Genomic DNA, 50,028 nt, shown 5'->3' on the forward strand with positions numbered 1-50,028 from the left:
AGTTTGGCACTTTTTTTATATTTTTTCTTAGTTGAAATCAGATCTTTCGACTCTGCAATTCTTAGTAATCTCTTTTGGGTTGTAAAATAGGATAGCTTCCCGATATCACAGGTTATCCAACGTCTTCCGAGTTTCTCTGCAGTTGTAGCTGTAGTACCTGAACCGCCAAAAAAATCCAATACTAAGTCTCCTGGTTTTGTGGAAGACTCAATAATTCTTTTAACCAAAGCTTCAGGCTTTTGTGTTGGATATCCCACTAATTCACTTCTATACCTATCTGTAGACCAGATATCTACCCACCAATCCTCAACTTTTTTTCCTTTGTTCTCTAACTCTTTTTTTAGTTCTAGATTTCCCTCTGTGCTACCAAAAAGCTTGCCCGTGTTATGTACACCACTTTTATGTTCTATCCTCGGTGAATCGAAATAGTTATTCTTTGTTTTACTATAAAAGAGAATATTATCATGCTTTCGAGGGAAATAACTTCCTGCCTGTGAAGGGCCAGTATAACACCAAGCAATCTCATTTCTAAAATTATTCTTTTCAAATATCTCATCCATCAAGACCTTGACATAATGAGACATTTTTTGATCTAAGTGAATAAAAATACTACCATCATCGGCTAAAATCTCTTTTGCCAGAAGGAGTCTTCTCCTTAAAAACTCAACAAATTCAGCTCCCTTCTTCTTATCTGTATATGCTTTTGCCCCTTCTTTATTCATGAACTCATCTTCAGTTGCAAAAGGAGGATCTATGTAAATAAGTTTTACTCTTCCCTTTACTTTATCTTTTATTAGTGGATCCTTATTCTCATACACAGTCTTTAAAAATTGCAGATTATCTCCAAAAACAATCATGTTTATCCACTCTAAATCATCACTCGATGATAAAGAATCCTTGTTAAAAAACTTCTCAATTTGTAATGGTACGGGGAAAACACCATCTTCGTTTGCTATCAAATCTTCTTTTCTAATTTTCCCAGCATAATTCAATTCGTATTCCATATGTTCTGTCGGAAACAAAACGTATTTAAACTCTTCAGGTAACGATTGGCCTTTGTTTATTAGTTGAATTAAATACGCCTTTTGACTTTCGGTTATCATAATATCCTCCTTGTAGCTCAATTATCAATTATTTGTTTTTTAGTCTATTGTCCACGGGTTTTTTCGCGTCCTTTGGAATCGCCCAAGCCCAACCTAATCTTACTACACCTTCAATTTTTCCTTGATGGCACAAAACCTGAACCCTTCTTTCAGTAATACCCCAATTTTGAGCTGCTTCTTTAGTTGTGATGTAATTCATACGCTCACCTTCTTACTTTGGATTATAATACTAATTTAATTATAATCGTAGAAACGAATAATATCAATGAAGAATCTAAAATTGTTGGCATTTACTTAACAAGAAACTAATTATTATTTTGCTAAACAATTAAACCCTTAAAGTAAGACTACACTAATAGAGGTGATTTCAATTCCGCTCTTTTTACTTGACCCCTTAAAACACACCTAAAATCTATCATTTTATCCATCCTCATAAAACAAAAAACTGAGAAAACTGTAAACACGACATTTTCAAGGGAAACTACATCTATTTTCTTATCAGCAGACAGACGGTTTCAACGTGTGTACTACTAATAAACTTAATTTGAACTTCACATATACAATTAGTAGCATCAAAGTGATAATAATCCTATCAACTCACTTCGATTTTGTTAGCAATCCTATCAACTCACTCAACTAAAATCGTTATTATTCATTCAACACTCCAACTCACCAATCTTGGATATCTTCCCTCGAAGCAAAAATCCGTGATTATCCTTCCGGCTTAGAACCAGACCTCAAATCACGGAAAGCCTTTATTTACTTATCTTATTACACGCTTACTTATCAACCCTTGACATCAATACTACCGTCTCAACGTGCAGCGTCTGCGGAAACATGTCCACCGGCTGCACCTTCTTCACCTGATACCCACCAGCGGTAAGCATTTTGAGGTCACGTGCGAGCGTTGCCGGGTTGCAGGAGACGTAGACAATTCGTTTGGGATGCATGTCAATCATGGTGCTGATGAGCGATGCGTCGCAGCCTTTGCGCGGGGGATCGACGACGATGACGTCGGGCGCGATGCCTTGATCGCGCCATGCCGGGATCACATCCTCCGACTTGCCGACTTGGAATGTAGCGTTGGTGATTTTGTTGCGCTCGGCATTTTTTCGCGCGTCCTCGATCGCTTCTGGCACAATTTCCACACCATAGACATGTTTTGCTTTTTTGGCAAGAAAAAGAGAAATTGTGCCGATACCGCAGTAGGCGTCGATTACGGTTTCGCTGCCGGTCAATCCGGCATATTCGAGTGCTTTGCCATAGAGCACTTCAGTCTGGACCGGATTGACCTGGAAAAACGAACGTGCGGAGATTGCAAACGTGATGTCGCCAATTTGATCATAGATCACGTCGCGACCCCAGAGCGTTTTGGTTTCATCGCCGAAAATCGCATTCGTGCGTTTTGAATTAATATTTTGCGCGATCGATTTGATCTGTGGGTAGCGTTCGGTGAGTCCCTTGATCAAAGTTTTGCGGTGCGGCAGTTCGTCGCCGCGCGTAACAAAGACAACCATGACTTCGCCGGTTTTTCTGCCGATGCGGGCCATGACATGGCGAAGCACGCCGCGGTGTTTGGCTTCATTGTAAGGCTCGATCTGATTGTCTTCGGCGATACGGCGTGCGGTTTGGACAACTTCATCGATAAGCGGATCAGTGATCATACAATGATCCATGTTGATGATCTCGTGGCTGCGTTTTTTATAAAAACCAAAGGCAAACTGACCGTTCTGCACTGCGACGGGCACCTGAATCTTATTGCGATAGCGCCATGGTTCGTCCATGCCGAGCGTCGGTTCAACTCGGATACCGCTTAAGCCGCCGATTCGTTCTAAGTCGTTTTGCACGATTTCGCGTTTATATGCGAGCTGGCCTTCAGCGCTGATGTGCTGGATGGCACAGCCACCGCATTGCGGGTAATAGGGGCACGGCGGATCAGTGCGCCGCGCGCTCGGTTCCGTGATTTCGAGCAGGCGGCCGTAGCCATAGCCCTTTTTCGTTTTGACGACCTGGATTATCGCTTTTTCACCAGGCAGCCCGCCGGGAATGAACAAGGCATAGCCATTGACCTTGGCAACGGCGGACCCATCCTGAGTCAGGTCGGTGAACATAACCTCGAGCTGTTGATTTTTTTCTACGGGTGCGGTGGATTCTGCCATGGATTGGAACGCCTGCTCTCTTGATTAATCGGTCTGTTTTGCATATATTTCGGTCTCTTTTAGAAAAGAATCGGCCGGTTTTCGAGTTTTATCGGTCGGTTTGGCGAAATAATCGGTCGCTTTCGTTGTGAAAGCGCTGTGCCATTTTTCATTAGAAAAGCCATGAACCTTGAACTGTTCATGGCCCAATATTTATTGAAGCTGCTTGATTTCGTCTTCATCGGCCAGCAGCTGAGCGTCTTCCGTCTCTTTCGGCACCATCAGATTCAAATGGCGGTAAAGATTGACAATTTCGCCGGGAAGGTCACCGCCGTATTCGCCATCAATGTTCAGTTGCATTTTTTCCTCAGATTCAATTTTAATGCGGCTGGCCTGAGCATAGATCACTTTTTCATCTTTCATGTGCTCGCCGCGGGTCGCCATGGTCACGAGCCGGACAAATTCAGCAAGATTAGCTGCTTTCAGGATGATCAGATCAAACAGCCCGTCGTTCATTTTCGCCTCGGGAGCAAGTTTCTCAAAGCCACCGACTGAATTGCTGTTGGACACGAGAAAAAGCATAATATCGCCTTCAAAGACGCGATCATCGTACTCAATTTTCACCTTGGTCGGGCGAATGGACGGCAGCATTTCGATACCCTTGATAAAGTAAGCCAGCTGTCCGAGCATGGTTTTCAGTTTGCTTGGTACATCGTAGGTCAGCTCGGTTAATTTGCCGCCGCCGGCAATGTTGACAAAGTAATTGTCGTTCACTTTGCCGATGTCAATCGGCATTTCGTGCCCTTCGCAAAGGACATCACAGGCTTTGACGATATCACGAGGGATACCGACGGCACGGGCAAAGTCATTTGTCGTGCCCAGTGGCAGAATGCCGAGTTTCGGACGGTACTCCTTTTCCGCCAGTCCATTGATAACCTCATTTATCGTTCCGTCACCGCCGGCAGCCACCACCAGATCAAATTTTCTTTTGATTGCTCTGCGCGCCGCTTTCGTCGCATCGCCTTCACGTTTAGTCGCATAGGCTGACGCTTCATAACCCGCGTCTTCCAGCCGGTCAAGTATATAAGCAATATTCTTTTTTGCCAGTTCGCGCCCGGAAGTCGGGTTGTAAATAATTCTGGCCTTCCGCATAATCATCACCCAATCAATCTCTGTATATCGATCAATCTTTTTTATAGACAAGGAAGCTGCTTCGTTAATGCTGTAAATTTATTTTTAATCATTATGTCACCACATACTGTTTTAATTATATTGTAAACGATTTTTAAAATCAAAAGCGAACATGTGAAAATTCCCGACTGGCAAGCAGCAGGAAAAAACTTTTAAACAGGCCCATGTTAAAAATCGGTAAAACATATTCAAAACGAAAAAAGGCCCGGACATCGAATACAGGATTTCGATAACCGGGCAAACAGGAACAGGTTCCATTTTCAGTTCATGAAATTGGGTTACCAGGCGGGAACGACAGAACCTGAGAACGTTTTTCTGATGTAGCTTTCAATTTGTTCCGAGTGATAGTATTTTTCGATCTGCTTGACCACTTTGTCATTTTTGTTTTCATTTCGAACGACAAAATAATTCGGGTAACTATTATTGGTCAGCGATTCATGATAAATGGAATCCTTCAGAATGGTCAGTCCGGAGCCCATGGCAAAATTGGAATTGATAGCAGCTGCTGTCACCTCATCCAGATGGGCGGTGATTTGTGCGGGATCCATGGACACAAATTTAATCTTTTTGGGATTGCTGATTATGTCCCTTGTAGAACCTGTTCGCTGAGTTCCGGGTTTCATCTTAATAACCCCCGCCTTCTCAAGCAATGTCAGGCTTCGCGGCTGGCTGGACGGATCATTTGGAATAGCGATCTTATCTCCATTTTTAAGATCTTTCAGATCCTTGATCTTATTTGAATAAATTCCCATCGGTAAGGCAACGGTCTTGAAAACCTCGGTTATTTTATAGCCTCTGTCTTTCACTTGCGCTTTCAGAAATGGCAGGGTTTCATAACTGCTTGCATCCAGATCCCCATCGTCCAATGCGGTGTTCGGTTGATTATAGTCGTTAAATACCTTTATGTGAATAGTGAGTCCATCTTTTTTTGCAAGTTTTGCAACCTGTTCCATAATCTGTTCGTGCGGTCCTCCGGTTACGCCAACTGTAAGCCCTTTTGTACTCAGTTCGCCGGATGTGCTATTTCCGCATGCAGACAGCGCAAAAGTCATGATCAGTATAACTCCGATTAATAAGCATTTGGATTGCTTCATCTGTTTCGCTCCTCATGTTGATTTTCATTTTATACGTGCCCTGTGTATATGTGTCCATATTAACAAGAATATGAACGTAAAACAAACAAAACACAGCTGTTAACTATACTTTACCCAAACAAAAATTGAGCGATTCAATCTCTGATTATGATTCATTGTTCCGGCTTTCTGAAATTGCATTGCATCATCATTGACGGCCGCTCGCTTGCCGCGGGCGCACCGCAAGTCTTCTCGGACGCAGGCTTTCGTATCTGGTTTACACTTTTATGCTTAGCTAAAATCTTATACTTAAAGCTAAAAAAACGGGTCATCCGCTTCGTCTGCGGCGACCCGTTTTTCAATTTCTTTGATTACAGTTTATCAATTTCTTCGAGAATGATTTTGTTGACGATTTTCGGATTGGCTTTGCCTCGGGATTGTTTCATGACTTGTCCAACGAGAAAGCCAAGCGCACGGTCCTTACCGTTCTTATAGTCAATCATTGACTGCTTGTTGGCTTCAAGAATCGGTGCCATCAAGTCACGCAGTGCGCCTTCGTCGGAAATCTGAACGAGTCCCTTGGCCTTAACGATTTCTTCCGGATCGCCGCCTTTTTCGATCAGGTCTTTGAAGACCTTCTTGGCAATCTTGCTGGAAATCGTGCCTTTCTCAATCAGTTTGACGAGCTTGGCCAAGCCGGTTGCGGTCATCGGCACCTGGTCAATCGTTTGGTAAGTGCTGTTCAGGTACGCAGACACATCGCCCATCAGCCAGTTGGAAACAAGTTTTGCATCGGCGCCTTCGGCGACCGCTGCCTCGAAGAAGTCGGACATCGTCTTGGTCTGGGTAAGCACCATAGCGTCATACCCGGGAAGGCCAAGTTCATCGACATAGCGCTTCTGCCGCGCGTCCGGAAGTTCAGGAATTTCCGCCTCGATGCGGTCGATCCATTCCTGATCGATTTTCAGTTTGATAATGTCCGGCTCCGGGAAGTAGCGGTAGTCGTCGGAGCCTTCCTTGCCGCGCATCACGGTCGTCGTCTTGGTCGCATCGTTGTAACGGCGCGTTTCCTGAACCACTTCGCCGCCGGAAAGCAGCACGCGTTCCTGACGTTTTTCTTCATAAGCCAGTCCTTTTTCAACGAAGGTGAACGAGTTGAGGTTCTTTAGTTCGGTTTTCGTTCCGAATGTTGTCTGACCGAACGGGCGGATCGAAATATTGGCATCACAGCGCAGCGAGCCTTCCTCCATCTTGACATCGGATACATCAATGTACTGCATGATCGCCTTCAGTTTTTCCAGATAGAGATACGCTTCATGCGGATTACGCATATCCGCTTCAGACACGATTTCGATCAGCGGTGTGCCGACACGGTTGAAATCGACAAGCGAACCGGAGCCATCTTCGAGGTGATTCAGTTTGCCGGCGTCTTCTTCAAGATGCAGGCGGTGCACACCGATACGCTTCTTTTCGCCGTCAACTTCGATTTCAATGTAGCCGTTGCGGCCGATTGGCTGGTCGAACTGGGAAATTTGATAAGCCTTCGGATTATCCGGGTAAAAATAGTTCTTGCGGTCGAATTTCGTTTCACGCGAAATCTCGCAATTCAGCGCAAGTGCGGCCTTGATTGCGTAATCAACCGCTTCATGATTCAGAATCGGGAGTACGCCCGGATGTCCGAGACAGATCGGACAGGTATTCGTATTCGGTTCTGCGCCAAACTGGTTGGCACAGCCGCAGAATGCTTTTGTTTTCGTCTTCAGTTCCACATGGACTTCAAGTCCGATGACCGTTTCAAAATTACTCATTTCTTCATCGCCCCTTTGGCAGGCGTTAATGTAAATCCGGCAGTCTGTTCATAGGCATGCGCCGCGCGGTACAGCGTCTCCTCGCCAAACGGACGGCCGATCATCTGAAGACCGACCGGAAGACCGTCCGCAAGACCGCATGGCAGGCTGATCGCCGGAGCACCGGCAAGGTTAACCGGAATGGTCAGCAGGTCGTTCGCGTACATCGTCAGCGGATCATCAATGTTCTCACCGATCTTAAATGCGGTCGTTGGGGTCGTCGGCCCGACAATGATATCGTGATTCTGGAATACTTTTTCGAAATCCTGTCTGATCAGTGTGCGCACCTGCTGCGCTTTTTTATAGTAGGCGTCGTAATAGCCGGAACTCAAAGCGAACGTGCCAAGCATGATCCGGCGCTTCACTTCGTCACCGAATCCTTCGCTTCTTGATTTTTTATACATTTCAATTAAGTCGTTTGTTTCTGCTCGAACGCCGTAACGGACACCATCAAAACGGGCGAGGTTAGCTGAGGCTTCAGAGGAAGCAATGATGTAGTAGGCCGGAACGGCATATTTCGAATGCGGCAGCGACACTTCATCAATCACAGCCCCAAGTGATTCCAATTGCTGAATCGCTGCGCGGACTGATGCTTTCACTGATTCGTCGATACCTTCACCCAGATATTCTTTCGGCACCGCAACACGGAGGCCTTTGATATCGCCGGTCAGCGCATCTGCATAATGCGGAACCGGAACATCCGCGCTCGTCGAGTCGTGGCGGTCAAGACCCGCGATGGCTTCAAGCAGGAAGGCATTGTCTTCAACCGTGCGGGTAATCGGGCCCGCCTGATCCAGTGAGGACGCAAAAGCAACCAGGCCATAACGTGAGACGCGTCCGTATGTCGGCTTCATGCCGACGACGCCGCAGAAAGCGGATGGCTGGCGAATGGAACCGCCAGTGTCAGTGCCAAGCGCAAACAGTACTTCACCTGCGGCAACAGCAGCTGCGGAACCACCGCTCGAACCGCCCGGCACACGCTCGAGATCCCATGGATTTCTTGTTTTTGCAAAAAAAGACGTTTCAGTTGATGAGCCCATGGCGAATTCGTCCATGTTCAATTTGCCAATCATAATGGCTTTCTGCGCATGGACCTTTTCCACAACGGTGGCATCATAGAGCGGATCATAGTTTTCAAGAATATGGCTGGCACATGTTGTTTTCAGGCCCCTGGTCACCATATTATCCTTGATTCCGATCGGCATACCAGCAAGCAATGTGTGTCCGTCCGCCTCGCTCTCGTCCAGCGTATGTGCCTCACTGCGGGCCGCCTCTTCGTTTAACGCAAGAAATGCCTTCACGTCTTTGTCGACTTCATCGATGCGTGCGAACGCTTCATCGACAAGATCGGATGCCTTAATTTCTTTGTTATGTAACTTTTGAGCCAAAGACACGAGGCCTTCTTCAAAAAGTGGCATCACTGTTTTCCTCCTTCTATTCGATCAATCCGCTTCCATAATCAGCGGCACTTTCACTTGCCCATCTTCCTGAACCGGTGCATTCTTCAGTGCTTCTTCGCGCGGCAGCGACGGTTCGACAACATCTTCGCGCATCACGTTGTACATATCCAGCACATGCGTGGTCGGCTCGATTCCCTCAGTGTCCAGCTCGTTCAGCTGTTCCGCGAAACCGATGATGTCATCGAGCTGTGTGGTGAAGGTCTTGATTTCTTCGTCTGTAAAAGAAAGACGTGCCAGATTCGCCACATATTGCACCTGTTCCTCGTTGATTCTGCTCATCTCTTTCACCTCCGCCAAACGGCTTGATTTGCCACCTCTTGGCAAATTCCAACAATGCCTTAATCATATCAAATTCTGTCTCCACTGTGCAATGACCACAGGCTTATACGCAGCAATTCATGCAAAAAAGTTTCCTTAAAACAATGTGCTGAGCATTTGGTAAAAAACGGACAAACCAAACGCAGCAATCAGAATAGCAGACAAACGGTTGACCAGTACCAAAGACTTTGTGTCCATCTTTTCCCGAAAATACCCGGTACATACACTGAGCAGCAGCCACCACAGCGCGGAACCGCAGAATACACCAAGTACAATGACAAAGGCCCCCGCGCGACCGGGCACAGCCCCAAGGCCTGCAAAAATACCGAGAAACGAAAAAATCGTCATCGGGTTTGTCAGCGTCAGACCAAAAGTCGATGCATACATCCCGATCAGCTGACCGGCAGCTACCGGCCGGAACAGCGGTTTGTCCGCCACTTCGGAATGCCACGTCTGCCAGGCCAAAAAACACAGAAAAGCGCCGCCAATCAACTGAAGCAAGGGTTGACGATCCAGAAGATAATGTGAGATTACGGTCAGACCCAATACGGCAATTGATCCATACACCGCATCCGCACTCGCCGCGCCAAGCCCGGTGACCAGTCCGTGCAACCTGCCGCTTGCCAATGTCCGGCGTATACAGAGCACGCCGATCGGGCCGACGGGAGCCGCAATCGCGAATCCGAGCAGTATGCCCTTTAAATAAATGTACAGATCCATCGGCAGGTCACGAAAAGCGGTCCGCATGAATGGGAATCTGCGCCGTCTCCTTGAGCGAGTTCATCACAATGGTCGTTCGCGTTTTAACGCCCGGAAGCTTTTTCAGTTCACTGCTGATCACGCGATCCAGATCCTTCGTATCTCTGGCGCGTACTTTCAACAGATAATCATAGTCCCCGGCAATGTGGTGACATTCCTGAACCTCACCCATTGACTGAATGAGGTTGAGAAAATGGGCACGCTGTCTGGTTTGCTCAAGAGTCACCGCGACAAAAGCAGTGCACGTATTACCGACCAGTTCCGGATTAATGAGTGCCTCATAGGCCTTGATGACCCCTTTCTCTTCAAGACGGCGCACGCGTTCCGCAACAGCCGGGGACGACATGTCGACTTCAGAGGCCAGATCGGACCAGGTCGCACGGCCATACTTCATCAGAATTTGCAGCATCTTCAAATCAAGTTTATCCAACCCACCACTTCCTTATTATTTTTAATTATTTATTGATTATTTTTTAATTATACTATGTATATCGTTTATTTAACATAATATTTTAATTATATAACAAACATATTTTACAAACGAAATTTGGAGCCCGTTTTTTATGGTTAAAATCTGCTGCGCGCTTGTCATGGGGGCACCTCTGCTTTGATGCTTAGCTGAGCCATTGTTTGATTGGTTGGACATGGGCAAAATTATTTAGTGGCAAGGCATAGCTCGTTCCTTGATCGCATTTTAGCGTGATTTACAGGCCATCCTGATTCGCCGTATTTTACCGGCGATTCATCGTAATTTACCGGTCAAATCGTACTCGCGTGATATATCGGCCTGTTTGCGTATTTTATCGATCTATTCGATTCGCCGCATTGTCACTGGCGCGCGAGTCACGCTGATGGTGAAGGCAAAGACAACATCGCACTTATACGATAATCCGCTGAATTTTAAACTTTCTTATAGTATAAGAAAAGCGAGACTGCCATAAGACAGTTTCGCTTTTCACCTGATCCATGTCAACTAATGCTGATAGAGATGAACATATGGATCATCCATCGAATCTGTTCGTTCGATCAATGCCTCCTGCGTATTGTTTGAGGCAATGTAAATGTGCACCGGGATGCTCCGGGTAAAAGGAAAACGATTTTTCACCAGCGATGTGACATAATTTGTAAAGCCGATCATTTCTGATTCATCAACAAATTTATTGAAATTAATATTAATCGTCAGATCATTCATATCTTTATTCTGATAAGATGCCTTGCCAATGACGCCGACATAGTTTGGATAGTACTTTTGTACATCGTTCTTAAACTTATTGAATTTCGCAAGATCCTCTTTATAACCCTTTGTCGCCGCGTCCGATGGAAAAAGAACATGCTGCTGATCGACTGCGGTCCATTTTCCGATTGCGCTTGATCCCGCATTGACTACCGTCTTGGCGAAAAAATCACCCGGCACGTACGACTGCGGTTCTGCCGCGATATATAAAGACAGGAAAATCGGTACCTTCTGTATATCCTCATAAGTTTTGTCGCTTTGATCCTGATTATCCCTGCCCAGGCTGCGGATACGCTGCACGATTTGCTGGGCATGTGCTTTGCCCCATGCCTCTACTTTTGCCCGTGAAAGTTTCACTGAAATTGGATAGATCTTATTATTATAGTTGATATTGTCTGCGTAGACTGAATTAAGCGAAACCGCGATCGAAAGCCCTGCCAGTTTGTATTTGCCTTTCTCTTTCTTCATGTAGTCCTGCTCGAGAACATAATTAATATACTTAGGACTGTCTTTCGACTGATCGACAATGGTTTTCCCTTTACCGAGTGCCGGATTCAGCCCGGAGACTTTACTTCCTTTCGGTTCCTGGCCTTTTCGATAAAGAATGCCGTTAAGATCCTTATCCGTCAGGTACTGTCCCATTTGGAAAACATAATCGTTCGGGCTGAACACGTCTTTGGAGAGATCCATCAATCCGGTCTCCAATTGATCCATATCCACCAGATTTTTCGGACCGTACTGAATGTAACCGCGCGTCGTATTGCTGGATTTCGGACGCAGCATTTGATAATCCGAAGCTTTATTTCCGGGAATCAGATTGGCACTTTCTGTTTTTCCGCTGCCGCTCTTGACGGCACTGTCTTCAGAGGCACTGTTAAACCAGCACCCGGAGAGCATCAGCTGCAAGGCAAGTAAAACGGAGCCTGCTGTCACTGTTTTTTTCCACTTCACTTGAAGCACCTCTTATTCCTTGAGCATTTCCGCAAACCGTGCTTCATCCCAGATCTCGATCTGCAACGTTTGCGCTTTTCTGAGTTTCGATCCGGCCGCCTCACCGGCAATCACGAGGTCAGTGCTTGCACTGACGCTGCCAGTGACCTTGCCGCCTCGCTTTTCAATCGCTTCCTTTGCTTCGTTGCGCGTCATCAGTGTCAGTTTTCCAGTCAGGACAATCGTTTTCCCATTAAATGGAGAATCGGATTGTACTGCCAATTCCGGATCCGGTCCCAGATACGTCATGTTGACACCGGCACTTTTCAGTTCACCGATGAGCCCGCGGACCTCAGGCTTCGAAAAATAAGTGATCAGCGAATCAGCCATCTTCTCACCGATCTCATCAACTGAAAGCAGTGCTTCTTTATCCGCAGACATCAGTTCATCCATCGTTTTAAAGGCCTGCGCGAGCAGCCTGGCTGCCTTCGAACCGATATAGCGAATGCCAAGGCCAAACAGTAAATGCTCAAGCGAGTTTTCCTTCGAGCGTTCGATAGCGCGGAGCAAGTTGTCGGTTGACTTTTCACCCATGCGTTCCATCGAAATCAGATCATGGCGATCTAGTTTATAGAGATCGGCAACATCGACAATCAGACTTTTTTCGAAAAGCTGAGTAATCACTTTCTCACCCAGCCCGTCAATGTTCATGGCAGCGCGTGACACAAAATGGATCAATCCCTCTCTGATCAGCGCCGGGCATTTTGGGTTGATACAGCGCAGAGCAACTTCTTCGTCAAGCCGCACAAGCGCGCTGCCGCATTCCGGGCAATGCGTCGGCATCACGTACGGAGTTTCCTTACCCGTCCGCTGTTCCGTAAGGACATTAACCACTTCCGGAATGATATCTCCGGCCTTCCGGATCACGACGCGGTCACCGATTCGCAAATCTTTCTCTCGAATTAAGTCTTCGTTATGCAGTGACGCTCTTTTGACCGTTGTACCGGCAACCGAAACCGGTGTCAGTACCGCGGTCGGCGTGGCCGCACCAGTGCGGCCGATGCTCACCTCGATCGCCTCCAGCGTCGAGACAACCTCTTCGGCCGGAAATTTATAAGCAATCATCCAGCGCGGCGATTTCACTGTGGCACCGAGTTGCTGCTGCTGCGCCATCGAATCGACCTTAACCACAATGCCGTCAATACCGTACGGCAACGCATCTCGCTTTTCTGTGTATTCTTTTATATAGTCGAAGACTTCCCTGATCGTCTTGCAACGTCTCGATTCTGGGTTAACCGGAAGACCAAGGCGCCGGATTTCCTCAAGCAGCCCGTGATGTGTTTTAATTTTCTCACGATCAAACCGGCCAGCACTGTACAAAAAGACGGACAGGCGCCGTTTTGCAGTAATTTTCGGATCAAGCTGGCGGAGTGAACCGGCAGCAGCATTTCGCGGATTGGCAAACAACGGCTCACCGGCCAGCCTGCGTTCCTCATTCAAATGGTTAAATGATTTTTTCGGCATATACGCTTCGCCGCGAACTTCAATGTCGACAGGTTCAGGAAGTACGAGCGGAAGTGAGCGCACAGTCCTGAGGTTGTTGGTAATATCTTCGCCGATCACTCCGTTGCCTCGCGTTGCACCAAGCACAAATCTTCCTTTTTCATAGGTCAGAGAAATCGCCAGCCCGTCAATTTTCAATTCACAGACGTAAACCACCTCATCGCCAACTGCCTGTCGCACGCGGCGATCAAAATCCAGCAGCTCGTCCTCGCTGAACACATCACCGAGACTGAGCATCGGAATCTCATGCATCACTTTGCTGAATGCTTTGAGCGGTTCGCCGCCCACGCGCTGCGTTGGTGAATCAGGCGTGATCCATTCGGGATGTGCCTGCTCAAGCGCAATCAGCTCATTCAGCAGCCTGTCGTATTCGCTGTCCGGAACGCTCGGATTGTCCTCGACATAATATTCATAACTGTACTGATTCAATTGCCGATGCAGGTCGATGACCCGCTGCGGCAGCCGTTCTTCCATGATCGATTGCTCCTTTAACTTATGCTCTTTTCTGGCAACCCGAATCTGATCTGCTCAGATAAATTGATCGGTGAACAGCCATGTTTTCATTTCCTGGTCTAGTATGACCTGATCATCGTTTCTCAATCGGGGCAAAAGCGCCGAGCAGACGCTTCACGCCGACAGGGCTTGGAAATGCGATATCCAGTTCTACACTGTCACCGGTTCCTTTCGTTGCAACAATGGTGCCTTCGCCCCACTTCTTATGCGCAACCCGGTCACCGATATGCCACGACTCCTCATGATGTGTCCGGCGCTGGAGCATCGGCCGTGACTGAGAAAATGCCGATGAAAAGCGTTTTTCAAAACCTGAATGCGGATTCGTTCCGCCTGAAAAGCGCCCGGTCATCTTCTCTTCCTCCGAAGCTTCCTGCTCAAGCAGTTCTTCTGGTATCTCCTTGATAAAACGCGAAGCCGGATTCGTGATGGTCTGACCGTACAGCATGCGCACCTGGGCATTGGTCAGATATAGCTGCTGTTTCGCACGTGTGATGCCGACATAAGCCAGCCGTCGTTCTTCTTCCATCTCATCGCCGTCATCCAGTGCACGCAGATGCGGAAAAATTCCTTCTTCCATGCCGGCAAGAAAAACAACCGGAAATTCCAGCCCTTTGGCCGAGTGAAGTGTCATCAGCGTCACCGCGTCCTGCGGTGCCTGATCTTCCTGATCCTCGGTATCGGAATCCAGCGCAAGTTCAGTCAGAAAATTAATCAGCGATTTATCATCATGCCCCCGTTCGAATTCCTTAGTGACGGATAGAAATTCTTCCAGGTTTTCCAGACGGCTCTGCGCTTCGATCGTCCGCTCCGCCTTCAGTGCATCCCGGTATCCGGATTTATCCAGAACTTCCTCGACCAGATCCGTGACAGACAGAAATTCCTGCATTTTCGACCAGTTCTGAATCATCTCCGCGAAAGCAGTCATTTTGCCGGCCGTGCGAGCGGCTACACCCGTCTGGTCAACATCGGCAATAGCCTGCATCAGTGAAAGATCTGCCTTGAGCGCGTAATCGGCCAGTTTATCCATTGAAGAAGCACCAATCCCGCGTTTCGGTTCGTTAATGACGCGTGCCAGACTGATCTCATCGTCTGGATTTGCGATCAGACGCAAATAGGCGAGCACATCCTTGATCTCTTTGCGGTCGTAAAATTTAATACTGCCGACCATTCGGTACGGGATATTCGACTTTACCAGTGTCTCTTCAATCACGCGCGATTGGGCGTTCGTTCGATAGAGGACGGCAAAATCCGAATACGTGAATCCGTTGTTGAACAGTTCACGCATTTTACCGGCTACATAGTAGCCTTCTTCCCGTTCGGTCGGAGCCCGATAATAAGTGATCTTCTGACCATCATCATTTTCCGTCCACAGATTTTTCGGTTTCCGATTATGATTATTTTGAATGACATGGTTCGCCGCATCAAGAATTTTTTTCGTCGAGCGATAATTCTGCTCCAGCTTAATCATCGTTGCGTTCGGATAGTCTTCCTCAAAGGAGAGAATGTTATGGATATCCGCGCCACGCCACCCATAAATTGACTGATCCGAGTCGCCGACAACGCACAGATTCTTGAGGCGATCGGCAAGCATGTGTACCAGCAGATACTGCGCGCGATTCGTGTCCTGATATTCATCGACATGAATGTAGCGGAATTTTTTCTGATAGAATTCCAGTACTTCCGGAACGCGTTGAAACAGATGTACTGTCGTCATGATCAGATCGTCAAAATCAAGTGACTGATTCTGAAGCAGTTTCTTTTCATAGTCTCCATAAACATCGCGCACCACCTCATCAAAAGGGCCTTTTACCGATTTTGAGTAGGCAGCAGCCGTTTTCAATTCATTCTTTGCCGCACTGATCGCGCTCAAAATACTGCGCGGGGTGAATTTCTTCGGATCAAAATTTCGATCTTTGAGAATCTGCTTGACGACCGATAGCTGATCCGTACTGTCCAAAATGGTAAAGTTGCGGCTAATGCCGACACGGTCGATATCACGCCGTAAAATACGGACACACATTGAGTGGAAGGTTGACACCCAGGCATCCTCAGCAAGCGGTCCGGCGAGATTGGACAGCCGTTCTTTCATTTCCTTCGCCGCTTTATTGGTAAAAGTGATGGCCAGTATGTTCCATGGGGCCACATCGCGTTCAATCATTAAGTAAGCCATGCGGTGCGTCAGAACACGTGTTTTCCCGCTTCCCGCACCAGCCATAATCAGCAGCGGGCCCTCATGGTGGGTGACCGCCTTCAGCTGTTCAGGGTTCAGTCCGTCAAGCAGCTCCTGAGTTATTTTCTCCATCTAGTGATCACTTCCTAAATCATAAATACATCCCAGAGACAATTCGTTGTAAAACTGACACATGCCGTCCCGCGGACGGATTTCGTTTATTTTCCCAGGCGGTCGAGTGTCATTTTATAACCGTCCGTACCAAAATTAATGCAGCGCTTTACCCGGGAAATGGTTGCCGTACTGGCACCGGTCTCTTCTTCAATCTGATGATAGGTTTGTCCTGCCATCAGCATACGCGCAACTTCAAGCCGCTGTGAGAGCGACTGCACCTCACCCATTGTGCACAGATCATCGAAGAAACGATAGCATTCTTCACGATTCTTCAAAGTTAAAATTGCATCGAATAACTGATCGAGGGCTCTGCCTCTTAATTTATCAATTTGCAATCGTGTCCATTCCTTTCTCATCAATAACATCGCTTTATCTTTTTTCCTGCTTCATCATTTCTTGTTTTCGATTCAGGCATGCCATTATCTTTTTTTAGATAATGCTCAGGTTGTCTGCCCGTTTTTCAAAAACGAGCCGTTAACCAGAACGAACACCATCGGTTGGCAAGTGTCTTTCAAAAAATTCAGTTTCACCAAGTATCCGGCGGAGGCCCGTAAACCTTTAAATGCTTGTAAACTTTCAGTACTTGTCCTTTTAACATCTTACCTCAAATAGGGCCGGTGATAAAGCCGCAAACAGAAAATAGTTTCATTCTTCACCGCGCGAAACCATTAACGACTGCAGACATGTTGTTCATTTCGTTTTTCGTTTCGGTATGCTAGCCTTAAAGAGAAATAACGATTAGGGAGCTGTGATCGCAGTGAACATACTGTGGGATTTTGACGGGACGATTCTTGACACCTATCCCGTGTATACAAAACTTTTTCGCCATGTGCTGCAAAACAGAGCAAGCGAAAAGGAAATACTGGCAAAACTGAAAATCTCGTTTTCGGAAGCATTTACCTATTATCATATGACTGAAAAGGAGATTGAAACATTTCGTGGTCTGATCCGCGCCCATCCGGCAGACGGTTTCAGACCGTTTCCCGACATTGAAAAGGTATTGGCCGCTGCTGATAAAAATGTGATTATGACACACAATAACCGTATCGATTTAGTGCGTGCACTGCGCCGCTATGGGCTTGAGCATTATTTTGCAGAAATGGTTACTGAGGAAAACGGGTTCCCAAGAAAACCGGATCCTTCATCCTATAGCTACCTGGATCAACGGCACGGTTTTGATCTGGCAATCGGTGACCGCCTGCTCGATATCATACCGGCGAAAAAGTTAGGCAAAAAAACTTGCCTGTTCCAGAATCACCAGCCTGGCGCTGATTTTTATCTCGACAGCTATGATCAGTTTTTCGATCAGGTCAGATTATAATTGGCCATGGAAAAAACGCCATCCGTTTCATGATGGCGCCGATTTTACAGTAGAGACTATTATCAATAGTTTTAAAAACCGCCTGGCAGAGACATGAGCAACTCAAACAGGAGGTTTTTTAGTTTACTGCCGGTTCCTGATGTTCTTCCAGGGTTTGCGTGGTGTACCTTTTGATCAAATCGGCCGACGCACTGAATCCTTCCCATTCTTTTTCACTGAGCTGGTATCTAATGATCTTTTCGACACCATTGCGGCCGAGGACAATCGGAACACCAATTGCCAGGTCATGTTGACCGTATTCGCCGTTCTGGACCACCGATGCTGCGGTCACAATGCGTGCATCATTCAGGATTGACCTGGCGAAGAATGCCAGTTCATTGCCGATGCCGAATTGCGTATTGCCTTTGCGCTTGTGAATTTCCCAGCCGAAATGGCGAGCCGCATCTTCAACTTCCTCACGATTAATTTTCGGAAATACATCAGCATTATCCGCTTCAAATTGATCAAGCGGCTGACCACCGACAGTTACGTGCGACCACGCGGCAATCTGTGAGTCACCATGTTCGCCGACCATGAATGCATTGATGCTGCGCGGATCGACATTGCCGATCGCCTTTGAAAGCAGACGTCGGAAGCGCATACTGTCGAGCGCCGTACCTGTTCCAATCACATGATTTTTCGGCAGACCAGACAGCTTATAGAATAAATAGGTAATAATGTCACAAGGATTCGTCGCGATCACATATTTTCCTTTAAAGCCTGCCTTGCGCAGCTTCGGGACAATATCGTAAGTAATAGCTGCTGATCCCTTCAGCAATTCCAGACGCGAATCGCTGATCACCTTTTTTCTCTCTGTTACAGCTACGAGAATAACATCGCACACAGCCAGCCCTGCAAGCGGCACTTCGGCCACGCGTGTCCGCGATGGTGTCAGTTCAATGCTGTCGGCGAAGTCAAATGCCTCGCCTTTTGCCCGCTCGGTATCAATATCCGAAATATAGAGCTCATCGGCAATATTTTCATGAAGAATAGCCGATGCCGCTGCTTTGCCAACATTGCCGATTCCGACAATTCCCACTCGCCTTACTGCTTCACTCATTGTCAACCTCTCCTTCAAGCTTCTGTTTTCTTTATATGATCCAGAAGTGTATTTAAGTGTGATGGTGTTTCACCAAGAACTGGCGAAGTCAAGTTTTCTAATACTATAAGCTTACATATTTCTAAGGATTATAGTATAAGTGCAACTAAGCCTTCGCCAAGAACTGGCGAAGTCAAGTTTTCTAATACTATAAGCTTACATATTTCTAAGGATTATAGTATAAGTGCAACTAAGCCTTCGCCAAGAACTGGCGAAGTCAAGTTTTCTAATATGGTGCCGTTTATTTTACTCTTTACAGATCTGTTTATCAAGAATCTTTTGATTATTTGATACGAAAATTCGATCTGCTTCCTAAAAAGGCTCAGAATGATTGATTAGAAGGATGGAATACGCCGCAATTCACAGTTTACCAACCATTATTCACATGAAAATTGTAACGAAGCTGAGAAAAATAGTAACGATACCCTTAGGAGTGGTAACGAAATCCGGAAAAGCCGGAACGAAGCTCGGAAAAGCGGTAGCGGTAGCTGATCTTCATCCTGTGTATCAAAAAACTGCCTTTGCTTTTTCAGGCAAAGACAGTTTTTATGACAAATCGATTATTTCGAAATTTCCAATGCGTGATGAGCAATATCATTGCGGAAGAATACGGCATCGGTTTTGATGCTGTCGAGGTCGCGGTTGACGGCATCACGTGCAGCGCGAAGATCATTGCCAAGCCGAGTAACGAGCAATACGCGGCCGCCGTTGGTCAGCCAATCTGCACCGGCCTTTTTCGTCCCGGCGTGAAACAGCAGTGCGTCGGCCGGCAGCGCGTCGAGATCGCCGAGCTTCTGCTCCTTGCTGTAACTGCCGGGATAGCCGCTTGACGCAAGCACAACACCGACCGCAGTTTTTTCACTCCAGGAAAGTTCGGGCCGATTGCCGTCTAACACGTCAAGCACAGCCTGTACAAAATCCGACTCCAGGCGCGGCAGCACAACCTGTGTTTCCGGATCGCCAAAACGGCAGTTGAATTCGATCACTTTCGGTCCGGCCGCAGTCAGCATCAATCCGGCATAGAGCACGCCGGTTAAGGAGCAGCCTTCTTGAACCATTCCCGAAGCAGTCGGTTGAAGGATTGTCCGCACCGCTTCATTTACAATCTTTTGCGAGATTTGCGGAACCGGTGAGTAGGCGCCCATGCCGCCGGTGTTCGGACCTTTGTCACCTTCGAATGCTCGTTTATGATCCTGGGCAATGGCTAAAGGGACAACATTCTCTCCATTTACCAGAGCCATCAGTGAGAATTCTTCACCTTCAAGGTACTCCTCGATGACCACGCGCGAGCCGGCCTCAGCAAACTTTTTGTCCCTCATGATCGCTTTCAAACCAGCTTCTGCTTCGGCCATGGTCAAAGCAACAATAACGCCTTTTCCGGCAGCAAGTCCATCGGCTTTAAGCACAATTGGTGCGCCAATTTTTTGCAGGTAGTCGCTTGCTTCCCGGTAATCGGTAAAAGTTGCGTAGTGAGATGTGGGAATCCTGTATTTTTTCATCAGTGCTTTTGCAAAGGCCTTGCTGCCTTCAATCTGCGCGGCAGCTTTTGACGGCCCGAAGATCTTCAGTCTTCTTGCGGCAAAAACATCAGCAATACCACCGACAAGCGGCTGTTCAGGTCCGACAAGGGTCAGGTCGACATTATGGCTTTCAGCAAAATTCGCGAGTGCTTCGAAATCCATTGCATCGATTGACACACATTCAGCAACAGCAGCCATACCGTCACTGCCCGGAGCAGCATACACTTTGCTCACTAATTTGCTTTGCGACACTTTCCACGCCATCGCATGTTCGCGGCCACCGCCGCCGACAATCAATACGTTCATGATCGTTCCCCTTTCGCCAAGCGAATAAAGTTAATGTTTGAAGTGGCGCATGCCGGTGAACACCATCGCAATGTTGTACTTGTTGGCCATGTCAATGGATTCCTGATCGCGGATCGATCCACCCGGTTGTATGATTGCGGTAATTCCCGCTTTTGCCGCAGCTTCCACGGTATCACCCATCGGGAAGTATGCATCTGACGAAAGTACGGCGCCTTTTGTTTTCTCGCCAGCTTCTTCAAGTGCGATTTTTGCTGCACCGACACGATTCGTTTGACCACCACCCATGCCAACCATCAGCCCATCGTTCACAAGAGCAATTGCGTTTGATTTGACATGTTTAACAATTGTCCAGGCGAATTTCAGACTTTCCATTTCCGCTTCGGTCGGTTTGCGGTCAGTGACAACCTTCAGATTTTCTTCGATATCGTCATAACCTTTCGTGTCAAGATCCTGAATGAGCATGCCGCCGCGCACCGACGTGTATTGTGCATAATCTTGCGATTCGTGGCTCATCGAGACCTGCAGCAGACGCAGATTCTTTTTCTTTTCAAGAATTGCCAGCGCTTCCTCTGTGTATGAGGGGGCAATAATGATTTCCAGAAAAATTTTGTGCAGCTCTGTTGCCAGATCCGCGTCAACTTTGCGATTGAGCGCGATAATGCCGCCGAAAATCGATACGGGATCGGTTTCATAGGCTTTAGCATAGGCTTCATTAACTGATTGCCCGATACCGATGCCGCAGGGATTCATGTGCTTAACGGCAACAGCGGCCGGCTGTTTGAACTCTTTGACAATGCCGAGCGCGGCATCAGCGTCGCGGATGTTGTTGTACGAGAGTTCTTTGCCATGCAACTGTTTTGCTGCGGCAATCGTTGCGGCATCCTTGATCGGATCGCTGTAGAACGCTGCTTTTTGATGAGGATTCTCACCATAGCGCAGGGATTGCTTCTTTTCGTAGGTCAGCGTTAACTTTTCTGGAAATTCTTCGCCGACTTGTTTTGTGAAGTAGTCAGCGATCAAAGCATCATAAGCAGCCGTATGGCGGAATACTTTAGCTGCAAGCTTCTGCTTCAGTTCGAAAGGGACATCCGCATTCTCGTCGAGGCTTTCAGCAACCAGATCATAATCGGCCGGATCGCAGACAACTGTTACGCTGCGATGATTCTTCGCTGCAGAGCGGAGCATACTCGGACCGCCGATATCAATGTTCTCAACCGCGTCATCGTAAGCGACATCCGGTTTGGAAATGGTTTCTTTAAACGGATACAGGTTAACCACAACAAAATCAATCGGCTGAATGCCAAGTTCCTTAATCGCATTCATATGTTCTTCTTTTCCGCGAACCGCTAAAAGTCCGCCATGAACCGCAGGGTGCAGCGTTTTGACACGTCCGTCAAGAATTTCCGGAAAATCAGTGATTTCACTGATCGACATCACCCGAATGCCTGCATTTTCAATTGCTTTTTTCGTTCCACCGGTAGAGATGATTTCAATACCTGCGTTCACCAGTTTTTGTACAAAATCAATCAGTCCAGTCTTATCAGACACGCTGACTAATGCTCGTTTCGCCACTTCGATTCTTCCTTTCTCGTTTCAATCCTCTATTGGATATCTGTGTGTTCAGATTTCATGAAATTTGGCGCATTCGTGTCGGCGTAGGCACATTCGATGCTGTTGGTGCTTCATTCGGTGCAACTTTTCTTCCGTTCGGTGCAACTTTCGCCTTGTTCGGTGCAACTTTCGCCTTGTTCGGTGCCACTTTTCTTTAATTCGGTTGAATGTTTTTCACTGCTTGCTTAATAGTTTCGCGATCGTTGCCGGATAAAGCTTGTGCTCGGTTTCATGAATGCGAGCTTCCAATGTATCCACGGTGTCATCATCAAGGATTGGGACCGCAGCCTGAGCGATGATCGGTCCGGTGTCCATGCCTTCATCAACGTAATGGATGGTGATACCAGTGATTTTGACACCCTTCTCGAAGGCTTGGCCAATCGCATCGAGTCCGGTAAAAGACGGCAAAAGCGACGGATGAATATTAATAATACGATGCGGATAGGCGCTCAGCATGACCTTGCCGAGAATCCGCATATATCCGGCGAGAAAAATATAGGCAATGCCATGTTTGCGGCACGCCGCAGCAATGACTTCTTCAAATGCAGCCTTCGACGGATAGTCTTTTCTTGAAATCACCAGGGTTTCGATTCCTGCCGCATGTGCGCGATCAATAACTGCAGCGCCAGGCTGATCACAGACAACCAATTCAATTGTTGCGGGAATTTGTCCACGTCTGACTGCTTCGTTGATCGCGGTAAAGTTCGTGCCGTGCCCTGATGCAAAAACAGCGATTTTATGCTTCATCGACATTCACCAGCATCAATTCCTGTCCCTCAGCCACGTGACCGATCACCGTCGGCTGCTCTCCCGCGGCATTCAGCGTGGATAATGCTTTTTCCTTATCTTCCGGCGCAACCGTCAGCACCAGGCCAATACCCATGTTAAATGTATGGAACATGTCGTCGATCTGCAGACCGCCCAGCTTCTTCAGCCAGTCAAAGACGGCCGGGCGTGTCCATGACAGCACATCGATGTTCGCAGTCAGCCCGGACGGGAACATACGCGGTATGTTTTCATAAAAACCACCGCCGGTGATATGTGCAATGCCATGAACATCCACGGATTTCAGCAGTTCCAGCACCGGTTTCACGTAAATTCTTGTCGGCGTCAGCAAAACGTCGCCAACCGTTTTAGCCGGTTCCGGGGCATACGTATCGCTGTAATTAATGCCGGCATCGGATACAAGTTTGCGAATGAGTGAGAAGCCATTGCTGTGCGTGCCGCTTGACGGAAGCCCGATCAGAACGTCGCCGGCTTGTACTTTGTCACCGGTAATTCGCTTTGACTTCTCAACAACACCGACGGAAAATCCGGCAATATCGTAATCATTCTCCTGATACATGCCCGGCATCTCCGCGGTTTCGCCGCCGATCAATGCACAGCCTGCCTCGGCGCATCCGTCGGCAATGCCTTTAACAATAGCCTCTGCCTTCTCTGGACTGAGCGCGGAACATGCAAGATAATCAAGAAAATAGAGCGGCTGGGCGCCCTGTGTAATAATATCGTTGACACACATTGCCACCGCATCAATACCGACCGTATCATGCCGATCAGTCGCAAAAGCAATCATCAGCTTCGTGCCGACGCCGTCGGTTCCCGACACCAGAACGGGTTCCCTGATTTTTGTCTGCGACAGGTCAATCGCCCCGCCGAAGCCGCCAAGACCGCCGATCACTTCGGGTCGAAATGTTCGCTGAACATGTTTCTTAATGCGGTTGATCGTCTCATAACCGGCTTCAATATTGACGCCAGCTTTCCTGTATGCGTTCGCCATGATCGTCCTCCTTAGACAAGCACTTCTTTTTCATGCGGCAGAACAGTATCCGGATAAATTTCTGTTGGATATTTGCCGGTAAAGCAAGCCAGGCACTGTCCGCAATTCTTCATCGCCGGATTGCGGCCGATCGCTTCTTTCATTCCTTCGACACTCAGATAGACAAGCGAGTCCGCACCAATTAATTCCCTGATGTCTTCAACTGAATGTGTGGAGGCAATCAGTTCTGAAGAGGTCGACGTATCAATTCCATAGAAGCATGGGTGCGTAATCGGCGGTGAACTGATCCGCACATGCACTTCGGTCGCGCCAGCTTCGCGCAGCATGCCGACAATGCGCCGGCTTGTTGTTCCGCGGACAATTGAATCATCAACCATAACAACACGCTTGCCTTCAACAATGGCACGCACCGCAGAAAGTTTCATTTTAACACCCTGTTCGCGCAGCTCCTGGGAAGGCTGGATAAACGTCCGGCCGACATAACGATTTTTAATCATTCCAAGCTCGTATGGAATCCCGGTAGCTTCAGCGTAGCCAATCGCCGCAGATATGCTTGAATCCGGAACGCCGGTCACGACATCTGCATCCACCGGTGCTTCCTGTGCCAGCATTCGGCCGAGACTTTTGCGTGCCGCATGTACATTAATTCCCTGAATATTACTGTCCGGACGCGAGAAATAGATGTATTCCATACTGCAGATTGCCGGTTCCGTCCTGTTCGTAAAAAAATCAGAATGCATTCCTTCGTTATCAATCACAATGATTTCACCGGGATTGACATCGCGAACATAGGTGGCACCGATCAGATCGAACGCGCACGTCTCCGAGGCAACCACCCACGCATCACCAAGTTTTCCGAGCGACAGCGGCCGCAATCCGTTCGGGTCCAGCGCTGCGATCATCTGGTGCTCCGTCAGCATGCAGAAAGCATAGGCTCCTTTAATGACAGACAGAGCATGCTTAACACTTTCAATAAAGTTGTCGGCGTAATCACGCTTGATCAGATGAGCGACGACTTCTGTATCCGAAGTCGTCTGAAAAATACTGCCGCGCTCTTCAAGCTCACCTTTCAGCTTATGCGCATTGACTAAATTACCATTGTGCGCAATCGACAGAGAATCTTTCTGTGATCGGAAAACAAGCGGCTGAACATTGGCATAAATGTTGCCGCCCTGCGTCGAGTAGCGGACATGACCGATTGCCGCAAAGCCGCGGCTCAGTTCCTCAAGCTTAGCATGGTCGAACACATCGTTAACCAGTCCAAGCCCTTTATGATCGTAAATATGTTTGCCGTCGGTAACCGCAATACCAGCGCCTTCCTGACCACGGTGCTGCATGCTGTGCAGGCCATAATAAGTCAGTTTTGCTGCATTTGAATGTCCCCAGATTCCAAAGACCGCGCACTCTTCATTCAGTTCTTTGCCGACATAATGCATGACAGTGCCCCTCTCCATTCGTTTTCAAGTTCAGTCCGATTCAGAGTGACGGTTGACGAGGCAAAGGCAAGGTTAATTTGTTCACTTTTCGTTACAGCGCCGACAAGAACGGCATCAGGAATCAATGTTTCAAATTCTTTTTGTGCTGCTTTTGGTACCGTAATTAAGTAACGTGACTGAGTTTCTGAGAAAAGTTCTTCCGCAGGATTCTTATCAAAATGGAGGTCGCAGCCGAGCTCTGTACCGAATGCCGATTCGGCAACAGCAACAGCCAGACCGCCTTCGGAAATGTCATGAGCTGAAGCGACATAACCTGATTTGATCGCCTCAAGCACCTGTGCCTGGCGGCATTTCTCCAGTTCAAGATCAAGTGCCGGTGCTTTGCCGCTTGCTTTTCCATCAAGTAAAAGCTGAAGTGCACTGCCGCCGAATTCGGGCTTTGCTTCCCCGATGACGTACACAAGATCACCTTCATGCTTAAATAAAGCAGTCGTTACATGATCAAGATCTTCAACAAGTCCCACCATACCGACCACCGGCGTCGGATCAATGGCACCGCGGTCCGTTTCATTGTAAAGTGATACGTTGCCGCTGATGACCGGCGTTTCCAGGACGGTACAGGCTTTTGCCATGCCTTTCACCGATTCATCAATCTGCCAGAACACTTCCGGATTCTCCGGGCTTCCGAAGTTCAGGCAATCCGTAATAGCAAGCGGCACCGCGCCGGAGCAGACAATGTTGCGTGCCGCTTCGGCAACAGCAATCTTCCCGCCCTCGCCTGGATCGAGCGCCAGATATTTCGCGTTACAGTCCGTAGTCATCGCAAGACCCTTCTTCGTCCCGCGCACCCGCACAACGGCCGCATCCGAACCTGGGGCGACAACCGTGTTTGTCTGTACCATGTAGTCGTACTGGCGTGTCACCCATTCTTTGGAGGCAAGCGTTGGCTGACTCAGCAGTTTTTTGATCGTTTTCTCGTAATTATGAATCTCAGGCTCCCATGCCGGTGCCGACTGATTTTCAATATAGGATGCCGGGACTTGAGACGGCATGTGGCGCACAGGTGCCGACGCAAGGGCATCGGAAGGGACGTCTGCCACAATCCTTCCTTTATGCTCCAGACGAAGCACTTCTTCTTCGATCACTTCACCGACAGCGACAGCATGAAGGCCCCAGCGGGCAAAAATGGCTTTGATTTCCTCTTCACTGCCCTTTTTAATGACGATCAGCATTCGTTCCTGCGATTCGGACAACATCATTTCGTAAGGCGTCATTTCTGTTTCACGCTGAGGTATCAGATCGAGATTCATATGGATGCCGACACCTGCTTTCGCGGCCATTTCACTGGCGGACGATACAAGTCCGGCTGCGCCCATATCCTGAATGCCGACAAGCGCTTCATGTTTCGTTAATTCAAGACAAGCCTCAACGAGCAGTTTTTCCATGAACGGATCGCCGACCTGAACAGCCGAGCGCTTTTCATCCGATTTTTCCGAGATTTCTTCGGAGGCGAATGTCGCGCCATTGATGCCGTCACGCCCGGTGCTGGCACCGACATACATGACTGTATTGCCGATTCCGCGCGCCTGCCCGACCTGAATGTCTTCGTGATTCATGATTCCAACGCACATTGCATTGACAAGTGGATTGCCATTGTAGCAAGGATCAAACTGAAGTTCTCCGCCAACCGTCGGAATGCCGATGCAGTTGCCATAACCGGCAATGCCGCTGACCACTTCTTCAAACAGATAGCGGACACGTGCATTGTCCAGGTCTCCAAATCGGAGTGAATCAAGCAGAGCCACCGGGCGTGCCCCCATCGAGAAGACATCGCGAATGATGCCGCCGACGCCTGTTGCCGCTCCCTGGTAGGGCTCAATTGCTGACGGATGGTTGTGGCTTTCGATCTTGAACACGACCGCCTGCCTGTCGCCAATGTCGACAATACCCGCGCCTTCGCCCGGGCCCTGAAGGACATGCTTGCCGGTTGTTGGAAAATATTTCAGTACCGGTTTCGACGTTTTATAACTGCAGTGTTCGGACCACATGACCGAAAAAAGTCCCGTTTCCGTATAATTCGGCTTGCGACCAAGCAGTTTCCTGACTTTCTGGTATTCTTCCTCCGTCAGTCCCATGGTACGGTACACTTTTTCCTGTTCGATTTGTTCCGGTGATGGTTCAAGATGTGTAAGCGGCATGTGCGGATTCCCTCCAATGGTTTAGGATCGACTGGAACAGGCGCAGACCGTCGTCACTGCCGAGCAACGCATCTGCAGCGCGTTCCGGATGCGGCATCATGCCGAGCACGTTGCCGGTTTCGTTGATAATGCCGGCAATATCGGCTCTTGAGCCATTTGGATTCTTGCCGGAGTAGGTAAAGACAATTCGGTTATTGTCCTGCAGTTTCTTGAGCGTTGCATCATCACAGAAGTAATTGCCTTCACCGTGCGCGATCGGAATGCGAATGATCTCATCCTGATCATAGAGTTTCGTAAACTGTGTATCATTATTTTTCACTTGGAGATCCACGGTCTCGCAAATAAATTTCAGATGCTTGTTTTTCAGCATTGCACCAGGGAGAAGCCCTGCTTCGAGCAGGATCTGGAAACCGTTGCAGACGCCGAGCACCGGCTTGCCTTCTTTGGCTGCCTGAATGACGGCTGGCATGATGCCGGCAAAGCGGGCAATGGCGCCGGAACGCAGGTAGTCGCCGTAAGAAAAGCCGCCCGGGATCATGACCGCGTCATAACCGTCAAGGGAAGTTTCCGCATGCCACACATAGTCAACTTCTTCGCCCAGACCATCTTTGATCGCATAGTACATGTCCTGATCGCAGTTCGAACCTGGAAAAACAATGACCGCGGTTTTCACGAATGAACCTCCTCCTCAATTTCATAGCGATAGTTTTCAATGACCGTATTCGCAAGCAGCTTGTCGCATATTGTATCTACCTGTTCGGCAACATCTGCCGAATCTTCAACAAGAAGTTCAATATATTTTCCGATACGGACATCTTTTACATTCGTGTACTCCATATTGTGGAGCGACTGCATCACAGCCTGTCCCTGGGGATCAAGGACACTTTCTTTCAAAGTAATGAACACCTTCACCTTTTTCATTTGACATCCTCCAAACGTTTCAAAAGTTTTTCGTAGGTTTCCGGCAGATCGGCAATGTTGCGGCGAAAAACATCTTTGTCCAGCTTCTCGTGTGTCTCTTTATCCCACAGGCGGCAGCTGTCCGGAGAAATTTCGTCAGCCAGTACAAGTGCGCCCGTCTCTTTCAGTTTGCCAAATTCAATTTTAAAATCGACAAGGACGATGCCTGCTGCATCGAAAAAGGCGCGCAGCGCATCATTGACCGAAAGCGCAAAGCGCCGGATTTCCGCAAGTTCTTCTTCCGTCGCCAGCTCCATGGCAAGTGCATGGTCACTGTTGATCATCGGATCGCCAAGTTCATCACTTTTATAATAAAATTCGACGATCGTCCGTTCTAGCGTCTCGCCTTCATCCACGCCAAGCCGTTTCGAGAGGCTCCCGGCAACGACATTACGGACAACGACTTCGATCGGCACAATATGGACAGCCTTTACCAGCTGTTCGGTTTCGGAAATCGTGTCAATGTAGTGAGTCGGGATGCCTTTTCCCTGCAGCATGGTGAAAATCTTAGTACAGATGGCATTGTTCAGGCGGCCCTTTCCTTCAAAAGACGCTTTTTTCTGCCCGTTGAATGCCGTGGCATCATTCTTGTAAACAACACGCAGCACATATGGATCGTCGGTGGTGTACATTTTCTTTGCTTTTCCTTCATATAAAAGCTGGCTCATTATTTTTTCCCCTTTTCGCTGTGAATACGAAATCAGTCGTTCAAGCCGAGTCGTTCAAAAATAAAATCAACATTTTTCAGATGATATGTCGGATCGAAGCAGGCATCGATTTCATCCTGTGTCAGCTGATCGGTAATCCGGCTGTCCGCTTCGACAATTTCTTTAAACGGTGTTTCTGTCTCCCATGACTTCATCGCATTTGGCTGAACGATATCATAAGCTGCTTCCCGGCTCATACCCTTTTCAATCAGTGCAAGCAGCACATGCTGCGAAAAGATCAGTCCAAATGTGCGCTTCATGTTGCGCTTCATGTTTTCCGGAAAAACGGTCAGCTTCTCGAGAATATTGGAAAAACGGTTCAGCATGTAGTCCAGACCAATTGTCGCATCCGGAAGAATAATCCGTTCCGCGGATGAATGGGAAATGTCGCGTTCATGCCACAGTGGTACATCATCGTAAGCCGTTGTCATGTAGCCGCGAATCACCCGGGCAAGTCCGCACATATTCTCCGAACCGATCGGATTGCGTTTATGCGGCATCGCCGATGAACCCTTCTGACCTTTAGCAAAATACTCCTCCACCTCGCGGACTTCAGAACGCTGAAGTCCGCGAATTTCAACGGCAAACTTTTCAATGGAAGTCGCGATCAGCGCAAGAACGGACAGATAGTGTGCGTGACGGTCACGCTGCAGCACCTGAGTGGAGATCGGAGCCGGCTTGATACCAAGGTGCACGCATACGTACCTCTCAACTGATGGATCAATATTGGCGTACGTGCCGACCGCGCCGGAGATCTTTCCGTACTGAACTTCATCAGCAGCACGTCTGAAGCGCTCCAGATTGCGCTTCATTTCTTCGTACCACAGTGCCATGACCAGACCGAACGTTGTCGGTTCGGCGTGTACACCGTGCGTGCGTCCCATCATGATTGTATTTTTATATTTTTTCGCTTTCTGCCGGATGACTTCGATAAAATGTTCGATGTCTTTTAGAAGAATGTCATTTGCCTGTTTCAGCAAATAGCCCTGAGCCGTGTCCACGACATCCGTCGACGTTAACCCGTAATGCACCCATTTTTTCTCTTCGCCGAGTGATTCGGAAACGGTGCGGGTAAATGCAACGACATCATGGCGTGTCTGCTGTTCGATCTCATGAATCCGATCCACGGTAAATGTCGCATTCTTTCTAATCCGCTCAACGTCTTCCCTTGGAATTTCTCCGAGTTCGGACCATCCGGCGCAGGCGAGGATCTCAACTTCCAGCCAGGCTTTATAACGATTTTCTTCTGTCCAGATCGCGCCCATTTCCGGGCGTGTGTACCGATCAATCATGAATGTTACCCACTTCCTGTTCGATTTTCCATATTCCTAATTGCTCTGCTCTTTCTATTGCCTCATCTGCAGAATCACCGAGAATGGTCAGGTGACCCATCTTGCGCCCGGTTTTCGCCTCGTCTTTTCCATAAAGATGAAGATGTGCGGATTTCAATAAATGAATTTGGTCCAGAACCGGCTGGACATGTTCGCCAAGAATATTGATCATAATTGCCGGGCTGAGCAGCTGCGTACTGGCAAGCGGCAGCCCGCAGATTGCGCGGATGTGCTGCTCAAACTGCGATGTTTCGCAGGCGTTTATTGAGAAATGTCCGGAATTATGCGGGCGCGGCGCCGTCTCATTGACGTACACCTTTCCGTCTGTGCCGACAAACATTTCAACGGCAAGCGTGCCGACGAGTTCGAGCGCTTCCGCAAGCTGAAGCGCATGCTGGGTTGCTTCATTGCGGAGATGTTCAGGAATTCTCGCCGGCACAAGTGTGTGATGAAGAATATTGTGACGATGTATATTTTCAGCTACCGGTAAAACCGAAGTTTCGCCGGCTGTGCTGCGAACAACAATAACAGATATTTCTTTTTCAAAAGGCAGCCACTTTTCGAGTTCAAACGGGATTTTTCCGATATACGGCAACGCTTCCTTCAGGTCCAATTCCGACTGAAGCACATATTGTCCCTTCCCGTCGTAACCGCCCTGCGTCGTCTTCAGAACGGATGGATAGCCGATTTCGTCAATCGCTGCTTTCAGTTCCTCTTCGCTGCGGACCGGCATATGCGGTACAACCGGCAGGCCTGCTTTCTCAATCGCCGCTTTTTCATTCAGTCTGTCCTTGGTTATCTCAAGCAGCCGGCCGCCCTGTGGAAGGTAGCTGTTCTCCTGCAGATATTCGACAGTCTGAACAGCCACATTCTCAAATTCGTAGGTGACAACATCCGCACATGCAGCCATTTTCTTTGCACCTTCAGGATCATCATAATTCGCGATGATCGCGATATCGGCAACCTGGGCGCACGGACAATCTTCAACCGGATCAAGTACTGCGATCCGGTACCCCATTTGCCTGGCACTGATCGCCATCATCCGGCCCAGCTGGCCGCCGCCAAGAATGCCGATCGTTTGTCCTGGCAGAATCGTTTTCCGCTTCATTCCAGGTCACTTTCCTTTGCCTTTTTGGCAAGCGATTCACGGTACGCGTCCAATCGTTCCTGCAACTGGCCGTCAAAAGCGGACAGCATCTGTGCCGCCAGGAGAGCCGCATTGGTTGCGCCCGCATCGCCGATGGCGACCGTTGCCACCGGAATACCGGCTGGCATTTGTACAATGGACAGCAGTGAATCCATGCCGCTGAGCGCGCGAGACTTAATCGGAACACCAATCACCGGCAATGTGGTCATGGCCGCCGTCATGCCCGGCAGATGCGCCGCTCCTCCCGCACTGGCAATGATCACCTTTAGTCCGCGGGCACGCGCGGTATCTGCATAGTGAAACATCAGATCCGGCGTTCTATGTGCGGACACCACTTTTTTCTCGTAAGGAATATTCAGTTCATCCAAAATATCACATGCATGCTTCATGGTTTCCCAGTCCGAACGGCTTCCCATGATCACACCAACCACTGCCTGACTCACCATTTTTTCCTCCTCAATCGTCTCTGTCTGTTTTGCGGCATAAAGTTTACTCACTGATCGCGGCACATCAAAAACCCGGACAATAAAAAGCCCAGAACAGCCGTTCTCCCGGAATCAAGAGAAAACGACCGTCTGGTCTTTTAACCGCGGGCAGCGGCCGCAAACAAAACGTCGCATTTTCCCTTCATAGTCCAGCAATTTCCGGTCGCCGGGTAGAAACAGTTGGGCCATATTCCCAAAAATATATGAGGGTTCGTTTTTCATATCTGACTCTCTCATCATAACAACAATATACCATGCGGTCAACCGTATAATCGAACGTTAAAAGGGTAAAAAGTATTATTGTTCGCCTTTTCGACGTATCCATTTCCCCTCGAAAACGCATTGACTGCCAATGCATTCCGGACCGGTAGCGGTTTCGCGAAAAAGTGGCTTTTCCATACGCCTGACTGGCATGTACCCTTCACTTTTCATACGCTCGACACACTGGCTGATCGTCTCTCCTTCCGTAACCATGAATCGTTTCTTCATCAATGGCTTACTTAACGTTTTCTGTTTTTGTCTGCTCAATAATAAATCACCGCTTCTCTTTAACAACATGTATCCGCATGACCGATCTGTCATGAATCATGTAAAAAAATACTTCTGTCAGATTATTATTTGCGGATTATACAGGCTTTTTACGATTTTCCGCATGCAGAAAATCAAACCAGACAATCACTCGTTTTTATTATAACAAGTATGCCGTCTTTTCGACAGAAAGGCCATCTCATCAATGAACATAAAACGCAAGTGCAACAACACCAAACACGATCAGGGTCAGTCCCAGAAAAGCGGTCACCATATGAATCAAATAGCTTGGAATATGCTCAAGAACCTGACCTTCAATCGTCATCGCGATGCTGGCAGAATCATCCCTGCTTTTCTCATGTTCAGCATCCTTAAGCAAATGTTCGCCGGTTTCTCTTATTTTGTGTGTCAGGAAGAAGCTCATAATAAGCACCGCGCAGCCAAGTATCCAGAATAAAATCGCGATCCACAACGCAGCCATGATCACTCACGTCCTTTTAAATAGATTATTCTTATCATGGCATTGACGGCTTTTCACTATTCACGTCACAAGGAACAATCTGATCGACACATGCTTGCCGCGAGTGCACTAAATGGAAATCTGCCGGGTCTCGAGGATCGCTCAGCAGCCATTGCGCCTTTGTTTTGATTCCCGAAAAAAAAGAGACAAGATGCGGATGAATGAGTATCCGGTACCTTATCTCTTCTGCACTCTTTTGCAGTAGCACGTATTGATCAGGTTTGATGGATTTGATTTGTTTTAATGACGACCTCCTGTTTTTTTGCCTTCAAAAGCACCAATCGTATGTTTTTCGCCATGCCGAACAGGATTTCCGTAATAATCCACTTTTGCCTTAGTGATATCCGTTGGCACTAAATCATTCAGAATAGTGTCGTTTTGATAAGAAGGAGCATTCGGTTGCCGCGTGCCTGCACCAATCAGAGGGGAGTTTCGATGAAGTTTCAGCCCTTCGGCAGTCCCGAGCACAACTTTCCCATTCAGATACTTCCCGGCTGTGACTCTGCTTTTATCCAGAAAACCGGGATCGGCCACAACCGCAGCCGGATCTCCCGTCGTACTGTACGCCGCTTCTCCTCCGCCAAAGACGTTATTATTGTAATATTCTACTCCAGGATTTTTCCCAAAAGTGCTTGTCGGCCCATAGAACAGATTGTTGAAAATCTCAATGCCGTCAGACTTATTTCCGCCCCAGTTTCCTTCTTCAACTGCTTTTGCCGGTTTCTCCCAATACATTGTATTGTTGTAAATCTGAATGCCGCCGCTGTGTATGCCTCCCGTACGAATAATGCGGCCGCCGTCATTATAGCTGACATTATAGCGGGCAACATTATTGACAGAGTATCCGCTTGGCGAAGGACAGACCATGAGAAAGCCTCCTGCATTGTCGTGACTGTAATTATACTGATAAAGGCTGTTCTGCGTACCATAGTCAAAATCAAAGGCCATGCCATCATGTTCCGGCTGTCCCGTATGGCTGACCTCGTTAAATTGTATGGTTACATTGTTTGCATCCCACATCCAAAGCGCGGCATGAGCAGGATTGGACGAATAGTCCCAGTCCTCACTGGCAGCATGATCCACCAGATTATAATCGGCTAGCGCATTCTCAGTATTGATGATCACGATGCCGTCGCCCGCAATATGGTGAACGTAATTTTGACGAATCAAAACATTTTTTGAACCAACCCAGCCGCTTGTACCTGCCTGTACGAGTTCACGCCCGCCCCAGGAGCTGGACATGTAAATGCCTTCATGACACACGTCGTAGACATCGTTACCGATGATGTTCAGATTATTGTACCAGGATTTGACACTGTTTCCCGTTACGGAAATAATGATCCCACCGACATCCTTGTTGCCGCCTCCCGACATTTTACCGTTGACCTGATGAACCACATTGTTGCGTACAGTCACATGACTTAACTCACCGGCATCACGATTCTCCACAATGATACCGGAGAGATATTTTCCGCTCTGCTTAAGCACATCGGTGCCATCAAGATTAGTCACCTCAAGATTTTCGATCGTAATATATGCACTGTTAAGAACATGAACCGCCGCCAGCTCTTCTTTACGCTTCCATGACCAATTTCCGCCATTGCCATTAATGACCGGTTTTTTCCCTTTTCCATATGATCCAACAAGAATAGGCCTTTTTCTCGTTCCTCGGGCATTCTGCACGGTCAGATTCTCATCGTTCCATACCCCGCCCGCTTTTAATAGCAGCCTGTCCCCAGGGTGAAGGGAGACGGATGAGGCTTTCTCAAGGGTTTTCCAAGCCGTTCTTGGTGATTTTCCATCAGCTCTGTCATCGCCACTTGGATCAACATAATAAGTCACGGCGCCCTTGACCGAATGTAACCCATGTGCTGATTTAGATACCGGATGAACACCTGAATCTTTTGCTTCTGAAACGGATACAGGCAGGATCATAATGATCGCCATAAAACATGACAGACACATGAAAAAGCATTTTCGAAAACGTATGTTCATTTCTGTTAACACCTCTTTCTCTCGGTTATTTCCGGCAATACCTTGGATTGCCGGAAGATGCATTTCATCCAGGGTGATTTATCCGCTGCGTTCCCTCCTCAATAAGTATGCGCTTCCATTTTCTTTTTCTTCTTTTTTACCATGACCGCACTAGCAATCATATGTCTCCTCAAAAAAATTATGATGGACCTCTTCCGCTTTCATTTGAGTGAAAAACCGGACGGAAAGCCTGATCTTCTCTTTCTCAGTGATACAGTGCCTTTCACAGATTGAAAGCTCCTTTATTATTATTGAAAGTTCCTTTATATTTAGCGAAATTCCCTTGTCCGACCACGAGTCATTGATTTATGTCTTTTGTGCTGCGTCACCGCTCGGGCTATGGGCGCACCGTGAGTCTCTTCAGGAAGCAGCTTCAGTTTTGATGCTCAGACAGGACATTATTTTGCTCATTGGGGCAAAAAGCGCCCGGTCCTTACTTCCGCAGGATGCGGTGGCTTCCGCGTTGTGCACAGGACGTACTTTCACAGGATGCCGTTTGACTGCGATTTACCGACCATTCAGCATGATTTACCGGTCATTCCTGCGCTATTTACCGGTCATTCAGTACGATTTACCGGTCATTAATCATCATTTACCGGTCATCGCGTGTTTTCACAGTTTTCTACCGGAGTCTTTGATCTGTTTGTTTGGTTGGCATCGACGCTTCAGTTGCTCGCTTGCCGCGGGCGATCCGGAAGCCTCCTCAGGCAGGCCAATTTCTGCGGGGTCTTCCCTGGCTCGCTGATCCCCCAGGCGCCAGCGCACCTCCGCTTTGATTCTCGATAAGACACTGGTTTATTGGTTTTCATATGGGGCAAAATCCTTGTTTCTTTATTCTGTTAGAAAACTTGGCTTGGCCAAGCCTCTGGCGAAGGCAGAGAGGCAGTCGCACTTATACGATAATCCGCTGAATTTGACAATTCAAGAGTATAAAAAAACAAGGATGGTTCAATCGTCTTATGACGATGAGCCATCCTTGCCTGTTATGGAGGACCTGGAACGTGAGACGGTTGCGGTGCAGCATTTCTGGATCTCTTTTTTCAGCCGTCCTCCGTTTTAAATTCACTTTAAATGAGAGCAAAGAAAACGATAAAGACAAAAAACAGCACATAAACAATCGGATGGATTTCTTTCCAGCGTCCGGCGGTAATCATCGTAATCGGATAAAGAATAAAACCAAGTGCGATGCCATCCGAAATACTGTACGTCAGCGGCATGCCAAGCACAGTCAGAAATGCCGGAACGGCAATTTCAAATTTATCCCACGGAATCTGTTTCAGTGCCGTTGCCATAAGAACTCCGACAATGATCAATGCCGGAGCAGTTACCTGCGACGTCACCACGGACAGAAGCGGTGAGAACAGCATGCCGAACAGGAACAGGATGCCGGTCACGACGGCAGTGAAACCAGAACGTCCGCCGACCGCAATGCCGGTTGACGATTCAATGTATGCCGAAGTTGGCGAGGTGCCAAGCACGGAGCCCGCAAGCATCGATGTGGAGTCCGCAAGCAGTGCCTGGCCGACACGCGGCATCTTGTTATTTTTCATAAAACCAGCCTGTTCAGCAAGACCGATCAGCGTACCGGCCGTGTCAAAGAACGTCACAAGCAGGAAGGTCAGAACGACGATGCCGAGCTGAACCGTATTGATATCCGGAACATGCGTAATCGCTTTGCCGAAAGTTGGTGCAAGGCTCGGCGCTGTCGAAACAATAGAAGACGGCAGCGGAATCAATTTGAAAATAATACCGACAATCGAAGTCAGGACCATACCGATAAAAATAGCACCGGGAACCTTCCGGATAAGCAGGATAATCGTTACAATCAGGCCAAAAATCGTCAGCCAGGTCGTCCCGACATCCAAAGGACCGAAGCCGACCATTGTTGACTTATTAGCAACGATCAATCCGCCTTCATGAAGGCCGATGAAAGCAATAAACAAGCCGATGCCGGCTGCCATGGCCAGCTTCAGGCTTTGCGGAATCGCATCGATAATGATCTCGCGCAGTTTGAAGATCGTAATCAGAACAAAAATCACTGATGCAATAAAAACGCCGGCAAGCGCCGTTTCCCACGGAATTTTCATCCCAATACATACGGAGTAAGCAAAAAAAGCGTTGACACCAAGACCTGGCGCAATTGCAATCGGATATTTGGCAACAATGCCCATAATCAGACAGCCAAGCGCACTGGCAATTGCTGTTGCGGTGAAAACCGCACCCTTGTCCATGCCGGAAGCGCCCAGAACACTGGGGTTCACGAACAGTATGTACGCCATAGATATAAAAGTGGTCAGCCCGGCCAGCGTTTCACGGCCAAGGGTTGTCTTTAATTCTGAAAACTGGAAATAACGTGACAACCAATTCTCGTTCACAATAATCCCCCTCAGATCTTTGTTTGCTCATTTGATCCATCGTTTCTCAGTTCATGATCAGCCAGGACAGCAGCTTCGGCACAGATTCGGGCTGAATACAATGACAGCGCACAATAAGCAAAAGAATGCGGAAAAACAAAAGTAATGAGTGCAAAGAGCCACCATGAAAACTAATTTAGATGGATCGATAATCGAAGCAAAACTCTTTTTTACATCGCCCATTATAGCAGTTGAACGGGAGGAACGTCAACGAAATAACGAACGCTGAACATTGATATTAAATAAAATGTTCGGGATTTAACAAAACATCTTCGCAATACATGTATTTGTTCTTTAATTAATTTTCGTATCACTGCATGTCATTTGTGCAGCAATCATTCTGATTGGGTATCCATCACTTCTTATGATTATTTACAGCATTGTGCTCCTTTGTCACTAATCTGCCTTAATTTTTTTAAAATTATGTGACAGCGCTTTCATATCGATTGCCAAAACGCTGCGGATAAAGTAAATTATATTTGTGAAATATTTCACAAATACTTCAAGGTGTTCTTAAGGAGGAAAAGCGAATGGCTGTGGAGGAACAATCCCTCAATCCGAAAGATGCAAACAATAAAACGGAAGAGATGATCGAACGATTAGTGACAAATGCAAAAACTGCGCTGGACGAATTTGCCCCTCTTAATCAGAAGCAGATTGATGAAATTGTACGGCAAATGGCTTTGGCAGGTCTGGATCAGCATATGCAGCTGGCAAAAAAGGCCGTTGAGGAAACCAGACGCGGTGTTTATGAGGATAAAATGATTAAGAATATTTTTGCAACCGAATACATTTATAATGCAATCAAAAACAACAAGACAGTCGGCGTGATTCATGAAGATCCGTATGATGAAATCATTCAAATTGCCGAGCCGGTCGGTGTCATTGCCGGTGTTACACCCGTAACCAATCCGACATCAACGACCATGTTCAAATCGCTGATTTCAATTAAAACGAAAAATCCGATTATTTTTGCCTTCCATCCATCCGCTCAGCAGTGCAGCAGTGAGGCCGCGCGTATCGTGCGCGATGCCGCCATTCGCGCCGGTGCACCGAAAAACTGTATTCAGTGGATTGAAAAACCTTCACTGGAAGCGACGCAGCAGCTGATGCATCATCCAGGCGTCTCACTTATCCTGGCAACAGGAGGTTCCGGCATGGTTAAAGCCGCGTACAGTTCCGGCAAACCGGCGATCGGCGTCGGACCGGGGAACGTACCTGCTTATATCGAAAAAACAGCGGATATCAGCCAGGCTGTCAATGATCTGATTTTATCAAAGACGTTTGACCATGGCATGATCTGTGCATCGGAACAGGCAGTTATTATTGATACGTCAATCTATGAAACCGTCAAGCAGGAAATGATTTCCAATCAATGTTATTTTTTAAATGAGGACGAAAAGAAAAAAGTTGAAAAACTGGTGATTGATGAACGGCGTTGTGCTGTCAATCCAAAAATCGTCGGTCAGCCTGCATTTGAAATCGCAAAGCTTGCCGGTGTAACTGTTCCAAAAAATACAAAGGTAATTGTTGCCGAGCTCACCGATGTCGGTCCGGAATCACCGCTTTCGCGTGAAAAGCTAAGTCCTGTGCTTGCCTGCTTCAGGGCAAAAACGACCGAAGCTGGTCTCCAGCTCTGTGAAGATATGCTCGAATTCGGGGGCATCGGGCATTCGGCCGTTATCCATTCAACAAATCAGCAGGTCATTGATGCATTCGCCAGGAAAATGAAAGCGGGACGACTGATCGTCAATGCTCCGTCATCGCTTGGCGGTATCGGTGATATCTACAACCACTTCATTCCTTCACTGACACTCGGCTGCGGCACGTATGGCGGAAATTCGGTATCAACCAATGTTGGTACTGCGAATCTGATCAATATAAAAACAGTTGCCAATCGCCGCAACAATATGCAGTGGTTTAAAGTACCACCAAAGATCTATTTTGAAAAAAACGCAACCAGGTATCTGTCCGTCATGCCGGATATCTCGCGAGCGTTCATTGTCGCCGATCCGGGTATGGTGAAATTTGGCTATGTGGATCGCGTTGTCCATTTTTTAAAAAAACGAAGCACACCGGTTCACTATGAGATTTTCTCTGATGTGGAGCCGGATCCTTCAGTTGCAACGGTCATGAAGGGAACGGAAAGAATGCGCAGCTTCAAGCCGGATGTGATCATTGCTCTCGGCGGCGGTTCAGCCATGGATGCTGCCAAAGGAATGTGGCTGTTCTATGAAAGTCCGGAAACCGAATTCTTCGGCCTGAAACAAAAATTCATGGACATTCGGAAGCGTGTGTTCAAGTTTCCGGAACTCGGAAAAAAAGCGAAGTTCGTTGCCATTCCGACCACTTCAGGCACCGGTTCCGAAGTCACTTCTTTCTCCGTCATTACTGACAAGGAGAATGATATGAAGTACCCGCTCGCCGACTATGCGCTGACGCCGAATGTCGCCATCGTCGATCCGGAATTCGTGATGACGGTGCCGCAGCGCGTGCTCGCTGACTCCGGCATGGATGTGCTCACCCATGCCATCGAAGCGTATGTATCGAATATGGCCAATGACTTTACCGACGGATTGTGCATCAAGGCTATTCAGCTTGTATTCGACTATCTGCCGCGCTCTTATAAAGATCCCGGCGATCGTGAAGCAAAAGAAAAAATGCACAATGCTTCTACGATTGCGGGTATGGCGTTCTCGAATGCATTCCTTGGTATCAACCACAGTCTCGCGCACAAGCTGGGCAATGAGTTTCACCTGGCCCACGGTCGATGCTGCGCGATTCTGATGCCGCACGTGATCCGTTACAATGCCAGAAAACCGACAAAGTTTGCCGCATGGCCCAAATACAGACATTTCATTGCCGACCAGCGCTATGCTGAAATCGCCAGAGTGATCGGGGTCGGCGGCAAAACCACTGAGGAAAGCGTGGAAAATCTGGTGCAGGCGATTAAAAAACTGGCGCAGCAACTTAACATGCCGATGAGCATTGAAGCAAACGGCGTCAGCAAAGCGGACTTCGATAAAACAGTTGACAGACTGGCAGATCGTGCTTTCGGCGATCAATGCACCCCGGCCAATCCGAAAATGCCACTTGTCACAGAACTTGCCGATATATACCGTGCCGCCTTTAAGGGGATTTGATGGGCAGAGAAAAATTAAGTAAGAACTGGCATGGACATTGGGCCGCGAAGTTCTCTGAAACTGTCTGCCTCCTCCATGCAATAACTAAGAATGTCTCATTGTCAAAAATACATTGGGACATTTTTATTATTTGTCCATTTTTCTAACCATTTGACTGTAATCTTTCCATTTATATTCCTTTCTATCTGAATCCAGACATGCTTCACTACATAACAGCAGCTATGCTTTAAATCAGGATTGTTTACATGAACCAAATGTTTGTTTACACTTATTGTGAAATCAATCACGAATAAATCGGACATGATTTCTCCAAATATGCAAGCTGTTCAGGAGGGATACGGCCAAAATGATAAAAATCTTGATGTACGGCGTGCAAAGTCACGAGCAAGAGATCATTGCGCAGTGGGCAAAAAAGCACTCAGCTGAAGTGCATACCACAGCGGATATGCTTTCTGAACATACGGTTGCAGCGGCGGATGGCTTTGACGGAATTTGCATTCAACAGCCGATTGCACTCGGCGGCCCCAACGTGTATGCACAGCTTAAAAGCTATGGCATCCGGCAAATCGCCACGCGAACAGCGGGTTATGACATGATTGACCTGAAGGAAGCGGAGAAAAACGGGTTAGTCGTCACAAACGTGCCCGCCTATTCGCCTTATGCAGTAGCAGAACTTGCTGTTACTCAGGCACTGCAGCTGGTTCGCCACATTCCGCAATTCCAGAAACGCATCGCAGACAATGACTTCCGCTGGGCGGGACTTCTTTCGCGGGAAATCCGTTCGCTGACCGTCGGCATTATAGGAACAGGACGCATCGGTGCCACGGCCGCCAAGCTTTTCAAGGGACTCGGTGCAACTGTAATCGGTTTTGATCAATATCCGAATCAGCAGCTCAGCGAAGTGCTCGACTACCGCCACTCGCTTGAGGATGTGCTGAAGGAGGCGGACATTGTCTCGCTTCATACGCCGCTTTTCGATTCAACGCGCCATATGATTAATAAAAACACGCTGAAAATCATGAAGAGAAGTGCCTATCTGATCAACATCGCACGCGGTGGTCTCATTAACACAGCCGATTTAATTGACGCACTGGAAACGGGACAAATCGCCGGTGCCGCACTGGACACATTCGAAAATGAGGAATTCATTAATAAAAATCTGGGCGATCGCAAGCTTGATGATCCCTATCTTGAGAAGCTCATCGCCATGGATCAGGTTCTGCTTACGCCTCACGTTGGATTTTTTACTGAAACCGCCATTCGAAACATTGTCGAAGGCGCACTCGACGCCGTTTCCGAGGTCCTGGAAACGGGAACGAGCAAGAATCGTGTGCAGCCGATCAGCTGACTGGCACCACAAAGCGGAGAACAACACCTCCTTTTATAACAGGAGTGCCGTTCTCCGCTTTTTCCTTCATTACCTGAGCTTCTACAGGCTTCGGTTTTTCACGATTCTTCATTTTTCAGCAGGCCGCGCAGGCTCATGGCCAGCATATTAATAAACTGATCCATAAACGGCCGGACATCCTCCATACGTGCATCCGGATAGGCCTTTAAAAAGGCCATAGCCCGATTCATATAATATTCATAATGAGATTGAATTACCGCCATCAGTACTTCGGGTGCAACGTCGTCTTTCAGATCCAGGCTGCCAATAATCTGCTCAAAAAACTGCCGTGCCATCTTCTCCACGTCCTTGAACAGCTGTACCATCTGATCGGACAGCTGTTCTGGCGGATGAACAAACGCATTCATCAACAGATGGAAGACATCGGGATAATCGCGGCAGAATTTAATTTCCTCCGCAACGAATGATCTTATTTTTTGAATCAAATGATCGGAAAAATTCCAGTTTTTGTAATCCAGCTTCTCTTCCGAAAAGGTCAGCGCATAATTCACACAGGCTTCAAACAATTTTTCCTTTGATTCATAATAATGGAAAATCAGCCCCTTGGATACGCCTGACGCTTTCGCAATCTGATTAGTTGACGCCTGGTCAAACCCTTTTTCCGCAAATTCATGAATGGCTGCCGTCAGAATGGCAAATTCTTTCGATGCTTCTTCCATTTAAACCTTCAAATCCTTCCTCCTGTAAATCCATAAGGAGAGTAATGCGGAAACGACAATCACGACCAGATCGGTCACAATATATTTCCACTCAATGCCGTCCTTGAACACACTGCTTGGCAGTGCCGCATCCACCGGTGAAAAGAAAATCAGCGTCTCAAAGTCGTCATTCATTTTTCCGACAACACCGAATATAAAGGTCAGAAAAACGAGTCCCAGTGAAAGTGATGTCGCTGACTTGTTCGAAGACAGAATCGCTGACAGCAAAAAGCCGACTGCGAGAAAAGTCAGTCCCATGATCCATCCGGTGAAACTTAGCTGAACGAAGTCCTTAAAAAGTCCGGAAACCGAAGCGCCAGATTCCTTAAAAAGGACGCAGGTAAAAAATGCGACCACCATTGATATTAACCAGTATAGCGTATAAAGGATGCTATGCGCAGCCATTTTCCATCCGACAATGGAGATACGCGAAATCGGCTGTGCGTAGAGATACCCGATTGTGCCTTCCGCCTCTTCACGTGCCAGTGCATTAGTTCCAAGCATCGCCGCGAAGATTCCGGTCGCGATCATGACATACTGATATTCATAACCGAAATAACCTTTAATCGTGGTCAGCGCTCCGAGATCCGAGAGATTGAACGCCTTCATCATGTCCTTTGGCAATGATTTCATCTGATCAAGTCCCATATCTTTCATCGCCGGAAACAGCGAGACAAGCCCAACGGTCAGCGCAGCAACCACGATGATCCAGATCAGCAATGTTTTAATATGCGTTTTGCATTCAAGTCTGAATAATGTCATAAACGTTCTCCCTCCTGGTGTTCATACATGGTCATGAATTGTTCTTCCAAATCACGATTTGTAACCGTAACATCATCAAGTGTTTCCGATAAATTGGATAATGTAGAAAAAAGCTGTGTCAAATTCTTCTCATAGCTGAATCGCGCTTCACCATCTGTTTTTTTGATGCAGGTCGCACCGATCAGTGCCATCTGTTCAATCGGCAGATGCGCCCCCTTCAACGTAATGATTTTTACCTTTTTGTTCATCTGCGCCAGATCTTCGATACCGATCAGCTTGCCGCTGCGAATGAATGCAATTTTTGAACAATAGTCCTCCACTTCTTTCAGATTGTGGCTGGACAGGAAAATGGTGACGCCCTGTTTCTGTTTTTCTTTTAAAATCCGAAACAGACGTGCATGCATCAATGGATCAAGCCCGTTCGTCGGTTCGTCCATAATGATCAGTTCCGGATGGTGAACCAATGCACAGACAAGCGCAATTTTCTTCTTGTTGCCAAGTGACAGATTGCCGAACTTTTTCTTCACATCAATCTGAAACAGGTCACAATAGCGCGCTATTTCCGCCTGATCACCCTTCATATGGTGAAAATCCAGCGTGTAGCGAATCAGGTCCTGCACACGCAGCTGTGGATAGAAGCGCACATCGCTCGGCACATAGCCAATCCGTTTCTTCACCTCAAGATCATGTTCGGGCACATTCTTTCCCAGCACCTTTATTTCTCCGCCGCTTCGCTTGATAAAATTCAGAATCATGTTCATGGTTGTCGATTTTCCTGCGCCATTCGGTCCGATGAATCCGAAAAATTCACCCTGTTCCACTGTGAACGAAACATCATTCACCGCAAGAAACTTGCCGAATCGCTTACTGATATGATTTAATTCAATGACTGGCATACCAAAAGACCTCCCTGCACTCGCTATTGACCACCAGGTCAACAACATAGTAGCATGTATTGACCGAGTGGTCAATAACATTTTTTCTGCATACAAGCATATTGAAATAAGTGTGCACGATTGCCACATGCAAAACCTTCTAGCCGCATAACCGCATAGCTTCCCTTTTCGGTTACATAATAATCGTCGAAGGGGGGATGCAAACATGGCAAAACCGGATGACCGTTCGGACAACTGGGAAAAAATCGGACACAACATCGGCAACACACTGCAAAACATGAATGAAACCAGCGATTACATCAAGGCACATGACGAAGAAATCAGCGAAGACGAGAAGCAGCAGCTGCTTGAGAAGAACAAACGTCGTGAAGAAAGCGTAAAGGGACTGCGTGAGGAAATCAAAGACGAAGCAAGATACAGCAAAACGCACTGATGCACAGGAGAGGGCTTGAATCACGGCCCTTTTCTTTTTTTAGAAACGGCGATCCATGAGAAGGATAAGCCTCAGGTCGTATCGGAAGATACTGCTGAGGATGATTTTTCAAAAACAAATGATGGATTAAAGTAAAGGCATACTTGGACAAAGGAGTTTCGAAGTGATGTATGCCTATATTTTGTTAACGGACTCCGGCACGCTGCCGTCAAAATTGGTGAAATGGTGGACGGGTGACTGCTGCACGCATGCGGCCATATCTTTGGACTCACCGCTTCTCGTATACAGTTTCGGCCGCAAATGCAGATATAATTTTTTAAAAGGGGGCTTTATCGAAACAGATCTTACGCAAAGCGGACAGCTTGATATGCCGATCAAACTGCTACGTCTGCCTCTGTCGCGAGAAAGTTATCGGCAGGCACGAGCAATGCTCGCCCATTTTCAGCACAATGGCGATCAGTACCGTTACAATTTTCTCGGGATTCTCGGCTACATAATGCATCGAAAGCTGAATCAGCCGCATGCCTATTTCTGCTCACAATTTGTTTCGATGGTGCTTGAACGCAGCGGCGCCTGTTCGCTTATGAAGCCTGCCTGTTTCGTCAAACCAGCCGACCTGCTTGAATTGAAACAGGCGGAGGTCGTTTATGAAGGATCACTTATTGATTATTTGACTGATGGTCTGGATACACATGAGCCGCTGCCGGTACAGCCGGCTTAACCAGATATTTAACCATTAAGTACTCATCAACGTAGCCATGCGGTTCTTTCATCGCTTCGCGGTCCTCACCGATGATGTCAAATCCGAATTTCCTGTAAGCGCGAATGGCAGATGCGTTATGCGTCATGACATAAAGGTACATTTTCGTGATTCCTCGTTTTTTCACTCGCTCAATCATGTATTCCATCATGTGTCGGGACACACGCCGCCCTCTATACTCAGGATTTACGTATACACTTGTGAGCGTGGAGCGGTGCGCCATTTTCGGCAACTTTTCCAGATGGAGTGATGCAATGGCAATCATTCGCTCTCCGTCATAACCGCCGACCGTCATGACATAGGGATCGTCCAGATGCGCACGAATCTGATCCATTGTCCTTTTTTGCTCGGTCATAAGATCTGAAGCATAGGCCTCCGGATTGTTTTTCAGTGCTTCAAGCCGCAATGCGTGATACAGCTCCGCATCTTTGGCCGCTAATATTCTATAGGTGATCAAACTGATGCCCCCGCTCAATGATTTTTTATCATTATTATGGGCTTAATCTTTCTGTTTCATGAGACGCAAAGTTTTTATCGGTCTTTTTTGGGGAATTATCAGTCTGTTTCAGAGGACTATCGGTCTGTTCTGCAATAATATCGGTCCGTTTCAGGGGACTATCGGTCTGTTCTGCAATAATATCGGTCTCATTGATTTTTGGTAAGTAAATCAGGCGACAAATAATAAACACAGGCTCGGTTGTCACCTTTAAAATGTGAAGAGACCGAACGCAGCATTTTTTTCGCATTTGTATCTGATTGTATATTCAGAAAGGCTCTGCACTGTCTATTTGTAATGGTCGTACCGTAAATGTGGAAATAATCGCAAAGTGCCGCTAAATGCGCTTTTCTTGATATGCAGCCACACGCCATGCAACGCCAATGCTGCTTCTCTTTGATCATGCCCAGCACGTGGCAGTCCGGGCATTGAACACCAGTGAGCACATCTTCTGGACTGATCTGGAACTTATGAAAGAGAGAAATGATGAGCGGCTGGTTAGCGGAAAGCAGTAAGTCAGAAGCACGATCAAGTTCATGCTGAGACACAAGCGGCGTCCTGAATTGCTGATCGAGTCGTGCCAGCTCTGCTCTGAGATTTGCCCGCCGAATCACCCGGCATATTTTCTCACGGCTCAATCCTTCGAATTGCAGCTGGACACTGGAAGCGATTGCGACACGGCCACTGATCGGAAGATGTGTGCCGCGCTTGCGCAGCCAATCGCTCAGCGAATCAGCGAGTTGCTCCAACTGAGCGATTGGATCTTCGAACACATCAATAGTGCCATCCCGCACGCGAATCAGCTGGTGCAAATCGGTATCAAACATTAGCGTCCCGCTCATATTTTTCACCTCAAGAATCAGTACGTAGCGCGCGCATAATATGAGAAAATCAATTTGGAAAAAGTGAACATGATCGGGCAAACGGAGATTGTGGAAGATGTAGAAGCTTTCCTTTGGTAAATAACTGAGCGGATAATCCATGGACTGCTCTCCGCGGTAACCGGCAAGCGCCCTTTTATAGTGCGACAGAACGTCAGCACGTGCCGGTCCGGGACGCAGCCTCCTCAACAGCGCCTCATACTGAAGCACGTGGCATGGAATTTGAACAGGTTTCACATACATAGCATCGCCTCACTTTCGTAATAGAATATTCGACAACAACATGCAGTATCCTTTTTTACAGCTCACTCAGTCCATTCATCAACGTTTTGTCTGCATCAGTGACCCGATGGCATGGAATAAAAAAGATGCCTGTGGCTGGCCACAGAACATCCGAAAAAAGACTGATTGATCGTTCTCTTGATCGCTGCTTCTTATGACAGATTGCCGCCCCATCTTTGACTGGCATGAAGCATTTTCCATATGACATATGAAACGGCCCATATACTGAGAAACAGGATAATTAACGCATAGCCTAACCAGTTCAGATCGATCTGCTGCACCCAGCGCCAAATGCCGCCCTGCAAATGATACATTTTCCCGGCGACCTGACTAAGCTCGACCAGACCAATCAGTACTGCGGCAGCAACCGAAATCGCCGTCACCGTCAAATTATAATAGATTTTCCGAACAGGCGTATCCAAAGCCCAGCGATAGGCGCAAGACATCATGACCGAATCGGTTGTATCCATGACATTCATCCCAGCTGCAAAAAGAATGGGCAAGGCAAGTACAGCGATCAGCGACATATGCATTTGCGCGGACTCTGCGGAGATCGCAAGCAGACTGATTTCTGTCGCCGTGTCAAAACCGAGTCCAAAAAGAAATCCAAGCGGCAGCACATGCCAGCTCTTATTAATGAATGCAAACAACGGGCGAAGCAGTGGGACAAGCAGGCCGCGTGACTGGAGCAGCTGTTCCATCTTGGCCTGATCAAATGCTTGCTGTTTCAATCGCCCATACTGCTTCCACAAATCAATTAAGATTAATAGATTGAAAAAGGCAATGACCATGAGAAAACTGCCCGATACAATGGCACCGATCATCCCACCAACATCCGAAAACAGAGGCAGGTGACGCTGCGCCCATTGAATGGATATTGCCAAAGCAGCTGCCATGAGAAAAACAACTGACGAATGACCGAGTGAAAAATAAAAGCCGACACCCATCGGATTTTGCTTCTGCTCTGTCAGCTTGCGCACAGTATTGTCAATAGCGGCAATGTGATCGGCATCAAAAGCATGGCGAAGTCCAAGGGTGTATGCGACCAGTCCAAGTCCAAGCATTGCCGGATGAGCCTGCACCGCAAAGAAAAGAGAGCATAGACCGGCAAAATGCAGAAAAATGGAACCTGTATAGTAGGGCAAACTTTTTTTGATCATTTCAGACTTACTTCCTTTCTTTTGGAAAGCGGGCAATTCGAATTCCTTTTGACTCAGATTGCCCGTTCGTGCAAAACGGAACCGTTTTGGTTAACATCGTAGTGTCGGCTGACCGCTTGCCGCGAGCTTTCCCAGACAAGCGGGAATCTGCATGATATCACCACGCATCAACAGCGCCAGTCTCACAGATGTCAGCGCACCTCTGCTTTAATACTCAGCCACCCGCCTGCACGATTCATCCTTTCAGTTAAGAAACAAACGTTTTGCGTTCCACCTCAGAAAGTGATTCATTCATGCGCCCACTGCGGAATCCGCTCAGATCAAGCGTCACATACTTAAATCCGAAGACAGCCAGCGCCTTGCTGACCTGAACATTGAATTTCAGAAATTCGCTCAAGCGTTCCGCTGGAAGTTCAACACGGGCGATCTCTCCATGCCAGCGGACACGAACCGTTGCAAACCCAAGATCGCGAATGTATTTCTCTGATTTCATGACCTGTGCAATATTTTCCCGAGTGAGCGTTGTCCCGTATGGAAAACGCGAAGAAACCGAGCATGAGGAAACCTTGTTCCAGTTGGTCAATCCAATTTCTTTCGCCAGCGCACGGACATCCGTTTTATAAAAGCCCGCTTCCTGAAGCACACTGCGGACACCAGCTTCCGTACGTGCGCGCAGGCCGGGACGGAAATCACTGTTATCGTCCATGATCATGCCGTCCAGTACGTAAGTGAATTTTTTCGAAGCAGCGATTTCATTCATTCGCGCATAGAACCGTTTCTTCGCATAGTACCAGCTGTCCGCTGTATTGTGCTTAATGTGTTCTTCTGCCAGATAATTGAGTTCCGTGCCGATGACACTGGCACCCAGCTTCTCAGCCAGAACAACTGCTTTTTCATATTCTTCATTGGTGAATAATTCGGAATTGGCTACGACAGCGAGCACATGGTCGCGCCCCAGCGTATCGAGTGCCATCTTAAGCACGAGCGTACTGTCAATACCACCGGAGAAAGAAACAACCACACGATTCATTTCCTTCAACAAAGCCTCTAAGTTCTGTTTTTTTTCGGTTAATGTTTGCATTTTGAATGACCTTCCTCTTATTTTTTGGTTATGCTGAAGATGCTGTTGCACATAGACTCGCTCATGCGTATAAGGGACTGACTTCTCACGCCATCGATTAGCATCGATCTTTCACTTAAATA

The 50,028-nt window shown here is 47.7% G+C and carries 45 protein-coding genes and 1 riboswitch; of the genes, 7 read left to right on the forward strand and 38 right to left on the reverse strand.

What is annotated here, in order from left to right; genetic code table 11:
• The 14 genes from M3N64_RS12245 to M3N64_RS12310 all read right to left on the reverse strand — a co-directional run.
• Positions 1-1,103 (reverse strand): DNA methyltransferase (locus M3N64_RS12245; RefSeq protein WP_249102692.1); only part of this gene is annotated, 1,103 nt, incomplete at its 3' end.
• Positions 1,104-1,131: 28 nt separating this feature from the next.
• Positions 1,132-1,302, reverse strand: coding sequence for a helix-turn-helix domain-containing protein (locus M3N64_RS12250; protein WP_249102693.1), 171 nt, complete (start codon positions 1,300-1,302; stop codon positions 1,132-1,134).
• 580 nt (positions 1,303-1,882) lie between these two features.
• The gene (gene rlmD, locus M3N64_RS12255; RefSeq protein WP_249102699.1) at positions 1,883-3,262 is read right to left on the reverse strand and encodes a 23S rRNA (uracil(1939)-C(5))-methyltransferase RlmD; all 1,380 of its coding nucleotides are present in this window, start codon (positions 3,260-3,262) and stop codon (positions 1,883-1,885) included.
• A gap of 192 nt (positions 3,263-3,454) precedes the next feature.
• A complete protein-coding gene (locus tag M3N64_RS12260) occupies positions 3,455-4,393 on the reverse strand; it encodes a diacylglycerol kinase (RefSeq protein WP_249102792.1) in 939 nt (312 codons plus the stop codon).
• Between the two features lie 317 nt (positions 4,394-4,710).
• Positions 4,711-5,526 carry a MetQ/NlpA family ABC transporter substrate-binding protein gene (locus M3N64_RS12265; RefSeq protein WP_249102701.1) on the reverse strand — a complete coding sequence of 272 codons (816 nt, stop codon included), beginning with the start codon at positions 5,524-5,526 and terminating at the stop codon, positions 4,711-4,713.
• 350 nt (positions 5,527-5,876) lie between these two features.
• On the reverse strand, positions 5,877-7,313 hold the full coding sequence (gene gatB, locus M3N64_RS12270; protein ID WP_249102703.1) for an Asp-tRNA(Asn)/Glu-tRNA(Gln) amidotransferase subunit GatB: 1,437 nt from the start codon (positions 7,311-7,313) through the stop codon (positions 5,877-5,879).
• Entirely contained in the window at positions 7,310-8,770 is a 1,461-nt protein-coding gene (gatA, locus tag M3N64_RS12275; protein ID WP_249102708.1) for an Asp-tRNA(Asn)/Glu-tRNA(Gln) amidotransferase subunit GatA, read from the reverse strand. The genes gatB and gatA overlap by 4 nt, the downstream gene beginning before the upstream one ends.
• Before the next feature lie 24 nt (positions 8,771-8,794).
• The gene (gene gatC / locus M3N64_RS12280; RefSeq protein WP_249102713.1) at positions 8,795-9,091 is read right to left on the reverse strand and encodes an Asp-tRNA(Asn)/Glu-tRNA(Gln) amidotransferase subunit GatC; all 297 of its coding nucleotides are present in this window, start codon (positions 9,089-9,091) and stop codon (positions 8,795-8,797) included.
• 135 nt (positions 9,092-9,226) lie between these two features.
• Positions 9,227-9,877 (reverse strand): LysE/ArgO family amino acid transporter, encoded by a 651-nt coding sequence (locus M3N64_RS12285; RefSeq protein WP_249102715.1) that lies wholly within the window; start codon positions 9,875-9,877, stop codon positions 9,227-9,229.
• On the reverse strand, positions 9,858-10,319 hold the full coding sequence (locus M3N64_RS12290; RefSeq protein ID WP_249102717.1) for an Lrp/AsnC family transcriptional regulator: 462 nt from the start codon (positions 10,317-10,319) through the stop codon (positions 9,858-9,860). The genes M3N64_RS12285 and M3N64_RS12290 overlap by 20 nt, the downstream gene beginning before the upstream one ends.
• 543 nt (positions 10,320-10,862) lie before the next feature.
• Positions 10,863-12,074 (reverse strand): CamS family sex pheromone protein, encoded by a 1,212-nt coding sequence (locus M3N64_RS12295; RefSeq protein ID WP_249102719.1) that lies wholly within the window; start codon positions 12,072-12,074, stop codon positions 10,863-10,865.
• 12 nt (positions 12,075-12,086) lie between these two features.
• Entirely contained in the window at positions 12,087-14,090 is a 2,004-nt protein-coding gene (ligA, locus tag M3N64_RS12300) for an NAD-dependent DNA ligase LigA (RefSeq protein WP_249102722.1), read from the reverse strand.
• 112 nt (positions 14,091-14,202) lie between these two features.
• A complete protein-coding gene (gene pcrA, locus M3N64_RS12305) occupies positions 14,203-16,431 on the reverse strand; it encodes a DNA helicase PcrA (RefSeq protein WP_249102724.1) in 2,229 nt (742 codons plus the stop codon).
• An 86-nt stretch (positions 16,432-16,517) separates the two neighbouring features.
• On the reverse strand, positions 16,518-16,808 hold the full coding sequence (locus M3N64_RS12310) for a YerC/YecD family TrpR-related protein (RefSeq protein ID WP_249102795.1): 291 nt from the start codon (positions 16,806-16,808) through the stop codon (positions 16,518-16,520).
• Between the two features lie 422 nt (positions 16,809-17,230).
• Between M3N64_RS12310 and M3N64_RS12315 the strand changes: the two genes are divergently transcribed.
• On the forward strand, positions 17,231-17,794 hold the full coding sequence (locus M3N64_RS12315; protein WP_249102726.1) for an HAD-IA family hydrolase: 564 nt from the start codon (positions 17,231-17,233) through the stop codon (positions 17,792-17,794).
• Positions 17,795-17,912: 118 nt separating this feature from the next.
• Here M3N64_RS12315 and M3N64_RS12320 read toward each other — a convergent pair whose 3' ends face one another.
• The 3 genes from M3N64_RS12320 to purH all read right to left on the reverse strand — a co-directional run bounded on the left by M3N64_RS12320 (position 17,913) and on the right by purH (position 22,330).
• Complete coding sequence (locus M3N64_RS12320; RefSeq protein WP_249102728.1) at positions 17,913-18,893, reverse strand: lactate/malate family dehydrogenase; 981 nt, start codon at positions 18,891-18,893, stop codon at positions 17,913-17,915.
• A gap of 599 nt (positions 18,894-19,492) precedes the next feature.
• Positions 19,493-20,758, reverse strand: coding sequence for a phosphoribosylamine--glycine ligase (gene purD, locus M3N64_RS12325; protein ID WP_249102733.1), 1,266 nt, complete (start codon positions 20,756-20,758; stop codon positions 19,493-19,495).
• 30 nt (positions 20,759-20,788) lie between these two features.
• Positions 20,789-22,330, reverse strand: a complete 1,542-nt coding sequence (gene purH, locus M3N64_RS12330) for a bifunctional phosphoribosylaminoimidazolecarboxamide formyltransferase/IMP cyclohydrolase (protein WP_249102741.1) — start codon at positions 22,328-22,330, stop codon at positions 20,789-20,791.
• A 44-nt stretch (positions 22,331-22,374) separates the two neighbouring features.
• Between purH and M3N64_RS12335 the strand changes: the two genes are divergently transcribed.
• Entirely contained in the window at positions 22,375-22,527 is a 153-nt protein-coding gene (locus M3N64_RS12335; RefSeq protein WP_249102748.1) for a hypothetical protein, read from the forward strand.
• Positions 22,528-22,543: 16 nt separating this feature from the next.
• Here the strand turns inward: M3N64_RS12335 and purN are convergent, their stop codons facing one another.
• From purN to M3N64_RS12400, 13 genes are all read right to left on the reverse strand, one after another.
• Positions 22,544-23,116: a phosphoribosylglycinamide formyltransferase gene (gene purN / locus M3N64_RS12340; protein WP_249102750.1), complete on the reverse strand. Its 573-nt coding sequence runs from the start codon at positions 23,114-23,116 to the stop codon at positions 22,544-22,546.
• The gene (purM, locus tag M3N64_RS12345) at positions 23,106-24,146 is read right to left on the reverse strand and encodes a phosphoribosylformylglycinamidine cyclo-ligase (protein WP_249102751.1); all 1,041 of its coding nucleotides are present in this window, start codon (positions 24,144-24,146) and stop codon (positions 23,106-23,108) included. Before purM ends, purN begins: the two co-directional genes overlap by 11 nt.
• Positions 24,147-24,157: 11 nt before the next feature.
• A complete protein-coding gene (gene purF, locus M3N64_RS12350; RefSeq protein WP_249102752.1) occupies positions 24,158-25,582 on the reverse strand; it encodes an amidophosphoribosyltransferase in 1,425 nt (474 codons plus the stop codon).
• Positions 25,558-27,780: a phosphoribosylformylglycinamidine synthase subunit PurL gene (gene purL / locus M3N64_RS12355; RefSeq protein WP_249102753.1), complete on the reverse strand. Its 2,223-nt coding sequence runs from the start codon at positions 27,778-27,780 to the stop codon at positions 25,558-25,560. Before purL ends, purF begins: the two co-directional genes overlap by 25 nt.
• On the reverse strand, positions 27,761-28,453 hold the full coding sequence (purQ, locus tag M3N64_RS12360; RefSeq protein WP_249102754.1) for a phosphoribosylformylglycinamidine synthase subunit PurQ: 693 nt from the start codon (positions 28,451-28,453) through the stop codon (positions 27,761-27,763). Before purQ ends, purL begins: the two co-directional genes overlap by 20 nt.
• A complete protein-coding gene (gene purS / locus M3N64_RS12365; protein ID WP_249102760.1) occupies positions 28,450-28,701 on the reverse strand; it encodes a phosphoribosylformylglycinamidine synthase subunit PurS in 252 nt (83 codons plus the stop codon). The genes purQ and purS overlap by 4 nt, the downstream gene beginning before the upstream one ends.
• The gene (purC, locus tag M3N64_RS12370) at positions 28,698-29,408 is read right to left on the reverse strand and encodes a phosphoribosylaminoimidazolesuccinocarboxamide synthase (RefSeq protein ID WP_249102761.1); all 711 of its coding nucleotides are present in this window, start codon (positions 29,406-29,408) and stop codon (positions 28,698-28,700) included. The genes purS and purC overlap by 4 nt, the downstream gene beginning before the upstream one ends.
• Positions 29,409-29,440: 32 nt before the next feature.
• On the reverse strand, positions 29,441-30,739 hold the full coding sequence (gene purB, locus M3N64_RS12375) for an adenylosuccinate lyase (protein ID WP_249102762.1): 1,299 nt from the start codon (positions 30,737-30,739) through the stop codon (positions 29,441-29,443).
• Positions 30,732-31,886 (reverse strand): 5-(carboxyamino)imidazole ribonucleotide synthase, encoded by a 1,155-nt coding sequence (gene purK, locus M3N64_RS12380; protein WP_249102764.1) that lies wholly within the window; start codon positions 31,884-31,886, stop codon positions 30,732-30,734. Before purK ends, purB begins: the two co-directional genes overlap by 8 nt.
• Positions 31,883-32,371 carry a 5-(carboxyamino)imidazole ribonucleotide mutase gene (gene purE / locus M3N64_RS12385; RefSeq protein ID WP_249102798.1) on the reverse strand — a complete coding sequence of 163 codons (489 nt, stop codon included), beginning with the start codon at positions 32,369-32,371 and terminating at the stop codon, positions 31,883-31,885. The genes purK and purE overlap by 4 nt, the downstream gene beginning before the upstream one ends.
• Positions 32,372-32,535: 164 nt before the next feature.
• A riboswitch (purine riboswitch) is annotated at positions 32,536-32,637 on the reverse strand.
• Positions 32,638-32,707: 70 nt separating this feature from the next.
• Positions 32,708-32,938: an NETI motif-containing protein gene (locus M3N64_RS12390; protein ID WP_438271021.1), complete on the reverse strand. Its 231-nt coding sequence runs from the start codon at positions 32,936-32,938 to the stop codon at positions 32,708-32,710.
• Positions 32,939-33,140: 202 nt separating this feature from the next.
• Positions 33,141-33,419, reverse strand: coding sequence for a hypothetical protein (locus M3N64_RS12395; RefSeq protein ID WP_249102765.1), 279 nt, complete (start codon positions 33,417-33,419; stop codon positions 33,141-33,143).
• A gap of 279 nt (positions 33,420-33,698) precedes the next feature.
• On the reverse strand, positions 33,699-35,453 hold the full coding sequence (locus tag M3N64_RS12400; protein WP_249102766.1) for a right-handed parallel beta-helix repeat-containing protein: 1,755 nt from the start codon (positions 35,451-35,453) through the stop codon (positions 33,699-33,701).
• A gap of 208 nt (positions 35,454-35,661) precedes the next feature.
• On the opposite strand from M3N64_RS12400, the gene M3N64_RS12405 reads away from it, so the two are divergent.
• Positions 35,662-36,237 (forward strand): hypothetical protein, encoded by a 576-nt coding sequence (locus M3N64_RS12405; protein ID WP_249102768.1) that lies wholly within the window; start codon positions 35,662-35,664, stop codon positions 36,235-36,237.
• Between the two features lie 322 nt (positions 36,238-36,559).
• On the opposite strand, the gene M3N64_RS12410 is transcribed toward M3N64_RS12405, so the two are convergent.
• The gene (locus M3N64_RS12410; protein ID WP_249102801.1) at positions 36,560-37,852 is read right to left on the reverse strand and encodes an NCS2 family permease; all 1,293 of its coding nucleotides are present in this window, start codon (positions 37,850-37,852) and stop codon (positions 36,560-36,562) included.
• Positions 37,853-38,436: 584 nt separating this feature from the next.
• Between M3N64_RS12410 and adhE the strand changes: the two genes are divergently transcribed.
• Together adhE and M3N64_RS12420 are read left to right on the forward strand one after the other, a co-directional pair.
• On the forward strand, positions 38,437-41,049 hold the full coding sequence (adhE, locus tag M3N64_RS12415; RefSeq protein ID WP_249102769.1) for a bifunctional acetaldehyde-CoA/alcohol dehydrogenase: 2,613 nt from the start codon (positions 38,437-38,439) through the stop codon (positions 41,047-41,049).
• A 346-nt stretch (positions 41,050-41,395) separates the two neighbouring features.
• Positions 41,396-42,397, forward strand: coding sequence for a D-2-hydroxyacid dehydrogenase (locus M3N64_RS12420; protein WP_249102770.1), 1,002 nt, complete (start codon positions 41,396-41,398; stop codon positions 42,395-42,397).
• A 98-nt stretch (positions 42,398-42,495) separates the two neighbouring features.
• On the opposite strand, the gene M3N64_RS12425 is transcribed toward M3N64_RS12420, so the two are convergent.
• From M3N64_RS12425 to M3N64_RS12435, 3 genes are read right to left on the reverse strand one after another with little or no spacing between them, the layout of a single operon-like run.
• Entirely contained in the window at positions 42,496-43,116 is a 621-nt protein-coding gene (locus M3N64_RS12425) for a TetR/AcrR family transcriptional regulator (RefSeq protein WP_249102771.1), read from the reverse strand.
• Complete coding sequence (locus M3N64_RS12430) at positions 43,117-43,917, reverse strand: DUF2705 family protein (RefSeq protein ID WP_249102772.1); 801 nt, start codon at positions 43,915-43,917, stop codon at positions 43,117-43,119.
• Positions 43,914-44,813, reverse strand: a complete 900-nt coding sequence (locus M3N64_RS12435; protein ID WP_249102776.1) for an ABC transporter ATP-binding protein — start codon at positions 44,811-44,813, stop codon at positions 43,914-43,916. The genes M3N64_RS12430 and M3N64_RS12435 overlap by 4 nt, the downstream gene beginning before the upstream one ends.
• A 205-nt stretch (positions 44,814-45,018) precedes the next feature.
• Between M3N64_RS12435 and tlp the strand changes: the two genes are divergently transcribed.
• On the forward strand, positions 45,019-45,246 hold the full coding sequence (gene tlp / locus M3N64_RS12440; RefSeq protein ID WP_249102779.1) for a small acid-soluble spore protein Tlp: 228 nt from the start codon (positions 45,019-45,021) through the stop codon (positions 45,244-45,246).
• A 166-nt stretch (positions 45,247-45,412) separates the two neighbouring features.
• Positions 45,413-45,967: a hypothetical protein gene (locus M3N64_RS12445; RefSeq protein ID WP_249102781.1), complete on the forward strand. Its 555-nt coding sequence runs from the start codon at positions 45,413-45,415 to the stop codon at positions 45,965-45,967.
• Here M3N64_RS12445 and M3N64_RS12450 read toward each other — a convergent pair.
• From M3N64_RS12450 to larE, 4 genes are all read right to left on the reverse strand, one after another.
• The gene (locus tag M3N64_RS12450) at positions 45,906-46,463 is read right to left on the reverse strand and encodes a GNAT family N-acetyltransferase (protein WP_249102783.1); all 558 of its coding nucleotides are present in this window, start codon (positions 46,461-46,463) and stop codon (positions 45,906-45,908) included. The two genes, M3N64_RS12445 and M3N64_RS12450, sit on opposite strands and share 62 nt — an antisense overlap.
• 188 nt (positions 46,464-46,651) lie before the next feature.
• Positions 46,652-47,626: a nuclease-related domain-containing protein gene (locus M3N64_RS12455; protein WP_249102784.1), complete on the reverse strand. Its 975-nt coding sequence runs from the start codon at positions 47,624-47,626 to the stop codon at positions 46,652-46,654.
• Between the two features lie 191 nt (positions 47,627-47,817).
• Complete coding sequence (locus M3N64_RS12460; RefSeq protein WP_249102787.1) at positions 47,818-48,825, reverse strand: HoxN/HupN/NixA family nickel/cobalt transporter; 1,008 nt, start codon at positions 48,823-48,825, stop codon at positions 47,818-47,820.
• Between the two features lie 247 nt (positions 48,826-49,072).
• Positions 49,073-49,906, reverse strand: a complete 834-nt coding sequence (gene larE, locus M3N64_RS12465; RefSeq protein ID WP_249102791.1) for an ATP-dependent sacrificial sulfur transferase LarE — start codon at positions 49,904-49,906, stop codon at positions 49,073-49,075.
• Between the last annotated feature and the right edge of the window lie 122 nt (positions 49,907-50,028).

Source organism: Sporolactobacillus mangiferae (assembly GCF_023336505.1).
GTDB lineage: Bacteria > Bacillota > Bacilli > Bacillales > Sporolactobacillaceae > Sporolactobacillus > Sporolactobacillus mangiferae.

Bases quoted from the DNA above. Each gene is read 5' to 3' on its own strand.
- M3N64_RS12250 (WP_249102693.1), bottom strand. From the start codon at position 1,302: ATGAATTACATCACAACTAAAGAAGCAGCTCAAAATTGGGGTATTACT.
- rlmD (WP_249102699.1), bottom strand. From the start codon at position 3,262: ATGGCAGAATCCACCGCACCCGTAGAAAAAAATCAACAGCTCGAGGTT.
- M3N64_RS12260 (WP_249102792.1), bottom strand. From the start codon at position 4,393: ATGCGGAAGGCCAGAATTATTTACAACCCGACTTCCGGGCGCGAACTG.
- M3N64_RS12265 (WP_249102701.1), bottom strand. From the start codon at position 5,526: ATGAAGCAATCCAAATGCTTATTAATCGGAGTTATACTGATCATGACT.
- gatB (WP_249102703.1), bottom strand. From the start codon at position 7,313: ATGAGTAATTTTGAAACGGTCATCGGACTTGAAGTCCATGTGGAACTG.
- gatA (WP_249102708.1), bottom strand. From the start codon at position 8,770: ATGCCACTTTTTGAAGAAGGCCTCGTGTCTTTGGCTCAAAAGTTACAT.
- gatC (WP_249102713.1), bottom strand. From the start codon at position 9,091: ATGAGCAGAATCAACGAGGAACAGGTGCAATATGTGGCGAATCTGGCA.
- M3N64_RS12285 (WP_249102715.1), bottom strand. From the start codon at position 9,877: ATGCGGACCGCTTTTCGTGACCTGCCGATGGATCTGTACATTTATTTA.
- ligA (WP_249102722.1), bottom strand. From the start codon at position 14,090: ATGGAAGAACGGCTGCCGCAGCGGGTCATCGACCTGCATCGGCAATTG.
- pcrA (WP_249102724.1), bottom strand. From the start codon at position 16,431: ATGGAGAAAATAACTCAGGAGCTGCTTGACGGACTGAACCCTGAACAG.
- M3N64_RS12320 (WP_249102728.1), bottom strand. From the start codon at position 18,893: ATGAGTGAAGCAGTAAGGCGAGTGGGAATTGTCGGAATCGGCAATGTT.
- purD (WP_249102733.1), bottom strand. From the start codon at position 20,758: ATGAACGTATTGATTGTCGGCGGCGGTGGCCGCGAACATGCGATGGCG.
- purN (WP_249102750.1), bottom strand. From the start codon at position 23,116: ATGAAGCATAAAATCGCTGTTTTTGCATCAGGGCACGGCACGAACTTT.
- purM (WP_249102751.1), bottom strand. From the start codon at position 24,146: ATGGCGAACGCATACAGGAAAGCTGGCGTCAATATTGAAGCCGGTTAT.
- purF (WP_249102752.1), bottom strand. From the start codon at position 25,582: ATGCATTATGTCGGCAAAGAACTGAATGAAGAGTGCGCGGTCTTTGGA.
- purL (WP_249102753.1), bottom strand. From the start codon at position 27,780: ATGCCGCTTACACATCTTGAACCATCACCGGAACAAATCGAACAGGAA.
- purS (WP_249102760.1), bottom strand. From the start codon at position 28,701: ATGAAAAAGGTGAAGGTGTTCATTACTTTGAAAGAAAGTGTCCTTGAT.
- purC (WP_249102761.1), bottom strand. From the start codon at position 29,408: ATGAGCCAGCTTTTATATGAAGGAAAAGCAAAGAAAATGTACACCACC.
- purB (WP_249102762.1), bottom strand. From the start codon at position 30,739: ATGATTGATCGGTACACACGCCCGGAAATGGGCGCGATCTGGACAGAA.
- purK (WP_249102764.1), bottom strand. From the start codon at position 31,886: ATGAAGCGGAAAACGATTCTGCCAGGACAAACGATCGGCATTCTTGGC.
- purE (WP_249102798.1), bottom strand. From the start codon at position 32,371: ATGGTGAGTCAGGCAGTGGTTGGTGTGATCATGGGAAGCCGTTCGGAC.
- M3N64_RS12395 (WP_249102765.1), bottom strand. From the start codon at position 33,419: ATGGCTGCGTTGTGGATCGCGATTTTATTCTGGATACTTGGCTGCGCG.
- M3N64_RS12400 (WP_249102766.1), bottom strand. From the start codon at position 35,453: ATGAACATACGTTTTCGAAAATGCTTTTTCATGTGTCTGTCATGTTTT.
- adhE (WP_249102769.1), top strand. From the start codon at position 38,437: ATGGCTGTGGAGGAACAATCCCTCAATCCGAAAGATGCAAACAATAAA.
- M3N64_RS12420 (WP_249102770.1), top strand. From the start codon at position 41,396: ATGATAAAAATCTTGATGTACGGCGTGCAAAGTCACGAGCAAGAGATC.
- M3N64_RS12425 (WP_249102771.1), bottom strand. From the start codon at position 43,116: ATGGAAGAAGCATCGAAAGAATTTGCCATTCTGACGGCAGCCATTCAT.
- M3N64_RS12430 (WP_249102772.1), bottom strand. From the start codon at position 43,917: ATGACATTATTCAGACTTGAATGCAAAACGCATATTAAAACATTGCTG.
- M3N64_RS12435 (WP_249102776.1), bottom strand. From the start codon at position 44,813: ATGCCAGTCATTGAATTAAATCATATCAGTAAGCGATTCGGCAAGTTT.
- tlp (WP_249102779.1), top strand. From the start codon at position 45,019: ATGGCAAAACCGGATGACCGTTCGGACAACTGGGAAAAAATCGGACAC.
- M3N64_RS12445 (WP_249102781.1), top strand. From the start codon at position 45,413: ATGTATGCCTATATTTTGTTAACGGACTCCGGCACGCTGCCGTCAAAA.
- M3N64_RS12455 (WP_249102784.1), bottom strand. From the start codon at position 47,626: ATGTATGTGAAACCTGTTCAAATTCCATGCCACGTGCTTCAGTATGAG.
- M3N64_RS12460 (WP_249102787.1), bottom strand. From the start codon at position 48,825: ATGATCAAAAAAAGTTTGCCCTACTATACAGGTTCCATTTTTCTGCAT.
- larE (WP_249102791.1), bottom strand. From the start codon at position 49,906: ATGCAAACATTAACCGAAAAAAAACAGAACTTAGAGGCTTTGTTGAAG.